The sequence below is a fragment of the Streptomyces sp. NPDC031426 genome (assembly GCF_055581585.1).
Genome location: NZ_JBVIJE010000011.1, coordinates 167,231 through 220,262, shown reverse-complemented (window position 1 = coordinate 220,262; position 53,032 = coordinate 167,231). Strand labels below are relative to the sequence as shown.

Sequence of the window (53,032 nt, the reverse complement as noted above, 5' to 3'; positions counted from 1 at the left end):
GCCTCGGCTACCCGGAGGGCGCCGCGATCCTGATCTCGGTCCTGCTGCTGATCTTCCTCGGCTGGAAGCTGAGCGGGATGACCTTCCAGATCACCGAGATCGTCACCTTCCGGGGCGAGGCGCTGTTCTGGTCGGCGATCCTGGTCTCCAACACCCTCGGCACCTCGATGGGCGACTTCCTGTCCGACAGCTCGGGCCTGGGCTATCTGGGCGGCGCGTCCCTGGTGACCGGCGTGCTGCTCGTCCTGGTCGCCCTGATGAAGGTCCCCGCCGTGCCGAACGTCCTGCTGTTCTGGATCGCGTTCGTGCTGACCCGCCCGCTCGGCGCCACGGCCGGCGACCTGCTGACCAAGCCGGTCGCCAAGGGCGGCCTCGACCTCGGTACGGCCGGTTCCTCGGCGGTGCTGCTCGCCGTGCTGTTCGGCCTGATGGGGTACGCGCACTTGAAGGAACGGCGAGCCACGGCCGCGGAGTTCGCGGGCCCCGAGGCGGAAGCGGTCGAGCCGCAGGAGGCCGGGCGCCGATAACGCGAAACCCCGCCCCGGGAGTCCCGGGACGGGGTTCGAATGGAGCGCCGGGCAGGCCTTGCACCTGCATCTCCCCACAGGAAGCGGGGCGTCTTTCCTTGGACCACCAACGCACTGCGTCCGAGCCGTTCTTCCGGCCGTTCGCTGTGTGATGATCATAGCGCAGGGCGGGGGGACCTTGGCAACTCAGCCCTCGGCGACTCAGACCTCGACCACCGACTCGAACCGCCACCGGTGCACCGGCCGCGTCACCCACTCGGGGTCGGGCTCCGGCAGTTCGGGGATCCCCGCGTCGTACGGCGCGTCCCACCAGGTGATGACCAGCACCCGGTCCTCGGGCGCGCGGAAGGTCTCCCGGCGCAACGGCTCGGGGGCCAGCGGCTGTTGCCGTACCCAGGCCAGCAGTTCCTCACCCCGGCCCGCGACGGCCCGGGCCTCCCACATCAGCGCGACGGTCACGAGTACAGGTTCTCCTTGCTGACCTCGTGCACATGGTCGTGGTTGCCCGGGACATGCGCCTCGGTGACCGGCAGCGAGGAGTCGGCCGACAGGTCCAGGCTGGAGGTGGCCCGGCCCCGCGCGACCATCTCGGCACCGAGCGCGGCCACCATCGCGCCGTTGTCCGTGCACAGCTTGGGGCGGGGCACGCGCAGCCGGATGCCGGCCTTCTCGCAGCGCTCCTGGGCGAGGGCGCGCAGCCGGGAGTTGGCCGCGACACCGCCGCCGATCATCAGGTGGTCGACGCCCTCGTCCTTGCAGGCGCGGACGGCCTTGCGGGTCAGGACGTCGACGACGGCCTCCTGGAAGGAGGCGGCCACATCGCGGACCGGTACCTCCTCACCGGCCGCGCGCCTGGCCTCGATCCAGCGGGCCACGGCCGTCTTCAGACCGGAGAAGGAGAAGTCGTACGCCGGGTCGCGCGGGCCGGTCAGGCCGCGCGGGAAGGCGATCGCCTCCGGGTCGCCCTCGCGCGCGTACCGGTCGATGACCGGGCCGCCCGGGAAGCCCAGGTTCAGCACCCGGGCGATCTTGTCGAAGGCCTCGCCGGCCGCGTCGTCGATGGTCGCGCCCATCGGGCGGACGTCGGAGGTGATGTCCTCCGACAGCAGCAGGGAGGAGTGGCCGCCGGAGACCAGCAGGGCCATGGTCGGCTCGGGCAGCGGGCCGTGCTCCAGCTGGTCGACGCAGATGTGCGAGGCGAGGTGGTTGACGCCGTACAGGGGCTTGCCGAGGGCGTAGGCGTACGCCTTGGCCGCCGAGACGCCGACGAGCAGGGCGCCCGCGAGGCCGGGCCCCGCGGTCACGGCGATGCCGTCGAGGTCCCTGGCGGAGACGCCGGCCTGCTTCAGGGCGCGGTCGATGGTCGGGACCATCGCCTCCAGGTGCGCCCGGGACGCCACCTCGGGCACGACTCCGCCGAAGCGGGCGTGCTCGTCGACGCTGGAGGCGACGGCGTCCGCCAGCAGGGTGGTGCCGCGGACGATGCCGACGCCGGTCTCGTCGCAGGAGGTCTCGATGCCGAGTACGAGAGGCTCGTCGCGTGAGTCAGTCATTGCTCTCGGTTTCCTGTACTGGTGGACGTACTGATGAAGAGGGATCGCTCAGGCGCATCACCAGGGCGTCCACGTTGCCCGGCTGGTAGTAGCCGCGGCGGAAGCCGATCGGCTCGAAGCCGAAGCGCTCGTAGAGCTTCTGCGCGCGGACGTTGTCGACCCGGCATTCGAGCATCACCTCGTGGCACTCGAAGGCAGTGGCCGCACGCAGCAGCTCGGTCAGCAGCCGGGCACCGAGGCCGGTGCCCTGCTGGTCGCGGGCGACGGCGATGGTCTGGATGTCGCCCTGGTCACCGGCGGCGACCAGTCCGGCGTAACCGACGACACGGCCGCCGGTCTCGGCCACGAGATAGCGCCGGGTCGCCTCGGCACCCCGGGCGTGGGCCAGCTCGGACCAGAACATGCCCCGGGACCAGGCGTCCTCGGGAAACAGGTCCTTCTCCAGCTCCAGGACCGGGTCGATGTCCCACCAGCGCATCTCGCGCAGTCGTACGGTCACTTCGGGGTGACCACCTTGTAGTTCTTGGGAACCTGGGCGTCCGGGCGGCGCAGGTACAGCGGCCGGGGTGCCGGCAGCTCCTCGCCGGCGGCCAGCTTCTCCACGGCGAGCGAGGCGAGGGCGGCGGCCGAGACGTGCTCGGGCTCGTGGGCGCTCGGGAACGTGTCCGGGTAGAGCAGCGCGCCCGCGCCGACCGCCGGGAGCCCGGCGACCTGCTCGGCGATGTCGCCGGGACGGTCCACGGCCGGTTCGGTCAGCCGGGTCCGCGAGTCGGCGTACGTCGCCCAGTAGACCTCCTTGCGCCGGGCGTCGGTCGCCACGACGAAGGGGCCCTTCTCCATGTCGGCGGCGTAGGCGAGGCCGTCCAGCGTGCACACGCCGTGGACGGGGACGCCGAGCGCCAGACCGAAGGTGTCGGCGGTCATGAGACCGACGCGCAGGCCGGTGTAGGGGCCGGGGCCGATGCCGACGACGACGCCGGTGACGGCGTCCAGCCTGAGCCCGGCCTCGGCGAGCACACGGTCCACGGCCGGCAGCAGCAGCTCTCCGTGCCGGCGCGCGTCCACCTGGCTCGACGAGGCGACGACGTCCGTGCCGTCGTGCAGCGCGACGGTGACGGCGGGTGTTGCGGTATCCAGAGCGAGCAAGAGCACGCGAACAGCCTACGGCGCCCGCGCCGCAAGCATCGCCGTCCTGGTCGTACGGTCACCGGCTGCTACGGTCTGTACGAAGTACGACATATCGCACGAGGCACATCGCAGGGCGGAGGTGGGCGCACGTGGCAGGCAGCAGCTCGGCGATCGTGGCCGGCCTCACCGCGGCGGCCGTCGGCGCCGTCGGCTTCCTCACCTACCAGGCCCAGGCGAACGCGCCGGCGAGCCTGAGCGGCAGGCCAGGGCCGAACGCGTCCCCCTCGGTGAGCGCGGGCAGGGTCACCCGGCACGGCACGACCGCGGTGCCGGGCGGGTCCGGCACGGGTGAACGGGTCGTGTACTCGCTGGACGACGACCGGGTCTGGCTGGTCGACGGCGGGAACCGGGTGGAGCGCACCTTCAAGGTCGACCCGGGCACGGTCGACCCGCTGCCCGGCTCCTACTGGGTCACGTCCCGGTCGAGCGCGACCAACGGCACGGACGGTGTCCCGGTCGAGCACGTGGTCCGGTTCACCAGCGTGGACGGGCTGACCATCGGGTTCAGCGCGGCGGTCGCTCCGCGGGCGGCCGGCGCCGAGCCGGGGGTGCGGACGGGCGGGATCCGGGAGACCCGGGCCGATGGGAACGCGATGTGGGCCTTCGCGACCATCGGGGTGCGGGTGGTGGTGATTCGCTAAGCCGCGTCGGGGTGCTCTGCAGGGACGCCGTTCGTCCGCGGCTCCGCCGTGGCCGGTCGCGTCCCTTCGGGGCGGTCCTCAGGGGCCCGGGGCGGACAGGAAACCGCCTTCGCCGCCTCGCACGATGCCAGCAGGTCGCGCATGGACACGATGGTGGGACCGGGCTCGGTCATGGGGCGCCTCCTGAAGTGCGGGGGCGGCGTAGTTAGGTACGCCTAACTACGGGCTGGATACCATGTGACCACGCCCGGGACGTCCTGCGCAACATGTTGCCGACGGCTTGTCGGAATCCTGGTACGGCGCTCAGGCCGCGAGTGTCTCCAGGCCCGCGTCCGCCCAGCGCTCCCCCAGGCCCGTCAGGGCGACGTGCCGTACCTCGTCTGTTGTGTCGCCGACGGCGCGGTGGATGACGACCTGGAGCCGGTCCTCGGTCAGCTCCTCGACCTTGCCCTCGCCCCACTCCACGACGATCACCGAGTCGGGCAGGTTGACGTCGAGGTCCAGGTCCTCCATCTCGTCCAGGCCGCCGCCGAGCCGGTAGGCGTCCACGTGCACGAGCGGCGGGCCGTCGCCCAGGGAGGGATGCACCCGGGCGATCACGAAGGTCGGCGAGGTGACCGCGCCGCGCACGCCGAGCCCCTCGCCCAGCCCGCGGGTCAGCGTGGTCTTGCCCGCGCCCAGCTCACCGCTCAGCATCACCAGATCGCCGGCCCGCAGCAGCTTGGCCAGCCTGCGGCCCAGTTCTCGCATCTGCTCGGGCGAAGTGATCGTCAGCCGGGTCTCAGCGGGGATCCGCGGTGCTGCTGGTGCTTCCATAGCCCATAACCGTAGCTCCTGCGGGCACCGCACCCGCGCGGGTGAGCAGATCGGCGAGGCGGTCGGTGACCACTTCGGGGTGTTCCAGCATCACCAGGTGCCCGGCGTCCGGGACGAGCACCAGCTCGGCGTCGGGCAGCAGGTCGGCTATGGCCTCGCTGTGCTCGCTGGGCGTGACCAGGTCCTGGACGCCGGCCAGGACCAGCACCGGCATGTCCCGGAAGCAGGCGAGCGCCTCGGTCTTGTCGTGGTCGGTGAAGGCCGGGTAGAACTCGGCGACCACGTCGATCGGCGTGGACTCGATCATCCGCTCCGCGAACCGCTCGACGGCCGGGTCGACGTCCCGTCCCCCGAACGAGTACCGCTTGATGATCCCGGCGAACAGCTCGGCGGTGGCCCGGCGCCCCTTCTCCACCAGCTCCGCCTGCTGCCCGAGCGCCTTCAGCACTCCGGGCAGGATCCGGCGCACCGCGTTGACGCCGGCGACCGGCAGCCCGAAGTTGACCTCACCGAGCCGCCCGGACGAGGTACCGACGAAGGCGGTGGCGACGACCCGCTCGCGGATCAGCTCCGGATGCTCGGAGGCGAGCGCCATCACGGTCATCCCGCCCATCGAATGGCCGACCAGCACGATCGGGCCCTCCGGTACGGCGGCGTCCAGGACGGCCTTCAGATCGCGGCCGAGCTGGTCGATGGTGAGCGGCACCCGGTCCCGGGTCTGGGCCACGCCCCGCCCGGAGCGGCCGTGGCTGCGCTGGTCCCAGTGCACGGTCCGGACGACCCCGCGCAGGGCCGCGCGCTGGAAGTGCCAGGAGTCCTGGCTGAGACAGTAGCCGTGGCAGAAGACCACGGTGACCGGGGCGGGGGCCTTACGGCCGAACAGCCGGCGCCGGCGCGGGGAGACGTGCGGACCCGGGTCGGGCTCGACCTCGTCGACCTCGTAGTACAGCTCGGTGCCGTCGTCCGCGATCGCCTTGCCCGGGGTGCCGCGCAGGGTGCCGTAGGGGCCCGCGGAGTCCAGCGCCAGCCGGGCCTTCCTGCGCATCCCGCGGCCCACCGTCATCCGCTCGATGGCGACGCCGGCCGCCGCGCCAGCGGCCAGCACGCCTATCGCGGCACCGGCGATGCCGGTCGCCCTGCGCAAGCTTCCGGCCGCCCCCGCGGCGGAGGCGGCGGCCGCCGCCGAGGCGACGACGTCCGCCACGGCCTCCGCGCTGCTCTCGCTCACGTACCGCTCCTCTTCGCTGTACTGCAGTTCGCTTATGGGTGCGACCGATGGTGCCCCCGCTGCCGCCGTAACAGGTATGACCGGTGTTACACGTGATCCGGGTCGCGTCTCTCGAACGGGTTACCGGACTCCTTCCCCGTTCACATGTACGCCGTCACATGACGCGTGGCATGGACGCGTTGACACGGAGAGATTTACCCGGAGGCAACTACTCGGAGGCATTCACATAGACGCGCGGAACCCGGGTTCCGATCCGCGTGACGATCTCGTACGCGATCGTGCCGCAGGCCTGCGCCCAGTCCTCGGCGGTCGGCTCCCCCCGGTCGCCGGGCCCGAACAGCACGGCCTCGCTGCCCACCGCGGGCTCGTCGCCGCCGAGGTCCACCACGAACTGGTCCATGGCCACCCGGCCGGCGGCCGTGCGCCACTTGCCGTCGACCAGCACCGGGCCGGTCCCCGAGGCGTGCCGGGGGACGCCGTCGCCGTAGCCGAGGGGGATGAGGCCGAGGGTGGTCTCGCCGGGGGTGACGTAGTGGTGGCCGTAGCTGACGCCGTGCCCGCCCGGCACGTGCTTGACCAGCGCCAGCGAGGCGCTGAGCGTCATCACCGGGCGCAGCCCGAAGTCGGCCGGGGTGCCCAGCTCCGGGCTGGGCGAGATGCCGTACATGGCGATGCCGGGGCGGACGAGGTCGAAGTGGGTCTCGGGGAGGGTGAGCGTGGCCGGGGAGTTGGCGATGTGCCGCACCTCGGGGCGCACGCCCTGCTCCTCGGCGTACGCCAGCATCTCCCGGAAGCGGGCGAGCTGGGCGGCGATGGAGGGATGGCCGGGCTCGTCGGCGCAGGCGAAGTGGGACCACAGCCCGGTGACGCGGACGAGGCCGTCGGCCTCCGCGCGCAGGGCCTCACGGACCAGCTCGGCCCAGTCGTCCCCGGGCTGGCAGCCGTTGCGGCCGAGCCCGGTGTCGGCCTTGAGCTGCACGCGCGCGGTGCGCCCGGCCTCGCGGGCGGCCGCGACGGCCTCCCGCAGCGCCCACATGCCGCTCACCGACACGTCGATGTCGGCCTCGACCGCCTGCCGCCAGGGGCCGCCCGGCACCCACAGCCAGCACAGGATGCGGCCCGGCAGCCCGGCCGCGCGCAGCGCGAGGGCCTCCTCGGGCGTGGCCGTGCCGAGCCAGGTCGCACCCGCCGCGAGGGCCTCACGGGCGCACGGCAGCGCCCCGTGGCCGTAGGCGTCGGACTTGACCACGGCCATCAGGGCCGCGTTCGGCGTCCGGGCACGCAGAGCACGCACATTGGCCCGCAGGGCGCCCAGATCGATCTCGGCGCGGGCGCGCAGGGGGGCGGTCGGCACAGTCGCAGTCTCACTCATCGCGCCCCCAGTCTCTCAGAGGGCCGTTCGGGCCCCGGCCGCAGTCTCGGCCACCTGGCTCTCAGGTACCCGGCCGCCGCCCCCACACGTAGACGCGGTCGCCCTTCTTCAGCACGTTCCACAGGGTGCGCGCGTCGCCGAGCGTCAGATTGACGCAGCCGTAGGAGCCGACGGTGGTGTAGATGCTGCCGTAGACGGCGTGGAACGCCTCGCCGCCGTCGAAGAACTGGGCGTACGGCATGGGCTGGTTGTAGAGGGTGGACCAGTGGTTCTTGTGCCGCCAGTAGATGGCGTGCCAGCCCTTGCGGGTGACGTGCCCGTTGCGCCCGCTGCGCATGGGCACCGGCCCGAACACCACCGTGGAGCCCTTCTGCACCCAGGTGAGCTGGCGGTCCAGATCGACGCAGGCGACCTGGTACGACCGGACGGGGCACTTCTTGGCGGCGTTCGGGTTCCTCCTCGCCGACACGAGCATCATGGTCGACCAGGTGACGGGTCCGGCGAACCCGCTGGCGGGCTTGATCTTGTACGCGATCTGGAACGCCCGGATGGCCTTGCAGTCGGCGGCGGACTGCTTCCCGTCGACCCTCAGCTTCAACCACCGCTCGGCCTGCCGCTGATAGGGCCCGGTCTGCCTGCTGCAGGTCACCTTGGCGACGGCGTCGGCGAGCGGCACGTACTCGATGAGGTCGTACGTCCCCGGCGCCGCGGCCTTGGGTTCCACGGCGTTCTCTCGCGCGGTGGGCGCGTACACCCTCGGCGGCAACGCCTCGTCGGGCGTGTCGATCTGCCATGCCTGTCCGGGCGGGGGCGCGACACCGGGGACGAGCTCGGGGGCGGGGGCCGGGGCGGGGGGCACGGGGGTGCCGGCCGCGGGGATGCCGGCCGGTGGGGAGGCCACGGCGGTGCCGGCCACCGGGAGGGCGGTCGCGGTGGCGAGCAGCACCGCGACACCTCTGGACGCGATTCGTCTGCTGATCATGCGATCAGCCAAGCGCGGGGTTCCGCCGCATCGGGAGTGCCGCGCGGGAGGGTCACCCGGGGGGTGGACCTGGATACGGCGGCCGTCGGTCCCCAGCGGGTGGGCGCAGCCTGCACTGTGCCGACGCCGGTGAGCGGCCCCGCCCCCGGCCGGCCGCGGCGCCGGGCGCCCCGTCAGCTACAGCACGTGCACGTCCCGCCAGGCCTCCGGGATCCGGTCGGAGACGTCATGTGCGCCCACCGGTGCCCCGTCCGCCGCGAACCGTCCGGCCAGGCCGTGGAGGTACGCCGCCGTGCTCCCCGCGTCCAGCGCCGAGAGCCCCGATGCCAGCAGCGACCCGGCGAGGCCCGACAACACGTCGCCGCTGCCCGCCGTGGCCAGCCAGGACGTCCCCGTGGCGTTCACCCGCACCGCCCCGCCCCCGGCGTCGGCGACCAGGGTCGTGGAGCCCTTCAGCAGCACCGTCGCCCGGTACGCCGCCGCCAGCTCCCGAACCGCGGCCAGGCGAGCCCCCTCGACCTCCTCCCGGCGCACGCCCAGCAGCGCGGCCGCCTCTCCGGCATGGGGTGTCATCAGGGTCGGCGCCGTACGCCCGCGCACCGCGTCCCGCTCGGCCAGCCGCAGCCCGTCCGCGTCGATCAGCACCGGCACATCCGCCGCGAGCACCTCGGTCACGGTCGCCGCGTCCTCCCCGGCCCCCGGCCCGACCACCCAGGCCTGTACGCGCCCCGCCTTCGCCGGCCCCTGGTCGGACACCAGCGTCTCCGGGAAGCGGGCGATGACCGCGTCCCCGGCCGGCCCGACGTACCGTACGGCCCCCGCCCCACCCCGCAGCGCGCCGGAGACGGCGAGCACGGCGGCGCCCGGATAGCGCGCGGACCCGGCGGCGATCCCGACGACCCCGCGCCGGTACTTGTCGCTCTCCGCGGCCGGCACCGGCAACAGCCGTGCCACGTCGGCGTGTTGCAGGGCCCGGAGCTCGGGCCCGCCGGGCAGTTCGAGGCCGATGTCGACCAGCCGCACCACCCCTGCGTACTCCCGCCCCGGATCGATCAGCAGCCCCGGTTTGTACGTCCCGAAGGTCACCGTCAGATCGGCCCGGATCGCGGCCCCGCGCACCTCCCCGGTGTCCGCCTCGATCCCGCTCGGCAGGTCCACGGCCACCACCGCGGCCCGGGACCGCGCGGCGACCCCGGCCAGGACCTCGGCCTCCGGCCGCAGGCCGCCCTTGCCGCCGATCCCGACGATCCCGTCCACGACGAGGTCGGCCCGCTCGATCAGCCCCTCGGCGGAACCGGCCGCGGCGACCGTGCCGCCCGCCCGCCGCAGCGCGGCCAACCCGCCGGTGTGCGCCCGTTCGGGCGTCAGGAGCACGGCCGTGACCCCGGCGCCGCGCCGGGCCAGCCGGGCCCCCGCGTACAACGCGTCCCCGCCGTTGTCACCGCTGCCGACGAGCAGCACCACCCGGCTGCCGTACACCCGTCCGAGCAACTCGGCGCAGGCGGCGGCCAGCCCGGCGGCGGCCCGCTGCATCAGCGCACCCTCCGGCAGCCGCGCCATCAGCGCCCGTTCGGCCGCCCTTACCGTCTCCACGCTGTACGCACTCCGCATGGCACCGAGTCTGCCCCGGAACGGCCGTCGCCCACACCCGGCCGTTCAGCCCTCGGCGACCACCACGGCCGAGGCGACGCCCGCGTCATGGCTGAGCGACACATGCCAGGACCGCACGCCCAGCTCCGCGGCCCGCGCGGCCACGCTGCCCGTCACCCGCAGCCGGGGCTGTCCGCTGTCCTCGACGTACACCTCGGCATCGGTCCAGTGCAGCCCGGGCGGCGCCCCCAGCGCCTTCGCCAGGGCCTCCTTGGCGGCGAACCGGACCGCGAGCGAGGCGATCCCGCGCCGCTCCCCGCTGGGCAGCAGCAGCTCCCGCTCCACGAACAGCCGATCGGCCAGCCCGGGCGTCCGCTCCAACGACGCGCGAAACCGGTCGATCTCGGCGACGTCGATCCCCACTCCGATGATGCTCATGCCGGGCAGCCTACGATCGCGGACCCGGCGGCACCCGCCCACCTGGCGAAATCCAACTGCCGCGCCGGGCGCGTGCCGTCTACGCTCCGTCCATGACGACCCAGGCCCATCTCTCCCGACTCTTCTCGCTGGACGGCCGTGTCGCCGTGGTGACCGGAGGCAGTTCAGGCATCGGCCGGGCCATCGCCGGGGCGCTGGCGCGGGCCGGCGCGAGCGTGGTGGTCGTGGCCCGCACCAAGGAGCAACTGGAGGAAACCGTCGCGGAGTTGACGGCCGACGGCTGCCGGGCCGCCTGGGTCTCGGCGGACCTGGGCACCCGTGACGGTGTGCGTGCGGCGGCCGAGGAGGCGGCCGGTGTCTTCGGTGAGCCGGACATCCTCGTCAACTCCGCCGGGATCAACCTGCGGCCGCCGATGGGTGAGCTGACCGAGGACGTGTGGGACACCACCATGGCCGTGAACCTGGAGGCGCCCTTCCTGCTGGGGCAGCGGTTCGGGCCCGGCATGGCGGAGCGCGGCTTCGGCCGGATCATCCACATCACCTCGCAGCAGGCCCACCGCGCCTTCGTGCAGAGCGGGGCGTACGGCGTCTCCAAGGGGGCGCTGGAGTCGCTGGCCCGCTCGCAGGCCGAGGCCTGGTCTCCGTACGGCGTCACCGTCAACACCCTGGTGCCGGGGTTCGTGATGACCGCCCTCAACCGGCGGCTGTCGTCCGACCCGGGGCAGGTGGCCGCCCTGGCCGCCCGCACGATGACCGGCCGCAACGGCCTCGCCGAGGACTTCGAGGGCGCGGCCGTCTTCCTCGCAAGCCAGGCCTCCGCCTACGTCACAGGCCAGTCGATCTTCATCGACGGCGGCCTGTCGGTCCATTGAGCAACGCCCCGAAGCCGACAGCCCCGCACCCCCTGGGGGGCGCGGGGAACTGCGCGAGCAACGAGTAGCTACTCCACCGTGACCGACTTCGCCAGATTCCGCGGCTGATCCACCTCGTTCCCCCTGGCGGTGGCCAACTCGCACGCGAAGACCTGCAGCGGCACCGTCGCCACCAGCGGCTGGAGCAGGGTCGGGGTGGCCGGGATGCGGATCAGGTGGTCGGCGTACGGGACCACCGCCTCATCGCCCTCCTCGGCGATGACGATCGTGCGCGCCCCCCGCGCCCGGATCTCCTGGATGTTGGAGACGATCTTGTCGTGCAGGACCGAGCGGCCGCGCGGGGAGGGGACGACGACCACGACCGGCACGTCCTCCTCGATCAGCGCGATCGGACCGTGCTTCAGCTCGCCCGCCGCGAAGCCCTCGGCGTGCATGTAGGCGAGTTCCTTGAGCTTCAGGGCCCCTTCGAGGGCGACCGGGTAGCCCACGTGCCGGCCCAGGAACAGCACCGTGTTCTTCGACGCCAGGCTCCGAGCCAGCTCGCGCACCGGCTGCATCGTCTCCAGGACCCGCTCGACCTCCACCGAGATCCGGGACAGGTCCTTGATCACGGCCTGGATCTCGTCGCCCCACTTGGTGCCGCGCACCTGGCCCAGATACAGCGCCACCAGGTAGCAGGCCACCAGCTGGGTCAGAAACGCCTTCGTGGAGGCGACGGCGACCTCCGGCCCGGCGTGCGTGTACAGCACCGCGTCCGACTCGCGCGGGATCGTCGAGCCGTTGGTGTTGCAGATCGCCAGCACCTTGGAGCCCTGCTCGCGGGCGTGCCGCAGCGCCATCAGGGTGTCCATGGTCTCGCCGGACTGGGAGATGGCGATGACCAGGGAGCGGCCGTCCAGGATCGGGTCCCGGTACCGGAACTCGCTGGCCAGCTCCACCTCGCAGGGGATGCGCGTCCAGTGCTCGATGGCGTACTTGGCGATCAGGCCGGCGTGAAAGGCCGTACCGCACGCGACGATGACGACCTTGTCGATCTCGCGCAGCTCTGAGGGCGAGATACGGACCTCGTCCAGCGTCAGCGAACCCGACGGGTCGATACGGCCCAGCAGCGTGTCGGCGACCGCCTTGGGCTGCTCGGCGATCTCCTTGAGCATGAAGTAGTCATACCCCCCCTTTTCCGCGGCGGAGGCGTCCCAGTCCACGTGGTAGCTGCGGACCTCGGCCGGGCGGCCGTCGAAGCCCGTCACCGTCACGCCGTCGCGGCGCAGCTCCACCACCTGGTCCTGGCCCAGCTCGATCGCGGAGCGCGTGTGGGCGATGAACGCGGCGACGTCCGAGGCCAGGAACGCCTCACCCTCTCCAACGCCCACCACCAGCGGCGAGTTCCGGCGCGCGCCGACGACCACGTCCGGCTCGTCGGCGTGCACCGCGACCAGGGTGAACGCGCCCTCCAGCCGCCGGCACACCAGCCGCATGGCCTCCGCGAGGTTCGCGCAGGCGGAGAACTCCTCGGCGAGCAGGTGGGCGACGACCTCGGTGTCCGTCTCGGACGTCAGTTCGTGGCCGCGCTCGGCGAGTTCGTCCCGCAGCACCGCGAAGTTCTCGATGATGCCGTTGTGGACGACGGCGACACGCCCCGCGTTGTCGAGATGCGGGTGGGCATTGGCGTCCGTCGGACCGCCGTGCGTGGCCCAGCGGGTGTGGCCGATGCCCGTCACACCCGTCGGCAGCGGCCGTTCGACCAGTTCCTTCTCCAGATTGACCAGCTTCCCGGCCTTCTTCGCCGCGGCCAGCCCACCGTCGGCCAGCACGGCGACACCGGCCGAGTCGTAACCCCGGTACTCCAGCCGCTTCAGCCCGGCCATCACGACATCGAGCGCCGACTGTGACCCTACGTATCCAACGATTCCGCACATGGGCCGCAGCCTACGACCCGGGAACGGCCCGAACTGGCCTCCGCCTGCCCGAAATCGGAAATTCCCACCGCCGTACGAAGGCCGTTTCCGACTCGCCGGTCCGCGCGGACGCCGGAAGCGGAGGTCAGCACCGACTACACCCCGACCCGGTCGGTCGCGCGGGCGTGACACACCCCACCCGCCGCCTCGTTCAAACTCCGTTAACAATGGACTGTGATCTCACCGGTCTCCTCGATGCCCCGGAGCGCCCACCGGCACAGGCCGGAGGCGACTCCCTACGTCGACCTCACCCGCGCCGAGTGGAGCGCGCTGCGCGACAAGACGCCGCTGCCGCTCACCGCCGAGGAGGTGGAGAAGCTGCGCGGTCTGGGCGATGTGATCGACCTGGACGAGGTGCGGGACATCTACCTCCCGCTCTCCCGGCTGCTCAACCTCTACGTCGGCGCCACGGACGGACTCAGAGGAGCGCTGAACACCTTCCTCGGCGAGCAGGGCTCCCAGTCGGGCACCCCGTTCGTCATAGGCGTCGCCGGCTCGGTGGCCTGCGGCAAGTCCACCGTCTCCCGCCTTCTGCAGGCCCTGCTCTCCCGCTGGCCCGAGCACCCGCGCGTGGAGCTGGTCACCACGGACGGCTTCCTGCTGCCCACCCGGGAGCTGGAGGCGCGCGGCCTGATGTCGCGGAAAGGATTCCCCGAGTCGTACGACCGCCGCGCCCTGACCCGTTTCGTCGCCGACATCAAGGCGGGCAAGGACGAGGTCACCGCCCCCGTCTACTCCCACCTCATCTACGACATCGTCCCGGACCAGAGACTCACGGTCCGCCGCCCCGACATCCTGATCGTCGAGGGCCTGAACGTCCTGCAGCCCGCCCTGCCCGGCAAGGACGGCCGTACCCGGGTCGGCCTCGCCGACTACTTCGACTTCAGCGTGTACGTCGACGCGAGCGCCGAGGACATCGAGCGCTGGTACCTCAACCGCTTCAAGAAGCTGCGCCAGACGGCCTTCCAGGACCCCGACTCGTACTTCCGCAAGTACACCCAGGTCTCCGAGGAGGAGGCCCTCGACTACGCCCGCACCCTGTGGCGGACGATCAACAAGCCCAACCTGGTGGAGAACATCGCCCCCACCCGCGGCCGGGCCACCCTTGTGGTCCGCAAGGGCCCGGACCACAAGGTGCAGCGGCTGAGGCTGCGCAAGCTGTAGGCGCGGGCCGCCCTGCAATCAGTGACCAGGTATGCACCCTTTGTCACTCCGGGCGGCCCCGGGTCAGCCCAGCGCCGACTTCACGGCGTCGGCCAGCCGCCCGGCGACGGACCGGGCCTGGTCGATGTCCGCGGCCTCGACCATCACCCGCACCAGCGGCTCGGTTCCGGAAGGCCGCAGCAACACCCGTCCCGTCTCACCGAGTTCGCGCTCGGCCTCGGTCACCGCGGCAGCGAGCTCCGCCGACGTCCGCACCCGCGACTTGTCCACGTCCGGCACATTGATCAGCACCTGCGGCAGCCGCTCCATCACGGACGCCAGCTCCCGCAGCGAGCGGCCGGTCTCGGCGACCCGCGCCGCCAGCAGCAGCCCGGTCAGCGTGCCGTCGCCGGTGGTCGAGTGGTCGAGGATGATGACGTGCCCGGACTGCTCGCCGCCGAGCGCGTACCCGTGCTCCTTCATCTCCTCCAGGACATACCGGTCGCCGACGGCGGTCTGCACCAGGTTTATCCCGGCCCTCTCCATCGCCAGCTTGAAGCCCAGGTTGGACATCACGGTGGCGACGACCGTGCCGGCCCGCAGCGCGGAGCGCTCCCGCATGGCCAGCGCCAGCACGGCGAGGATCTGGTCGCCGTCGACCTCCTCGCCGGTGTGGTCCACGGCCAGACACCGGTCGGCGTCGCCGTCGTGCGCGATGCCGAAGTCGGCGCCGTGCTCGACCACCGCGGCCTTGAGGTGGTCCAAGTGGGTCGAGCCGCAGCCGTCGTTGATGTTCAGACCGTTCGGCTCGGCGCCGATCGTGACGACCTCGGCGCCCGCCCGGGAGAACGCCTCCGGCGAGACCCCCGAGGCCGCGCCGTGCGCTTCGTCCAGGACGATCTTCAGTCCGTCGAGCCGGTTCGGAAGGACGGACAGCAGATGGCCGACGTACTGCTCGAAGCCCTCGTCGTAGAACCGCACCCGGCCCACGCCCGCGCCCGTCGGCCGCTCCCACGGCTCGCCGTGCCGGTGGGAGTCGTACACCGCCTCGATCCGGTCCTCCAGCTCGTCGGCGAGTTTGTGGCCGCCGCGGGCGAAGAACTTGATGCCGTTGTCCGGCATCGCGTTGTGGCTGGCGGAGAGCATCACGCCGAGGTCGGCGCCGAGGGCGCCGGTCAGATGCGCCACCGCGGGCGTCGGCAGCACGCCGACGCGCAGCACGTCCACGCCGGCGCTGGCCAGGCCCGCGACCACGGCCGCCTCCAGGAACTCCCCGGACGCCCGCGGGTCCCGACCGACCACCGCCGTCGGCTTGTGGCCCTCGAAGGTGCCCGCCTCGGCCAGCACGTGGGCCGCCGCAACGGACAGGCCGAGCGCCATCTCGGCCGTCAGGTCCGCGTTGGCAACACCGCGCACGCCGTCCGTGCCGAAGAGTCGTCCCACTTGTCCTCCTGAGGAAACTGCGATCACACGAGCCGTTGAGCGGCTGAGCGTCCCGTGTCGTTATACGCCCTTGCCTGGGATAAACGAACGCCCCGACGGCACAAGTGGCGTGCCGCCGGGGCGTTCGGAGTACGAGCAGGCGACGCTTAGCGCTTGCTGTACTGCGGAGCCTTGCGGGCCTTCTTCAGACCGGCCTTCTTCCGCTCGACCGCGCGGTCGTCGCGGCGCAGGAAGCCGGCCTTCTTCAGCGGGCCGCGGTTGTTGTCGACGTCGGCCTCGTTCAGGGCGCGGGCGACACCGAGGCGCAGGGCACCGGCCTGACCGGAGACACCGCCACCCGCGATGCGGGCGATGACGTCGTAACGGCCTTCCAGCTCGAGCACCTTGAAGGGCTCGTTGACTTCCTGCTGGTGCACCTTGTTCGGGAAGTAGTCCTCGAGGGTGCGACCGTTGATCTTCCACTTGCCGGTGCCCGGGACGATCCGGACGCGGGCGATGGCGTTCTTGCGGCGGCCCAGGCCGGCGGCGGGCTGGGGCTCACCGAAGCGCGAGGCGAGGGACTCGGAGGTGTACTCACCCTCCACCGGAACCTCGGACTCGGTGGTGTAGCTCTCGATGTCTTCGATCTCTTCGATCGGCTGCTCGGCAGTGGTCTCGGCCACGATTCTCCTCAGATTCTGTTCAGTCTTAGGGGGTGGCCGGACTTACTGCGCGACCTGGGTGATCTCGAACGGCACCGGCTGCTGGGCAGCGTGCGGGTGCTGGTCACCCTTGTAGACCTTCAGCTTCGACAGCATCTGACGGCCGAGGGTGTTCTTCGGGAGCATGCCCTTGACGGCCTTCTCGATGGCCTTCTCAGGGTTCTTGTCGAGCAGCTCGTCGTAACGGACGGAGCGCAGACCACCCGGGTAGCCGGAGTGGCGGTACGCCATCTTCTGGGTCCGCTTGTTACCGGACAGGTGCACCTTGTCGGCGTTGATGATGATGACGAAGTCACCAGCGTCGACGTGCGGCGCGTAGATCGGCTTGTGCTTGCCCCGGAGAAGGGTCGCTGCAGTGGTGGCGAGACGGCCCAGGACAACGTCCTGAGCGTCGATGACGTGCCACTGGCGCGTCACATCGCCGGGCTTGGGGCTGTACGTACGCACGGTTCGTAGCCTTCGCTTCGAGTGAATGGTCCTGAACAGGTCACCGAAACGATCACGACAGCCTTGACCGCACGGCGGCGACGCAAACCGCGTACATGGGGTCGCTGGTCATCGGCCCGGTGGACCGGTGTAAGGGCCCGTCCCGTGAGAATGAGCAAGCCAATACACAACGAACAAGCAGAATACCGGGGTCGTCGGCGAGGGTCAAAACGGCCGATCGGCGTGCTCACCCGCGCCCCCCGTCTAAGATGCGCCCCATGAGTTACGGGCAGGGGGGACCCCAGTCTCAATGGGATCCCTGGAAACCGCATTCGCAGCAGTCCTGGAACAGCGGCGGTGACGACGGGACCCCGGACTGGGCGGCGCTCGCCGAGGCCTCGGAGACCCGCAACAAGCGCCGCAGACTGCTGTTCATCGGCGCCGGCGCCGTCGCCACGGTAGCCGTCGGCACCGCCGTGGCCATGGCCGTCGTCTCCGCGAACAGCGGCACCGACGCCTCCGGCGGTCCCACCGGCCTGCCCGCCAGCGCCTCCGTGCCCAGCGGCTCCCCCACGCCGTCCTTCGCGTCCACCAGCGCCCCGCCGCCGCTGGACCCGAGGGACTTCATAGCCAGCGCCAAGAAGGACACCGCCCCGCTCAGCGCCGACACCCTCTTCCCGGGCACCCAGCTGACCATGGGCGAGACCGTGTACAAGAAGGGCGCGACGGCCGACACCACGAACTGCGCCTCCGCCGCCAGCGGCAACCTCCCGAAGATCCTCACCGCGGGCGGCTGCACCCGCCTGATCCGCGCGACCTACACCAACGGCGGCGTCGCGATCACCGTCGGCGTCGCCGTCTTCGACGAGCAGGCGCAGGCCACGCAGGTCAGGAAGCAGGCCGCCAAGAAGGCCGTGGTGCGCTCCCTGCCCGGCAAGGGCGTCAAGAACTTCTGCGACTCCGCGATCTGCCTGACGACCACGAACGCCGTCGGCCGCTACGCCTACTTCACCACCGGCGGCTTCCTCAACGGCAAGAACGTCACCAACAAGGACACGGCGGTCTTCCGGGCCGGCACCGACCTGCAGCAGTTCGTCTTCAACCAGATCTACCGCCGCGGCCAGGCCCAGGCGTCGGCAGCCGCCAACGGCTGACCCGGGCGGGTCAGCCTCTCCCCCGCACACCGGCCGCCCCACATCGGCCACCACCACGAACGCCCGGGGGAACCGGCCCATGCCCATACACCACACCTTGAGCCCCCACCCACGGACGACCGCGCCGACCACCGACGAGAGCGGGCGCACGGGCGCCGGCGCGGACGGCGGCACCGCCACCGGTCCGCACACCGCCCGGGGCGCCGGCGCGGTCCGCCCCGACACCCTGCCCCCTCCCCCCGCCGCCCGCGCCACCCTCCGCGACGACCAGGCCAACGCCACCCCCGGCGTCACCGACGGCGCCGTGTCCGTCTCCCCGGCGCGCCACGACAACGGCACCGCGGCCAACCACCCCCTCCGCACCCCCCTCCCCCGGTCCGCCACCGCTCCACCCGCAGTCGCCGACGCAGGCCTGAACCCCGGCGCCACCCTCCGCGACGACCGAGCCGACGGTCGCCGCAGTATCGGTCTCGAACGCGTCGCCCGAGGCAATCCGGCCGTCGCTGCTCCGCTCCTGCTGAAAGTCGCGTGACCCTGTGCGCATGCGAGGGCGGGTCGGGCTGTTGGGGGCCGCGGCGGGAGTCGCGTTGGGTGGGCCGGCGGCGGTGTGGGCCTGGTCCGAGTGGGCCGCCGGGGGCGACGGACGGGCGCCGGTGCTCGTGCCCGGTGATCTGCGGCATCGCGATCCGCATGCCACCCCCGCCGCGCGCCGGGTGTACGCGCTGCTGGCCGGGCTGGAGAACGACGCGCGCCGGGGTCGCCCCAGCCGGACGGTGATCGGGCAGCACGTGGAGCTGCACAACGAGCGGTACAACGTGGACTACGGCGACTACCGGGGGACGAAGCAGCCGGGCTACTACTACCGCAAGGTCCGGGACATCACCGGCCGGCTGCCCGGCTTCGTGGAGCTCGACCTGGGGCCGGGGTACGGGCAGCCGGGCTGGGCGGTGGGCGAGGCACGGTCCTACTCGCGGGCCTGGCCGAGCTGCCGCCGTATGTGGGGCTACGCGGAGGACGCCGTCGACCTCGCCGTGGGCGTGTGGACAGGGCTGCCCCGCCCGGCGGACGGCTCGTACCGCCCCTCCGGCACGCACACGGAATGCGCCTCCGGCACGGAGGTCGCCCTGCCCCACAACGGCGGAGCCCCGGCGGGCATCGTCGGCTTCTCCTTCCACCAGCCCTATCCCGGCAGTCCCATCAAGGGCTTCCCGCAGACCCTGCACCGCAACTCGCCCGCCGTGGACGATCCCGGCTGGTTCGGCCGGGTGATCACCGAGGGCACCGCCGAGCACGGGGCCCTGCTGCACGACCTGGACTATCTCGCGGACCACCTGGGCTACCTGGGCGCCCGGGGCGTACCGGTGCTGCTGCGGCCGTACCACGAGATGAACACGAAGCCCGGCCACGGCTTCTGGTGGGCGGGGCAGGACCCGGCCGGGTACCGGAGGCTGTGGCGGCTGACGCACGACTACCTGGTGCACCACCGGGGCCTGCACAACCTGATCTTCGTCTGGGCCCCGAACTCCTGGGACGGCTCCTACGGCACTGCGCCCCGGCCGTACTACCCGGGCGGCGCGTACGTGGACGTCGTGGGCGTCGACGACTACAGCGGGAGCCCCGCCCGGCCGTACGGGCGCGGCGCCTGGACCGAGGTCTGGTACCGAGGCCTGGAGGAGTACGCCAGGCCCCGGATCGTCGCCGAGTCCTTCTCCGTGCCCCTCAACGCGCACCAGCCCCGGACCCTGTCCCGCACACCGTGGGTGCTGTGGACGGTGTGGGGGCAGGCGCTGACGTACGAGAACGTGTCCGAGCCGCGGCACAAGAACACCGCGGCCGACGTGAAACGGACGTACGCCTCGCCCCGAGTGATCACCGCCGAAGAGTGGAGGTCACTCCGCAAGGCATCACTTGATTAAATTTTGAACACATACGCTTCACACGTGTTCCTTACCGCGCACATACATGCAAGGATCATGTATCTGTTCGGCCAGTGGTTTGGGCGCCTGGGGGGGCATCTGAGCGGCGAGTGGCCGAGACGCCGAAGAAGGCGTCGGGGGGGAGTGAACCCTGAGTAGACGTGCCGTGGTGCGCCTCGCACCACGGCCGAGATCTGCTGCCTCGACGCGCCCACCGATCTCAGGGGAGTTCCGCAGTCGTCATGGCATCGACAATGGTCGACGGGGGGATGTCGCCTTCGCGGCACAGCACCAAGCTGGCGAAACGTACCGCCGCATGGAAGCCGGGCATCCTGCCGTTCCTGATCCCGCTGGTCCTGCTGACCGTCTTCAGCCTGTGGTCGTACACACCCAGTCACTCGCCGCTGGCCTGGTTGATCACCATCTGCTGGGCCCTTCCGGTGCCCGGGGTGCTCGTCTCCATCCAGGGCTTCGTGCTCATCCGCCACCGGCTCCGCAAGGCCCACCTGATGACCCCGCCCGCCCTCGTCGAGCAGGACTTCCTGATCGTCCTCGTGCCCACCATCGGGCGCCACGACACCTACCCGGCCCTGGAGCGCTCGGTCCTCTCCTACGTGGAACACCTGCCGGAATGGTTCCCGTACATGCGCGTGGACGTCCTCACCGAGGAGGGCTGCGAGGCCGCCGAGCGGATCGACGAGCTGGCCACGAGCAGCCACCTGATCCGCGTGGTCACGGTCCCGAAGGCCTACCAGACCAAGAACGGCACCCGGTTCAAGGCCCGCGCGAACAACTACGCCCACGAGCTGCGCATCGAGGAGGGCGAGGCCCTCGACAACGTGTGGGTCCTGCACATGGACGACGACACCGGTGTCGGCCCCGACACCTCGGCGTCTCTCGCTCAGTTCATCAACCGCCAGCGCCGCGCGGCCCCCGAAGAGGTCAAGCACATGGCGCAGGGCATCCTCACCTACCCGCGCGAGAACGCGGTGAGCCTGCTCACCTGGTTCGCCGACGCCATCCGCCCCGCCGACGACATCGCACGGTTCCGCGCCTTCACCGGCCTCGGCACCCCGGCCGCCGGTGTGCACGGCGAGCTCCTCGTCATCCGCGCCTCCATCGAGGCCGAGATCGGCTGGGACTTCGGCCCCAAGGAGATCGTCGAGGACGCCCGGCTGGCCCTGACCTTCTGCCGCCTCTACCCGGGCCGCAGCGACTGGTTCAACGGCCGCTGCTACGGCGCTTCGCCGGCCAACACCAAGGACTTCGTCAAGCAGCGCGAGCGCTGGGCCTGGGGCCTGGTCGCCCTCTGCTTCAACCGCAAGGTCCCGCTGCGTTACCGCTGGTTCCTGACCATCTGCGTGACCAGCTGGATCCTCGGCCCGCTGCAGCACGTCGGCACGATCCTGTTCGTGGCGTGGTTCATCGGCGACATGAACACCTCGCCCGTGACCCAGTCGGTCGTCCTGTTGTGGTCGGTCAGCTTCGCCTACGTGATCTGGGCGTACTGGGAAGGCCTGCGCCTCAACGCGATCGCCTCGGTGAACGGCAGGCGCAAGTGGTGGGAGCCCATGGCCGTCCTGCTCCTGCTGCCCTACTTCTCCCTCATCGAAGGGCTCGGCGGCATCAAGGGCCTGTGGAAGTTCGTCCGCCGCGAGGAGAACAAGTTCGTCGTCATCGCCAAACCCGCCTGACCCGGAAGAGATCACACACCCATGAAGCGCGCACGCCTGCCCATGCTCGCCGTGCTCCCCGTCGCCGTCATCTCCTTCGTGATCGCGGTCCCCTTCGTGATCGGCGACCACCCGCTGCAGTGGTCGTCGGGCTCGCTCGTGCCGCACCTGGTGCTCGACGGCAAGGAGCCCACCGGGCCGGCCAAGGGCGGTGACGGCCAGACCTCCGCGGCCACCTCACCGACCACCGAGGTCGCCAAGGTGGACAAGGAGTGGAAGAAGGGCATGCCGCAGTGGGGCGCCCAGCTCTACTGGGAGGACAACCCCGGGCACTCCCTCACCTATGTCGAGAAGCAGGCCCGGCTGCACGCGAACTACCTGGTCGGACTGCACGCCAACTCCGTCAGCGTGTCCTTCCCGTTCCTCACCGGGAACCGCTCGTCGACGAAGATCAGCGCCGGTGACAAGACACCGACGCCCGAGCATCTTGCCCGCGTGCTGCGGATCTTCCATGAGGCCGGCCTGCGCACGACCGTCCGGCCCCTCATGGACGAGCACTCCCTGACCGCGGAGAACGGCTGGCGCGGCAACATCAAGCCCGCCGACCGCGATGCCTGGTTCACGTCCTACGAGAAATTCCTGACCCCCTATCTGAAGGCCGCCGACAGCGAGAAGGCGACCACCTTCGTCATCGGCACCGAACTGAACTCCCTGCAGGGCGATCCGCACTGGGACGGTGTCGTGAACGACGCCGAGAAGCTGTTCGGTGGCGAGGTCGCCTACGACGCCAACTGGGACGCATACGTCACCGGCCCCGTGACCATGCCGGTCACCCATCTCGGCATCGACGCCTACTTCCCGGTCAAGGTCGGCGACAACGCCTCGGTGTCCACCTTGGTCGCCGGCTGGAACAAGTGGCTGGACAGGAAGGCAACCGGCCCCCTGCCCAAGATCACCATCGCCGAGGCGGGCATCGGCGCGATGCACGGCGCCTACCACGCCCCCGGCGACTTCTACACCAAGCGCGCGGTCGACCCCCAGGTGCAGGCCAACTGGTACACCGCCGTCTGCCAGGTCGTCCAGGAACGGCATATGAGCGGCGTCTACTGGTGGTCGGTCTACTTCGACGACGACCCGAACACCAAGCCCGACGACAAGGTCGCCTCCCGGCTCGACTTCGCCGGACGCCCCCTCACCGAAAAGGCCATCAGGTCCTGCTTCAGCTCCGGCTACGCAGGACCCGGCAACGAGACCGCAAGCTGACCCGAGGGACGCAATCATGCAAGAAGCCATCATCCTGGTGGGCGGCAAGGGAACCCGACTGCGCCCCCTGACGAACCACACTCCGAAACCGCTGCTCAACGTCGCGGGCTCCTCCTTCATCCGGCACCAGATCGCCAAGCTGATGGACGCCGGCGTCGAGCACGTCGTGTTCGCCACCTCCTACCTCGCCGACCTGTTCGAGCAGGAGTTCAAGGACTTCTCCCAGGACCTGGAGATCTCCTACGCCGTCGAGGAGATCCCGCTCGGCACCGGAGGAGCGATCCGCAACGCCGCACGGCTGTTGCGCGGCACCTCGGCCGACGCGCCGGTGCTGACCCTCAACGGCGACATCCTGTCCGGCGTGGACCTGCGCGCCGTCATCGAGCAGCACCAGACCCGCGACGCCGACGTGACCCTGCACCTCACGAGGGTCCCCGACCCGCGCGCCTTCGGTCTCGTCCCCACCGACGAGGCCGGCCGGGTGCTGTCCTTCCTGGAGAAGCCCAAGACGCCCGAGGAATGCGTCACCGACCAGATCAACGCCGGCTGCTACGTCTTCCGCCGCTCCGTCCTGGACGCCATCCCGGCCGACCGGGAGGTCTCGGTCGAGCAGGAGACCTTCCCGCAGCTGGTCGCCGGGGGCGGGCGCGTCTTCGGCCATGTCACCGACGACTACTGGCGTGACCTCGGCACCCCGCTCGCCTTCGTGCACGGGTCCGCCGACCTGGTCACCGGCAGGGCGACCTCGCCGCTGGTGGGGCCGTCGGCCGAGGCCCTGATCCATCCCACGGCCACGGTCGACGCGACCGCCCGCGTCACGGGCGGCTCGACGATCGGCCCGCACGCCGTCATCGGCCCGCGCGTGGTCGTCGACCGGTCCATCGTCGGCGCGAACGTCAGCGTGGCCGAGGGCGCGCAGATCCACGAGTCGGTGGTCGACCACGACTCGTCGATCGGCAGCGAATCGTTCCTCCGCGAGGTGGTGGTGGGCTGCCACTCGCATGTCGGCGCGCAGAACGAACTGCCCGCCCAACTGCGGCTCGCGTGCGGCATCCGCATTCCCGCCCAAGGTGTGCGCGTCAGCGGTACGGCTGTCGCCTGCCCGACGGTCCACTGAAGTCGCCGGCCAGCCCGGACAGTTACTGGAGAACCGTGACCCGCCATCGCTCAACGGCCGCACAGACCGAGCGTCTTCGCAAGTACCGGCCGGACATTCAGGGCCTGCGTGCCGTCGCCATCATGATGGTCGTCACCATGCACTGCGGCATCATCGACATCCACGGCGGCGTGGACGTCAGCTTCGTGCTGAGCGGCTTCCTCATCGGCAGCCAGCTCCTGGCCGAGATCGACAAGACCGGCAAGGTGTCCCTGAGCAAGTTCTGGGCCCGCCGGATGCGGCGGCTCGCCCCGGGCATGGCCGTGGTCGTCATCACCACGGCGATCGTGGCCTGGCTCTACGCCAGCCCGCTCAGGTTCCGTGACACCATGCGGGACGGCCTCAGCGCGGCGCTCAGCTTCATGAACTGGCGCCTCGTCGAGACCGGCACCGACTACTTCGCCAACAACGGTACGCAGTCCCCGTACCAGCACTTCTGGTCGCTGGGCATCGAGGAGCAGTTCTACGTCGCCGCCCCGATCGTCCTCATCGTCACGGTCTGGCTCTCCCGCGGGCTCTTCCGCAACCGCGCCCTGGTGGCGCTGTTCCTGACCGCCGTGATCGCCGGGTCGCTGTACCTGTCCGTCAAGCAGACCGCCGAGAACCAGCCCCTCGCCTACTTCGGCACCCAGACCCGTATCTGGGAACTCGCCTCGGGCATCCTGCTCGCCCTCGGCGCACCACTGCTGTCCCGCATGAACCAGGGGCTGGCCGCCGTCATCTCCTGGCTGGGACTGGCCACCACGATCGGCACCGCCCTCCTCATCACCAAGGAGACACCCCTTCCGGGGTACGCGGTGGCCGGACCCGTGCTGGGCGCCTGCATGATCATCGCCGGCGGCTGCGCCAATCCCCGCCTCGGCGTGGAGACGATCCTGCACAACCCGGTGACCGACTACGTCGGAAACGTCAGCTACGGCTGGTACCTCTGGCACTGGCCGATCCTGATCCTCTGGCCGTTCGTGGTGGGCCGGGACATCACCTACTCGGACCGCTTCCGGGTGTTGTCCCTGTCGTTCATCCTTGCCGTCCTCATGTACTACGTCGTGGAGTTGCGCTTCAGGAACAACGCGCAGTTGGTGACGACCCCCTGGAAGGGCATCTTCGCCGGCGGCACGGCCACCGCGGGAGCGGCCGCGGCCACGGCCTGCGCCATGTTCATCCCGCTCAACCTGGTCACCTCGGCCTCCGCCGCCAACGGGGACGCGGGTGGGTACGCCGGCGAGGCCTCGGTGCGGAAGGCCGTGCTCCAGAAGGAGCTCTCCGCGACCGCGCAGAGCGCTCTGCCGGGCTCCCCCGAGGACATGACCCACTACGGCTGCATCGACAACACCGACGTCAAGAAGTTCGTCATGCGCGACAACTGCGTCATCGGCGACAAGCAGGGCAAGAACTCGATCGTGGTCATCGGGGACTCCCACGCCTGGCAGTGGGGCGACGCCTTCGACGCCCTCGGGAAGTCGCTGCATGTGAAGGTGGTGACCATGGCGAAGGGCGGCTGCTCCCCCGAGGTCTACGCCATCAAGAACCCCGAGCTGAACCGCGAGTACTCCGAGTGCGACAGCTGGCGGACCTCGGCGTTCAAGAGCATCGGGGATCTCAAGCCCGACGTCATCGTCGTCACCAGCCGCATCCGGCGCGAGGTGACCGAGGCCGGTGCCGAGCAGGCCTTCAGGGTCTTCGAGGCCTCCGGCGCCCAGCTCGTCTACATCACGGACACCCCGCAGCCCGGCAGGAACGTACCGGACTGCCTCGCCACCCACATCCACGACGTCTCCGCCTGCAATCCCACCGAGGACAAGGCCGTCGAATACCGTGACCTCCGCGCCGTGGAGCAGAAGGTCGCCGAACGCCATGGCGCCCGGGTCCTCGACTCTCTGCCGGCGTTCTGCGCGGACAGCGTCTGCCCTACGGTGATCGCCGACCGGATCGTCTACTTCGACGCCAGCCACATGACGGCGGGCTACGCCAAGTCGCTGGCGCCCTTCATCAAGCCGACCCTGAAGAAGGCCCTGGCCGGCTGATCCGTCAGTCGGCCCGGACCCTCAGCCGGCGCGCCTGCCGCTGCCTCTCCAGAAGCCGGTCGTCCGCCGGATAGGCGACCTCTTCCAGCGTCAGCCCGTGCGGGCGGACGACGTGCACGGCGCTGTCCCTGACGCCCGCGTCGAGGACCCGCCGCGGCCACTCCACGTCGCGGTGGCCGTCGCCCACGAACAGCAGCGCGCCGACCATGGAACGCACCTGGTTGTGGCAGAAGGCGTCGGCGCGGACCTCGATCTCCACGATGCCGTCCGCGCACCGGCGCACCCCGAAGTCGAGGATCTCGCGGATCGTCGTCGCCCCCTCGCGCTTCTTCGCGTACGCCGCGAAGTCGTGCTCCCCCACGAGGGACTTGGCGGCGGCGTCCATGACGGCGACGTCCAGGGGCCAGTCGTGCCAGAGGACGTGGCCCCGCAGCAGGGGGTCCACTCCGCCGGGGTTGTCGGTGACGCGATACACGTAGCGCCGCCATATCGCGGCGAAGCGGGCGTCGAAGCCGCTCGGCGCATCCCTGAGCGCCCAGACCCGCACGTCCTTCGGCAGCCGTCCGGCGAGTCGCTTGAGCAGCTTCTCGTGGTGCTCCCGCCAAACCCCCTCGGGCAGATCGACATGCGCGACCTGTCCCCGCGCGTGCACCCCGGCGTCGGTGCGTCCGGCGACGGTCAGCTCGTAGGTCTCCCGGGACCGGGTGACGGTCCGCAGCGCGTCCTCGATCTCCCCCTGCACGGTCCGCCTGCCACCGGCCTGCTTGGCCCAGCCGTGGAAGTCGGTGCCGTCGTAGGAGACGTCGAGGCGGACACGGACATGACCGGGCTGTACTTCACTCACCCTTGGATCCTCTCAGGTACGCGAAAGCGGGCCCGCCCGGGTGAAGGGCGGACCCGCTCAGCTCAGGCGGAGCCTCAGGCCTCCGTCGACTCCTCAGCGGGAGCCTCGGCGGCGTCCTCGGCCTTGGTCTCCTCGACCTTGGCCTCCTCGGCCTCCTTGACCGCACGCTTGGTGGCGGCCTCGGCCTCGCCCACGGCCTTCTGCTGCACCGTCAGCGCCTCGACCAGCTCGATGACGGCCATGGGCGCGTTGTCGCCACGGCGGTTACCGATCTTGGTGATGCGGGTGTAGCCACCGGGACGGTTCTCGTACCGCGGGCCGATCTCGGTGAAGAGCGTGTGGACGATGCCCTTGTCCGTGATGACCTGGAGCACCTGACGGCGGTTGTGAAGGTCGCCCTTCTTCGCCTTGGTGATCAGACGCTCGGCGTACGGGCGCAGGCGGCGGGCCTTCGCCTCGGTGGTGGTGATACGGCCGTGCTCGAAGAGGCTCTTCGCCAGGTTCGCGAGGAGCAGCTTCTCGTGCGCGGCGCTGCCGCCCAGACGGGCACCCTTGGTGGGCTTCGGCATTGTTCTTCTCCTGTGTGTCTGCCCCGGCCGTGTCAGGTACCAGGGTCAGTATCTGAGCAGACGGTTGTCTGTCAGAGATCCGGGGTCCGCTGACGCGAACCCCGGAGGCTGTGGCGATCAGTACTGCTCGGTCTCCACGAAACCCGCGTCCGCGTCGTCGTCGGCGCCAAAGGCGTCAGCCGCGGCCGTGGGGTCGAATCCGGGCGGGCTGTCCTTGAGGGCCAGGCCCATGCCGGCCAGCTTCGCCTTGACCTCGTCGATGGACTTCGCACCGAAGTTGCGAATGTCGAGGAGGTCGGCCTCGGAGCGCGCGACCAGCTCACCCACGGAGTGGATGCCCTCGCGCTTGAGGCAGTTGTAGGAGCGGACCGTGAGCTCCAGCTCCTCGATCGGCAGCGCGAGGTCGGCGGCCAGGGCGGCGTCCGTGGGGGACGGGCCCATGTCGATGCCCTCGGCGTCGATGTTCAGCTCGCGGGCGAGACCGAACAGCTCGACCAGGGTCTTACCGGCCGACGCCATGGCGTCACGCGGACGCATCGCCTGCTTGGTCTCGACGTCGACGATCAGCTTGTCGAAGTCGGTGCGCTGCTCGACACGCGTGGCCTCGACCTTGTACGTGACCTTGAGCACCGGCGAGTAGATCGAGTCGACCGGGATACGGCCGATCTCCTGGCCCACCTGCTTGTTCTGCACGGCGGAGACATAGCCGCGGCCGCGCTCGACCGTCAGCTCCATCTCCAGCTTGCCCTTGCCGTTGAGCGTGGCGAGGACGAGGTCGGGGTTGTGCACCTCGACACCGGCCGGGGGCGCGATGTCAGCGGCGGTGACCAGACCCGGGCCCTGCTTGCGCAGGTACATCACGACCGGCTCGTCGTGCTCCGAGGAGACGACCAGCTGCTTGATGTTGAGGATCAGGTCGGTGACGTCCTCCTTGACGCCCGGCACGGTGGTGAACTCGTGCAGGACGCCGTCGATGCGGATGCTGGTGACAGCAGCGCCGGGGATCGACGACAGGAGGGTACGGCGGAGGGAGTTGCCGAGGGTGTAGCCGAAGCCCGGCTCCAGCGGCTCGATCACGAACCGGGAGCGGAACTCGTCGACGACCTCTTCGGTCAACGAGGGACGCTGAGCGATCAGCATGTGTGGATCAGATCCTTCATTCGTGGACGCCCGCTATTTGACGTCCTACGGAAACCGCACCCGTGAAAAGTGCGGGTACTGCAAGGGTACGGGCGGTACGACCCTTACGGAGCCGTACCGCCCGGAACCCACAGCCAGACGAAGCTGCCAGGCGTCAGACGCGGCGGCGCTTCGGCGGACGGCAGCCGTTGTGCGGGGTCGGGGTGACGTCCTGGATGGAGCCGACCTCGAGGCCCGTGGCCTGCAGGGAGCGGATCGCGGTCTCACGACCGGAGCCCGGGCCCTTGACGAACACGTCGACCTTGCGCATGCCGTGCTCCTGGGCGCGGCGGGCGGCCGACTCGGCGGCCATCTGCGCGGCGAACGGCGTGGACTTCCGGGAGCCCTTGAAGCCGACGTGGCCGGCGGAGGCCCAGGAGATCACGTTGCCGGACGGGTCCGTGATGGAGACGATCGTGTTGTTGAACGTGCTCTTGATGTGCGCGTGGCCGTGAGCGACGTTCTTCTTTTCCTTGCGGCGCACCTTCTTGGCAGCGCCCTGACGACCCTTGGGGGGCATCTACAAACTCCTACGGGAGGTGGTCGGTCCTACAGCGAAGACCGTGGACAGGTGTCCGCTGCGGACTACTTCTTGCCCGGCTTCTTCTTGCCGGCGATGGCGCGACGCGGGCCCTTGCGGGTACGGGCGTTGGTGCTGGTGCGCTGACCGCGGACGGGCAGACCGCGACGGTGACGCAGACCCTGGTAGCAGCCGATCTCGACCTTGCGGCGGATGTCGGCCTGGATCTCGCGACGGAGGTCACCCTCGGTCTTGATGTTGTTGTCGACGTACTCACGAATCGCGACGAGCTGCTCCTCGGAGAGGTCGCGAACGCGGGTGTTCGGGTCGACGCCGGTCGCAGCCAGCGTCTCCTTCGAAAGGGTCCGGCCGATGCCGAACACGTAGGTGAGGGCGACCTCCACGCGCTTTTCGCGCGGGATGTCAACACCGGAAACGCGTGCCATTCAATGGCTCCTGGTGATCTTCGGAGGTCTTCCGCAGAACCGGCTCCCAGTCGCCGTATCAGGTACGAACTGGGTCCCCGGCCTCCGAACCGGGGGTGTCGAGCTGGTGGGCTCGGGTTCTGCGTATGAACAATTCAGCTCGCGTCGCGCGAATCTCTGCGATAGAGGTGCAGAGGGTTAGGTCGTGCGTCAGCCCTGGCGCTGCTTGTGGCGCGGGTTCTCGCAGATGACCATGACCCGACCGTGACGGCGGATCACCCTGCACTTGTCGCAGATCTTCTTGACGCTCGGCTTGACCTTCATTGGATTGAGGTTCTCCGGGTCAGTGCCACCACCCCGCGAGAGCGGGATGCGGGCAAGATCTACTTGTAGCGGTAGACGATCCGGCCACGCGTCAGGTCGTACGGAGACAGCTCCACCACGACCCGGTCGTCAGGGAGGATGCGGATGTAGTGCATACGCATCTTGCCGCTGATGTGTGCCAGGACCTGGTGGCCGTTCTGGAGCTCGACCTTGAACATCGCGTTCGGAAGAGACTCGACGACAGTGCCCTCGATCTCGATGGCACCTTGCTTCTTGGCCACGCTTCGCCCTTCGAATCGACTACCTTGTTCGACTCAGGTCGCAGTCCCATGCTTGCAGGCATGAGGGTGCACAAGAGCCGACGAGTCAGTCTACGTCGGCGCACCGTGAAAGGCGAATCGAGACAGTCTGCCCCAGCCGGGAGATCACTAACCGAGCGGATCGGGAGCGGCGGTGATCCCGTACTCCGCCAGCTTGGCCCTGCCGCGCCCCTTCCTTGACGCCGGCCACCGACCGGCGGTTGCAGGCGGGGCCGCCATCAGCCGAGCGGGTCCGGGGCGGTCGAGATGCCGTACTCCGCCAGCTTGGCCCTGCCGCCGTCCGGGGCGGTGAGGACCAGGGGACCCTCCGCGGTCAGGGCGACCGAGTGTTCCCAGTGCGAGGACCAGGTGCCGTCCGTCGTGATGACCGTCCAGTCGTCCGACAGGACCTCCGTGCGCGGGGTGCCGAGGGAGACCATCGGCTCGATCGCGAGGCAGAACCCGGGCACCAGCTTGGGGCCCTTGCCGCGGCGGCGGTCGACGTAGTTCAGCAGATGCGGGTCCATGTGCATCTCGGTGCCGATGCCGTGGCCGCCGTAGTCCTCGATGATCCCGTACTTGCCGCCGCCCGGCTTCGGCTGGCGGCGGATGTACGTCTCGATGGCCTTGGAGACGTCGACCAGGCGGTTGCCCTGCCTCATGGCCGCGATGCCGGCCCACATCGACTCCTCCGTCACCCGGGACAGCTCGATCAGCTCCGGAGCGTGACCGGAGCCCACGAACGCCGTGTAGGCCGCGTCGCCGTGCCAGCCGTCGACGATCGCGCCGCAGTCGATGGAGATGATGTCGCCGTCCTTGAGGACGACCTCGTCGGAGGGGATGCCGTGGACGACGACATCGTTCACGGACGTGCAGATGGTGGCGGGGAAGCCGCCGTACCCCAGGAAGTTCGACTTGGCGCCGTGCTCGGCGAGAACCTTGCGGGCGACCTCGTCCAGGTCCTTGGTGGAGGCGCCGGGCACCGCGGCCTCGCGGGTGGCCGCGTGGATGGCGGCGACGACCAGGCCCGCCGCACGCATCTTCGCGATCTGCTCGGGCGTCTTGATCTGCACCATGGGGGGCCTGCGCTCTCCGTCACTCACATCGGCTGGGGTATCTGTACAACAGTACGGCCGCGGCACCCGGGAGGGCGCCGCGGCCGTAAGAGCCGGGATCTTAGCTCTCGGCCTTCTCGCGCTTGAGGGCCTCCAGGGCCCGCTGCGTGATCTCGTCCACGGGACCCAGGGCGGAGATCGTCACGACCAGGCCCTGCGCCTTGTAGTAGTCGATGATCGGCTCGGTCTGCGTGTGGTAGACCTCCAGCCGCTTGCGAACGGTGTCCTCGGAGTCATCGTCGCGCTGGTACAGCTCACCGCCGCAGACGTCGCACACGCCCTCCTTCTTCGGCGGGCTGTACGTCACGTGGAAGACGTGCGCGGACTCGTTGCGGCAGACGCGCCGGCCGGCGATCCGCTTGACGACCTCGTCCTCCGGGACCTCCAGGTCCAGGACCGCGTCCAGCTTGATGCCCTCGGTCTCCAGGAGCTGGTCCAGCGCCTCGGCCTGCGACACATTGCGCGGGAAGCCGTCCAGCAGGAAGCCCTTCTCGGCGTCCGGCCGCTCCATGCGGTCCTTGGCCATGGCGATGGTGACCTCGTCGGGGACGAGGTTGCCGGCGTCCATGTAGGACTTCGCGAGCTTGCCCAGCTCGGTCTGCTGGCTGATGTTGGCCCGGAACAGGTCGCCCGTGGAGATGTGCGGGATGGCCAGCTTCTCGGCGAGGCGGACGGCTTGCGTTCCCTTACCGGCACCCGGCGGCCCGACGAGGACGATACGCATCAGCGGAGGAACCCTTCGTAATTGCGCTGCTGGAGCTGGCTCTCGATCTGCTTCACCGTCTCGAGACCGACACCCACGATGATCAGGATGCTGGTTCCGCCGAACGGGAAGTTGTTCGTCGCCCCGAACCCGACCAACGCCATTGTTGGCACGAGAGCAATCAGACCCAGATACAGCGAACCCGGCCAGGTGATCCGGTTGAGCACGTAGCTGAGGTACTCAGCGGTCGGTCGGCCAGCCCGGATGCCCGGGATGAAGCCACCATACTTCTTCATGTTGTCGGCGACTTCTTCGGGGTTGAAGGAGATCGCCACGTAGAAGAACGCGAAGAAAACGATGAGCAAGAAGTACAGAGTGATGTAAATCGGGTGGTCGCCCTTGGTCAGGTTGTTCTGGACCCAGTTCTTCCAGCCCGAGTTGCCCCCCGCGAACTGCGCCACGAGCGCCGGGATGTAGAGCAGCGAGGAGGCGAAGATGACCGGAATCACACCCGCCTGGTTCACCTTGAGCGGGATGTACGTGGACGTACCACCGTAGGAACGACGGCCGATCATGCGCTTCGCGTACTGCACCGGGATGCGGCGCTGGGCCTGCTCGACGAAGACGACGAGCCCGACCATGACCAGGCCGACCAGGATGACCGTGCCGAACTCGATCCAGCCGCCGGCCAGGGTGCCCTGCTTCTTGATGGCCCACAGCGCGGACGGGAAGGTCGCGGCGATCGAGATGAACATCAGGATCGACATGCCGTTGCCGATGCCGCGGTCGGTGATCAGCTCACCGAGCCACATCACGACGCAGGTGCCGGCGGTCATGCAGACGACCATCGTGATGGTCGTGAAGATCGCCTGGTCCGGGACGATGCTCGCGGCGACCGAGCAGCCGTTGAACAGCCGGCCGGTTCGGGCGGTGGCGACCAGGCCGGTGCCCTGCAGGATGGCGAGCGCCACCGTCAGGTACCGGGTGTACTGCGTGATCTTCGCCGTACCGGCCTGGCCCTCCTTCTTGAGGGCTTCCAGGCGCGGGATGACCACGGTCAGCAGCTGAAGGATGATGCTGGCCGTGATGTAGGGCATGATGCCGAGCGCGAAGACCGTGATCTGCAGCAGCGCACCGCCGCTGAACATGTTCACGAGGCCGAACAGGCCCTGGTTGGCCCCGGCCTCGGTCACACACTGCTGGACGGCCTTGTAGTTGACGCCGGGGATCGGGATGTGGGTACCGACCCGGTAGACCACGATGATGGCCAGCGTGAAGAGCAGCTTCTTGCGCAGGTCGGGCGTCCTGAACGCCCGGGCGAACGCGGTGAGCACGGTGCCTCCTGCGACCCCCGCGCAACTGCGTCAAGGGTGACGGTCTTGAGGTTCGACGGATACAGACGAATAGCTAACGGTCAACTGCCGCTCAGGGTGCCCCATGGGAGCAGCCGAAAAAAGTAGGCAGTGCTGGCCACCTTACCGGCGAGAGCACCACCCTTGGAACGACCGACCGGGGATACCCCTTTTGTGGAGTATCCCCGGTCGGGATCGTTCACGTCATCGAGGGACCTGAGGAACTCAGACCAGCTCGGTGACCGTACCGCCGGCGGCGGTGATCTTCTCCTTGGCGGAGCCGGAGACGGCGTCGACCGTCACCTGCAGCGCCACGGAGACCTCGCCCTGGCCGAGGACCTTGACGAGGCTGTTCTTGCGAACGGCGCCCTTGGCCACCAGACCCTCGACGGTGACCTCGCCACCCTCGGGGTAGAGCGCGGCCAGCTTGTCGAGGTTCACGACCTGGTACTCGGTCTTGAACGGGTTCTTGAAGCCCTTCAGCTTCGGGAGGCGCATGTGCAGCGGCATCTGGCCGCCCTCGAAGCGCTCCGGAACCTGGTAGCGGGCCTTGGTGCCCTTGGTACCACGACCGGCCGTCTTACCCTTCGACGCCTCACCACGACCGACACGGGTCTTGGCGGTCTTGGCGCCCGGGGCGGGACGGAGGTTGTGGATCTTCAGCGGGTTCTGCTCCGCCATGATCAGTCGACCTCCTCGACCGTCACGAGGTGGCGGACGGTGTGCACCATGCCGCGGAACTCGGGGCGGTCCTCCTTGACGACCACGGTGTTGATCCCCTTGAGACCAAGCGACCGCAGGGTGTCACGGTGGTTCTGCTTGCTGCCGATGTAGGACTTGACCTGCGTGATCTTGAGCTGCGCCATGATTACGCACCCGCCCCGGCACGCGCACGGAGCAGAGCCGCGGGAGCGACGTCCTCGAGCGGCAGACCACGGCGGGCCGCGATCTCCTCGGGACGCTGCAGACCCTTCAGGGCCTCCACGGTCGCGTGCACGATGTTGATGGCGTTGTCGGAGCCGAGCGACTTCGACAGCACGTCGTGGATACCGGCGCACTCGAGCACGGCACGCACCGGACCACCGGCGATAACACCGGTACCCGGGGACGCGGGCTTGAGCAGCACGACGCCGGCAGCCTTCTCACCCTGGATGGGGTGCGGGATGGTGCCCTGGATCCGGGGGACCTTGAAGAAGTGCTTCTTGGCCTCCTCAACACCCTTGGCGATGGCGGCCGGCACCTCCTTGGCCTTGCCGTATCCGACACCCACGGTGCCGTCACCGTCGCCCACCACGACCAGCGCGGTGAAGCTGAAGCGACGACCACCCTTCACAACCTTGGCGACGCGGTTGATCGCGACAACGCGCTCAACGTACGCGGTCTTCTCGGCGGCAGCAGCGCCGCCGTCACGGCCCTTCCGGTCCCGCCGCTCGCCGCCACCGGCACCGCCACCGCGGCGCTGGGGTCCAGCCATTGGAATTACCTCTCTCTTTTTCCGCTAGCTACGGAACCGGCTCAGAACTTGAGCCCGGCCTCGCGGGCGGCGTCCGCCAGGGCGGCGATGCGCCCGGCGTACTGGTTACCACCACGGTCGAACACGACGGCCTCGACACCGGCGGCCTTGGCACGCTCGGCGACCAGGGCGCCGACCTGCTTGGCCTGCGCGGACTTGTCGGCCTCGCCACCACGGATCGACGCGTCCAGGGTGGACGCCGACGCCAGGGTGTGACCCTTCAGGTCGTCGATCACCTGCGCCACGATGTGGCGGTTGGAGCGGGTCACGACCAGACGGGGGCGCTCCGCCGTACCGGCGATCCGCTTGCGGATCCGGATGTGACGGCGCTTGATCGCGGCGCGCTTGTAGGCGTCGCCCTTGAGGATCTTCTGCCCGTATGCCATGGCTTACTTACCCGCCTTTCCGACCTTGCGGCGGATGACTTCGCCCTCGTACTTGACGCCCTTGGCCTTGTACGGGTCGGGCTTGCGCAGCTTGCGGATGTTGGCCGCAACCTCGCCGACCTTCTGCTTGTCGATGCCCTCGACCGAGAAACGGGTCGGGGACTCCACCTTGAAGGTGATGCCCTCGGGGGCCTCGACGAGGATCGGGTGGCTGTAACCGAGAGCGAACTCCAGGTTCGAACCCTTGGCGGTCACTCGGTAACCGACACCGCTGATCTCGAGCTTCTTCACGTAACCCTGGGTCACGCCGGTGATCATGTTCGCCACCAGCGTGCGGGAGAGGCCGTGCAGGGCCTTGCTCTGACGCTCGTCGTTCGGGCGGGTCACCGACAGGGTGCCGTCCTCGCCCTTAGCGATGTCGATCGGAGCCGCGACGGTGTGGGACAGCGAGCCCTTGGGGCCCTTGACCGACACCGTACGGCCGTCGATGGTGACGTCCACGCCGGCGGGAACCGCGATGGGGAGCTTGCCGATGCGCGACATAGCTGTTTCCTCCGTTCCCTTCTGCTACCAGACGTAGGCGAGGACTTCCCCACCCACGCCCTTCTTGCCGGCCTGCTTGTCGGTGAGGAGCCCGTGGGACGTGGAGATGATCGCCACGCCCAGGCCGCCGAGCACCTTCGGCAGGTTGGTGGACTTCGCGTACACCCGGAGACCGGGCTTGGAGATCCGCTTGATGCCCGCGATGGAGCGCTCACGGTTGGGGCCGAACTTCAGCTCCAGGACGAGGTTCTTGCCGACCTCGGCGTCCTCGACCTTCCAGCCCGTGATGAAGCCCTCCTGCTGGAGGATCTCCGCGATGTGCGACTTGATCTTCGAGTGCGGCATCGCCACGGAGTCGTGGTACGCCGAGTTCGCGTTCCGCAGACGCGTCAGCATGTCTGCGATCGGATCAGTCATGGTCATGAATTGGCCTTCGGCCTCTCTCGCCGGGGTTTCCTGGTGCGCCATCCCTCTCCCCGATCCGAGACGGGACGGGTGCGGCGCGGTGGACCTACGGCGTAGTAAGTCGTACGGGCGGCGACAGACGCCCAACCCCACAAGCCTAAGGCATGCGAGCTGGGCGTCTGACCGCCCTATCTACTTACCGAGAGCCTTGGTGTTCCCGAATTGCCGGGACTACCAGGAGCTCTTGGTCACGCCCGGCAGCTCGCCACGGTGAGCCATCTCACGAAGGCACACGCGGCAGAGGCCGAACTTGCGGTACACGGAGTGCGGACGGCCGCAGCGCTGGCAGCGGGTGTAGCCACGCACACCGAACTTGGGCTTGCGAGCAGCCTTGGCAATCAGAGCCTTCTTCGCCATCTCGCTCACGCCTCCTTGAACGGGAAGCCGAGGTGACGAAGGAGCGCGCGGCCCTCAGCGTCGTTGGTCGCCGTGGTGACCACGGTGATGTCCATGCCCCGGGTACGGTCGATCTTGTCCTGGTCGATCTCGTGGAACATGACCTGCTCCGTGAGACCGAAGGTGTAGTTGCCACGGCCGTCGAACTGCTTGGGGGACAGGCCGCGGAAGTCGCGGATGCGCGGCAGCGCGAGCGACAGGGTGCGGTCCAGGAACTCCCACATGCGGTCGCCACGGAGCGTGACGTGGGCACCGATCGGCTGGCCCTCACGCAGCTTGAACTGCGCGATGGACTTGCGGGCCTTGGTGACGGCCGGCTTCTGACCGGTGATGGTGGTCAGGTCGCGGATCGCGCCCTCGATCAGCTTCGAGTCACGGGCGGCGTCGCCGACACCCATGTTGACCACGATCTTGACGAGGCCGGGAACCTGCATGACGTTCTCGTACTTGAACTCGTCACGCAGCTTGCCCGCGATCTCCTCGCGGTACTTCTGCTTCAGACGCGGAGTGGTGGTGGTAGCCATCAGATGTCCTCACCCGTCCGCTTGGCAACGCGGATCTTGTTGCCCTCTTCGTCGAAGCGGTAGCCGACACGCGTGACGACCTTCTTGCCGTCCTTCTCCACGACCAGCTGGACGTTGGAGACGTGGATCGGCGCCTCGGTGGTCACGATGCCGCCGGCCTGGGAACCGCCAGCGGTCGGACCGGCCTTGGTGTGCTTCTTGACCCGGTTGACACCCTCGACCAGGACACGGTCCTCGCGGGGGTAGGCCGCGATGACCTTGCCCTGCTTGCCCTTGTCCTTACCGGTGATGACCTGGACCAGGTCGCCCTTCTTGATCTTCATGCTTACAGCACCTCCGGCGCGAGCGAGATGATCTTCATGAACTTCTTCTCGCGCAGCTCACGGCCGACCGGGCCGAAGATGCGGGTGCCGCGAGGGTCGCCGTCGTTCTTCAGAATGACGGCGGCGTTCTCGTCGAAGCGGATGTACGAGCCGTCCGGACGGCGGCGCTCCTTGACGGTGCGAACGATGACCGCCTTGACGACGTCACCCTTCTTCACGTTGCCACCGGGGATCGCGTCCTTGACGGTGGCGACGATGACGTCACCGATGCCCGCGTAGCGGCGACCGGAGCCACCGAGCACACGGATGCAAAGGATTTCCTTCGCACCAGTGTTGTCGGCGACACGCAGTCGCGACTCCTGCTGGATCACGTCTATCTCCTGTTTGTCTGCCGGTTCCCGGCAGGGGCTTCAGTTACGAGAGCCCCTGCCGAGCCTGGCGGAACTGACCTGCGGGTTTGCCCCGCAGGAATTACTTGGCCTTCTCGAGGATCTCGACGACGCGCCAGCGCTTCGTCGCGGACAGCGGCCGGGTCTCCATGAGGAGGACGCGGTCGCCGACGCCCGCGGCGTTCTGCTCGTCGTGCGCCTTGAGCTTGTTGGTACGGCGGATGACCTTGCCGTACAGCGCGTGCTTGACGCGGTCCTCGACGGCGACGACGACGGTCTTGTCCATCTTGTCGCTGACGACGAGACCCTCACGGGTCTTGCGGAAACCGCGCGCCTCGGTGTTCTGCTCAGTCACGTTCTTCTCGCTCATCAGGCGTTCTCCACCGTCTCGATGCCGAGCTCACGCTCACGCATGAGGGTGTAGATCCGGGCGATGTCCTTGCGGACCGCCTTGAGACGGCCATGGTTCTCGAGCTGACCCGTCGCCGCCTGGAAGCGGAGGTTGAACAGCTCTTCCTTGGCCTCGCGGAGCTTCGCCAGAAGCTCCTCGTTGCCCAGCTCGCGCAGCTCGGACGCCTTGGTACCGGCCGACATCACGCTTCACCTGCCTCGCGCTTGACGATCCGGCACTTCATCGGCAGCTTGTGGGCCGCACGGGTCAGCGCCTCACGGGCGATCTTCTCGTTGGGGTACGACAGCTCGAACATCACGCGTCCGGGCTTGACGTTGGCGATCCACCACTCCGGGGAACCCTTACCGGAACCCATGCGGGTCTCGGCAGGCTTCTTGGTGAGGGGACGGTCCGGGTAGATGTTGATCCAGACCTTGCCACCACGCTTGATGTGACGCGTCATGGCGATACGAGCGGCCTCGATCTGACGGTTCGTCACATACGCCGGGGTGAGCGCCTGGATGCCGTACTCGCCGAACGCAACCGTCGTGCCACCCTTGGCAGCGCCGCTGCGCTTCGGGTGGTGCTGCTTGCGGTGCTTGACCCTACGGGGGATCAGCATGTCGGTCAGGCCTCCGTTCCGGTGCTCTCAGCCGGAGCGGCGGGGGCCTCGGCCTTGGGGGCCTCGGCGCCGGCAGCCTGCTGCGGCTTGCGACCGCGCCGCTCGCCACCGCGGCCACCACGGGCCGGGCGGTCGGCGCCACCGCGGGCCGGGCGGTTACCCGCACGGGCGGCAGCGTTCTCGGCACGGACCTCGGCGATGTTCTTGACGTCGCCCTTGTAGATCCAGACCTTCACACCGATGCGGCCGAAGGTCGTCTTGGCCTCGAAGAAGCCGTAGTCCACGTTCGCGCGGAGCGTGTGCAGGGGCACACGGCCCTCGCGGTAGAACTCCGAGCGGGACATCTCGGCGCCGCCGAGACGGCCACCGCACTGGATCTTGATGCCCTTGGCGCCGGCCTTCATCGCCGACTGCATGCTCTTGCGCATGGCACGGCGGAAGGAGACGCGGGAGGACAGCTGCTCGGCGACGGCCTGGGCCACCAGCTGAGCGTCCGTCTCCGGGTTCTTGACCTCGAGGATGTTCAGCTGGACCTGCTTGCCGGTCAGCTTCTCCAGGTCACCGCGGATGCGGTCGGCCTCGGCGCCGCGGCGGCCGATGACGATGCCCGGGCGAGCGGTGTGGATGTCCACACGGACGCGGTCACGGGTGCGCTCGATCTCCACCTTCGAGATACCGGCGCGCTCCATGCCGGACGTCATCATCCGACGGATGGCGACGTCTTCCTTGACGTAGTCCTTGTACAGCTTGTCGGCGTACCACCGGGACTTGAAGTCCGTGGTGACACCGAGCCGGAACCCATGCGGGTTAACCTTCTGGCCCATTACCGGGTTCCTTCCTTGCTGCTGACGACCACGGTGATGTGGCTGGTCCGCTTGCGGATCCGGTAGGCACGGCCCTGGGCACGCGGACGGAACCGCTTCAGGGTCGGGCCCTCGTCGACGAAGGCCTCGGAAACGAAGAGGCTGTCGACATCGGTGTGGTCGTAGTTGTGCGCGGCGTTGGCAATGGCGCTGTCGAGCACCTTGCCGACCGGTACCGAGGCTGCCTGCGGAGCGAATCGCAGAACAGCCTGGGCCTCCGTGGCGTCCATGCCACGGATGAGGTCCACCACACGGCGGGCCTTCATGGGCGTGACGCGGATGTACCGCGCCTGGGCCCTGGCTTCCATGGTTGTCCCTTCAGAGTTACTTACGTGTCTGAATGCGATCCGCTACTAGCGGCGCTTCGACTTCCGGTCTTCCTTGACGTGGCCCCGGAAGGTGCGGGTCGGCGAGAACTCGCCGAGCTTGTGGCCGACCATCGACTCGGTGACGAACACCGGGATGTGGGTCTTGCCGTTGTGCACCGCGATCGTGTGGCCGAGCATGGCCGGGACGATCATCGAGCGACGGGACCAGGTCTTGATGACGTTCTTGGTACCGGCTTCGTTCTGGACGTCCACCTTCTTGATCAGGTGGTCGTCGACGAAGGGTCCCTTCTTCAAGCTACGAGGCATCTCAACCCGTCCTTAGCGCTTCTTGTTCGTCTTGCGGCGGCGGACGATGTACTTGTTCGACGCCTTCTTGGGCGAACGAGTACGGCCTTCCTTCTTGCCCCACGGGGACACAGGGTGGCGACCACCGGAGGTCCGGCCCTCACCACCACCGTGCGGGTGGTCAACCGGGTTCATCACGACACCACGGACGGTCGGGCGGACGCCCAGCCACCGCTTACGGCCGGCCTTACCCCAGTTGATGTTGCTCTGCTCGGCGTTGCCGACCTCGCCGACGGTGGCGCGGCAGCGGACGTCGACCAGGCGGATCTCACCGGACGGCATGCGCAGGTGGGCCATGGAGCCCTCCTTCGCGAGCAGCTGCACGGAGGCACCGGCCGAGCGGGCGAACTTGGCGCCGCCGCCCGGACGCAGCTCGATGGCGTGCAGGGTCGTACCGACCGGGATGTTACGCAGGGCGAGGTTGTTGCCCGGCTTGATGTCGGCCCCGGGACCGTTCTCGACGCGGTCGCCCTGGCTGAGGCCACGCGGCGCGAGGATGTAGCGCTTCTCGCCGTCCGCGTAGTGCAGGAGCGCGATGCGCGCGGTGCGGTTGGGGTCGTACTCGATGTGCGCGACCTTCGCCGGCACGCCGTCCTTGTCGTGACGACGGAAGTCGATCACGCGGTAGGCGCGCTTGTGTCCGCCACCCTGGTGGCGAACGGTCACACGACCGGCGTTGTTACGGCCGCCCTTGCTGTGCAGGGGGCGGACCAGCGACTTCTCCGGCGTGGACCGCGTGACCTCGACGAAGTCGGCAACGCTGGCGCCACGACGGCCCGGCGTAGTCGGCTTGTACTTGCGGATTCCCATTTCTCAGTCCTCGTCCGATATCGGACGATCCGACCCGCTTACGCGGTCGGACCGCCGAAGATGTCGATACGGTCGCCCTCGGCGAGGGTCACGATCGCGCGCTTGGTGCCCGCGCGCTGGCCGAAGCCGGTGCGGGTCCGCTTGCGCTTGCCCTGGCGGTTGATCGTGTTGACCCCGGTGACCTTGACGTCGAAGACCGCCTGGACGGCCTGCTTGATCTGGGTCTTGTTGGCGTTCGGGTCGACGATGAACGTGTACTTGTTCTCGTCGAGGAGCGCGTAGCTCTTCTCCGAGACGACCGGCTTCAGCAGGACGTCACGGGGGTCCGTGTACGACTTGCTCAGCGGGGTCTCGACGGTGTTCTTGCCCTCGGCGGCGTGACGGCGCGCCTTGGCGACGCGCGCGGCCTTGGCGGCCTTGGCGGCCTTCGAGGCGATAGCGGGGTGACGGATGGCCATCAGACCTCGCTCCCTTCGGTGTCGTTGGCCTTCGGGCCGGCGACGAAGGACTCGAAAGCGGCCTGGGTGAAGACCACGTCGTCCGAGACGAGAACGTCGTACGTGTTCAGCTGGCCCGGCTCCAGGATGTGGACCTGGGGCAGGTTGCGGGCGGACAGCCACGCGGCCTCGTCGGCGCGGTCGACGACCAGGAGCAGGTTCTTGCGCTCCGAGATCTTGCCGAACAGCGACTTGGCGGCCTTGGTGCTGGGGGTCTCGCCCTCGACCACGCCGGAGACGACGTGGATGCGGTTGTGACGCGCCCGGTCGGTGAGGGCACCGCGCAGGGCGGCGGCCTTCATCTTCTTCGGGGTGCGCTGCGAGTAGTCGCGCGGCACGGGACCGTGCACGACGCCACCACCGGCGAACTGCGGCGCGCGGGTCGAACCCTGGCGGGCGCGACCGGTGCCCTTCTGGCGGTACGGCTTCTTGCCACCACCACGGACTTCGCCACGGGTCTTGGTCTTGTGCGTGCCCTGACGGGCAGCGGCCAGCTGCGCGACGACGACCTGGTGGATCAGCGGAACGCTGACCTTGGCGTCGAAGATCTCCGCGGGGAGCTCGACGGAACCGGCCTTCTCGCCCGCCGGCGAAAGGATGTCAACAGTGCTCATCGGTTACCTCAGGCCCCCTTGGCCGCGGTGCGGACCAGGACGAGGCCGCCGTTCGGACCGGGAACCGCGCCCTTGATGAGCAGCAGACCCTTCTCCGCGTCAACGGCGTGGACGGTCAGGTTCTGGGTGGTGACCCGCTCGTTGCCCATGCGACCCGCCATGCGGAGGCCCTTGAACACGCGGCCCGGGGTGGCGCAGCCACCGATGGAACCGGGAGAGCGGTGCTTGCGCTGGGTGCCGTGTCCGGCGCCGAGGCCACGGAAGTTGTGGCGCTTCATGACACCGGCGAAGCCCTTGCCCTTGCTCTTGCCGGTCACGTCGACCTTCACACCGGCCTCGAACACCTCAGCGGTGATCTCCTGGCCGAGCGTGTACTCGGAGGCGTCCGCGGTGCGGATCTCGACGAGGTGACGACGGGGGGTGACGTCGGCCTTGGCGAAGTGGCCCTTGAGGGGCTTGTTCACCTTGCGCGGGTCGATCTCGCCGAAGGCGATCTGGACCGACTCGTAGCCGTCGACGTCGTTCGTACGAACCTGGGTGACGACGTTGGGGCCGGCCTTGACGACGGTGACCGGAACAACACGGTTGTTCTCGTCCCACACCTGCGTCATGCCGAGCTTCTCGCCCAGGATGCCCTTGATCTGCTTAGCCATTCTCAGCCCACCAGCCTCAGAGCTTGATCTCGATGTCGACACCGGCCGGCAGGTCGAGTCGCATCAGAGAGTCAACGGTCTTGGGGGTCGGGTCGAGAATGTCGATCAGGCGCTTGTGCGTGCGCATCTCGAAGTGCTCGCGCGAGTCCTTGTACTTGTGCGGCGACTTGATGACGCAGTACACGTTCTTCTCAGTGGGCAGCGGCACCGGGCCCGCGACCGACGCACCAGTGCGGGTCACCGTCTCGACGATCTTCTTCGCCGAGGAGTCGATGACCTCGTGGTCGTAGGCCTTGAGCCGGATGCGGATCTTCTGTCCCGCCATGGCTACTCAGTAGTCCTGTCTCTCTTACGCTCTGGAACCCGGCGGATTCCTTACTGCTGCCGTCGTTTCTCCGACCCACGCGGTCGGGCGTGTCGCGCTCCCGCTGACATGGATGTCCCTTGTTCGAACATCCCTGCGGGAATGCGCACGGCCCTTCCGGAACCGCGGACCGGGGACCTCGGGCCCACCGGGCGCCTGGCCGGTGCCGCGCCCACACTTCCCGGAAGATTCCCGTACGTCCGCCCCAGTGCTGCCCGTGGGCAGTTAGGACGACGAGTACTGTGGGACTCGCTTCCGGTCCTCCCGGCGGGAGGCGCGCAGCATCAACACTCGACCGAGCAACTCGGACAGTCTGCCATATGGGGCGGGGTGGATGCCAATCGGGCCCGAGAGAATACCCCCGGGGTGACGTAGGTCAAACCGGCGGACCGGGCGGGGCGGGGAGTGAAGGTCTTGTGGACACCTTCGAGATGTGCGCCACTGCCGTGAGGTGCGGCTGGCAACGGAGATCATTCCTGTGTCAGCGTTTGTCGTATGACTGACTTGGGGGACGGCGAGCAGGCGCCGGTTCGACGCTCACGTCTTGCCGAATACGCGGACATGGCCGGTCCCGCACAGCACCAGGGTTCCCCAGCGGCCTCCGCCACGCGGACGACTGCCGGGGCATCGGCCCACCCGGCACACGCCAGGCAGGACGAGGCCGCACCGCTGCCCGTCCCGCCCGAGACTGCCCAGGCAGAGGCCGACGCCCGGCGGAGCCGGTTCACCGAGGAGCTCGCGACGTTCCGGGACACGGCCGTACTGGTCCCTGTCCAGGACCAGGGCTGGCTGACCGTTGATTTCGGCGGGGTCCGCTGGATCCTGGCGTTCTCCGACGAGCCGGCGCTCGCACGCTACGCGCTGGCCCGGGGCGAGGGCGACGAGGAGTGGACGTACGAGACGGTGCTCGGGGCCCGGCTTCTCGGCACGGCCGTCCCGGAGGCGGGGGTGCCCTGCGGTGTCGCGCTGGACGCGGCCGACGGCGGGGAACGTGCGGTGCTGTTCCCGCCGGTCTCAGGGATCGTTCCGGACGCATACGCGGTCAACAAGGGATACGTGGGTGACGGGTCCATGACCGGCCCGACGGAGGAGGAGCGATGAACGGGGGCGCGGGAGCGCAGGCAGGCGGAGCGGACCTCGCGACCGGCGGCCTTGACGAGATCGCGCAGGGGCTCACCCTGGCCCTGGGCGAGCTGAAGGATCTCGGCATGGTCGGCATGGCGGGTGCCGGGCGGGGCTTCAGCCAACTGGAACTGTCCGGCCTCGAACTGGGCGACGAGACCCTCACGGGCACCTTCCACTCGTTCTGTGAGCGCTGGGAGTGGGGCGTGCGCTCACTGATCAACGAAGGCAACGCCCTGGCCGTGAAGACGGGCATGTCGGCCGGGACGTACTACGAGACCGACCAGTACGTCGGAGGCACGATGAAGATCGGGCTGAACTCGCTGATCGGCAATCCGCACGCGTCGGAGGACGAGGTCACCAAGGAGGGCTGGGGAGAGATCGCCACCCAGGACCTGCACCCCGACTACAGCAAGCAGTCCTTCGAGCGGGCCTACGACAACAGTCTCCAGGGCTGGAAGGACGCCGGCCGGGACGTGATGACGTCCCACATCACCGGCATGCCGGGAATCAACCCCGCGGACATGCACGGCGCCTTCGGCGTGTCGGACTCGCAGTACAACAAGTTCCTCGACGACACCTTCGGCTCCTCGCCCGAGGAGCGGGCCCGCATGCAGCAGGGCGGGAGTGAAGGCTGATGGGCGTCCTGGGGGACATCGGTCACGGCCTGGAAGACGGCACCAACTGGGCCCTCGGCAAAGGCGAGAAGCTTGCCGACGACACCAAGAAGGTGGTCGGCGCCGGCATCGACTACGGCGCTCACAAGATCGGCGAAGGCCTCGACGCGGCCGGCTATCACGGCGCGGCCCGGAAAGTGGAGGACTGGGGCGACGAGATCGCCTCCGACCTCGGCGCCACCCCTGGTGAGCAGCAACTGGGCGAGAGTGACGACCCCAAGGACCTGGTCCACGGCGACCACGGCAGGATCGTGGCGACCGCCAAGCACCTGAAGGACTTCTTCACCGCCTTCGAGAAGGTCAGCGCCGGTCTGAAGAGGGTGGACTCCACGGGCTGGAAGGGCGAGGGTGGCGATGCCTTCCGCAAGAAGTTCGGCGTGCACCCCGCGAAGTGGCTGCAGGCGGCCGACGCCTGCGGGGACGCCTCGGACGCACTGACGGCCTACGCGGAGACCGTGAAGTGGGCGCAGATTCAGGCCAAGGAGGCCATCGCGCTGTACAAGCGCGGCAAGGAGTCCTCCGAGTCGGCCATCAGCGCATACAACAAGCGCATCGACGCCTACAACGCGAAGATCAAGGCGAACGAGGACCCGGGCCCCGAGTCCGAGCCGTTCCACGACCCCGGCAAGGCCGACATCGAGGCGGCCCGGCAGAAGCTCGGCGAAGCACGCAAACAGCGCAACACCGCCGCCGCCACCGCCAACGGCAGGATCAAGGCGGCCCTGGCCCATGCCCCCGCCGAGCCGCCGCCGCTGGACCGCCTCGGCGACGACTTCACGGACGGCGCGCAAGCCGCCAACACGGAGCTGCTGCACGTCGCCGGCGGCGTGATCAAGGGCGCTGCCGGCCTGGTCAACTTCGTACGCGGCCTCGACCCGATGGACCCGTACAACCTGACCCACCCGGCCGAGTACCTGCAGGGCGTCTCCATGACGCTCTCCGGCCTGGTGTCGACGGCGGCGCATCCCGAACGGGCGCTCAAGGCAGCCGTGGACGGCTTCGAGAAGGACCCTTCCGAGTTCGTGGGCCGGCTGCTCCCGCAGTTGGTCGGCACGGACGGCGCCGGCCTCGCGGCCGGTGGGCTGCGCACGGCCGTGGAGGACGGCGCGGAGGTCACGGCCGCGAACATGGCCAAGGGGGGCCTGGAACACGCGGGAGAGGATGCCGCCGCAGGCAGCAAGTGGAGTCATTTGGCGCAGTCCACGGACCACGTATCGGAAAAGGCGATTCACTATGACTCAGTGGACCCGAAGGTCGCCCAGGAATTCCTTGACGATCAGTACCCGTGGTTGAAGGACATCAATAACCGCTGGGAGGACGGGTACACCCAGAACTGTGCGCACACCACGGTCACAGTGAACCACCGATTGGACGGCATCGAGGCCAGCGCGGCGCGCAGGGAGGGCCCTGGCCACCTCCCGCTCGAGCCCCTCGGAGTCAAAGATCCGGCGACCGCTTGGCACAAGGTGGACAGTTACGATGACATCATCCGCGACCTCCACGCGCGAGGCGAGGGTGCCAGGAGTGCTGTCTTCATCGGTCGAGGAGATTCCGGGCATTTCTTCAATGCAGTGAACACGCCACACGGAGTGGTTTTCCTTGACGGTCAAAGCGGAACGCTGGGCCTACTGGAGAAAGACGCGAAGGAAATCATGCACGTACCGTACGGCAAGGGGGCTCCATAAATGATCAGCCGAAACGACGCGGTGGATTCCGCCGCTGCACTTCTCAAGACGGTGTATCCCGAGAAGGCGGACTCCATCGTCCTGTTTCCGGAGAACAGCGTCGACCACCCCTACGGCTGGCTGATTCACTTCGACTTCAAAGAGCACATCGAGACCCAGGACTGGCTGCAGTCCCCCATCACCAGTGTCGTTGTCGTTCCGCACGATGGGGGAAAGGCCCACTTTCCGCCGAGCATCATTCCCGTGGACGACTACATGAGCCGACGGGCTTCCGGCGACTGGCCGCCTAGGGAGTTCCCGCGATGAGCGCTGCACAGCGAGCGGCCACGTGGCTGAACGGCACCTACGGAGGGCTCGTCGAACTCTCCGCTCCCCAGCCCGTGCATGAGACTGCCACCGCCTGGATGTTCGCCTGCCGTGCCCTGGCACAGCCCGGTTACCCCAGCACCCCGATGCTCGCGTCCTCTGTCGTCGTCCCCAAGGACGGCGGTTCCCTGTTCCACCCTGCGCCGAGTTCCCCGCTCGCGGATCTGGAGCCCGCGCTACCAGAGGAAGCGGCACAACGCGTCGAGGGCCAGCCGCGCAGGATCAACGCACGCGGCTGTCTGATCGCCCTCCACTCCGCGATCAATGGCGCGCCGTCCGTTCCCCTGCCCTGGCGCCCGTCCGACGAGGCCCCAGGCTGGTGGGCCCGGCTCGGGCGCCGCTACTTCCCAGCATTCGAGCGCGTCGACGTGAGTGACTGGGATGACGTGATCAAGGCGGTAGGTGAGCCGGGACCCGACACCCGCGGGGTGATCTGGGTGCGTCGCGAGATCGGCGGCCAGGAGGCCACCGGGAACCTGCTGTACGCGCACAACAACAAGGGCCAGGTCGTGCTCCTGGATGGCCTGACTTCATCGCTGGCTCGGCTGGACACGGCCCCACTGCTGCGCGAACTGGTCTTCCTGCGGGCGTTGCCCGGGGCGTCCGCGAGTCGGCGTGCTCCCTGGCAGCTATCGGCACCCGACTTCGCCTCAGCGGTCGCCAAGGCCCGGCTCTGGCTCGACGACGCCTACCGGGGACAGGTGGACCTGGACAGGCCGACCGCGCAGGACGAGACGCAGCGCGGCTGGGTGTTCTCGTGCAACAGCAGGCGTTTTCTGGGTGCCGGACAGTGGCAGGACGCCATGCTCGACGCCACGGTCGTCGTACCGAAGGACGACACCGCGCCCTTCGGCCTTCCGAACTCGGCCCCCTGGGCCTGGCTGGCGCGCTGGGACGCCGGCGAGGATCCGGGCACGGCGAACCTGCCCACACCACCCGCTCCAGGGCATGCGGCATGGTACGAGCCGACGCTCGCCCAGCTCGGCCAGGTGTTGTCCGTGTCGGAGCATCCGGACTGGCAGACGACGCTGGACGCGCTCTCGGCGCTGCCGGTCGGGGCCCGCGCCCTGGTCTGGGTCCGCCGCACGGACGGCCGCGGCCGCGAGGCCGTGGGCTGGCTGGTGAATGCGGTGCGCCTGGAGGACGGCGTCATGGTCATCGACGGTTCGTCGGACGAGCCGGTGTCCTTCGATCCGACAGGGGTCCATCGTCTGCATGTGATCCGCTACCGATGATCCCACTGATCCCTCGGCCGAGTTCACGGCACAGCCGATTGGGGCAGTCGCGGAGAGCGGGATTGGATCTTGGGGTGAGCGGGGCAGCGGCCTAGCGTTCCTGTCATGACGGTTCCCGCCCCGACCGATAAGACGGACCGCGACCGGCAGTATTTGCCGGACGGGACCGTGGCACCTGCCCCACCACACCCCCACCTGATCGGCCTCCTCGCGACCGCCTGTGGCCTGATCGCCGCCTGCCTCTACTACTGCCAGCCCCTGCTCCCCCGGATCGCCGCCTCGTACGGCGCCTCCCCGTCCGCGACCGGACCGCTGGTCACCACCACCCAGGCCGGTTACACCCTGGGCCTGCTGCTGATCGTGCCGCTCGGCGACATCGTGGCGCGCCGCCGCCTGGTCGGGATCCTGCTCGGTACGGCCGGTGCCGGAATGCTCCTCTCGGGGGCGGCCCCCGCGCTGTGGGTGTTGCTGACCGGCGGCCTGGCAGTGGGCGCCGGGGCGGTCGTCGTGCAGATCCTCATCCCGTACGCCGCCTCCGTCGTGCCCGCCGACCAGCGCGGCCGGGCGATGGGCACCCTGCTCACCGGCGTCCTGCTCGGCATCCTGTTCTCCCGCACGGCGGCCGGGCTGGTCGGCGGCGCGTTCGGCTGGCGGACGGTGTTCCTGGTCGCGGCCGGGACACTGGCGGCAGTGGCCCTGCTTCTCGTACGGCTGCTGCCACCGTCCCCACCTGACGTGTCCATCGGCTACGGCGCCCAGCTCGCCGCCACCCTCCGGCTCGCCGCCGCCGAGCCGGTGCTGCGCCGCCGCTCGCTGATCGGAGCGTGCTGCTTCGCGGCGTTCAGCGTCTTCTGGGTGACCTCGGCGTTCCTGCTGGCGGGCCCGCACTACGGCTGGGGCTCGTCCTCGATCGGACTGTTCGCGCTGGTCGGCGCGGCGGGCGCGATCGCCGCCAAGGCGACCGGCCGGCTGATCGACACCGGCCGCCAGGCTGTGGCCACTGGTGTGCTGCTCGTCCTGGGCGTGATCGCGTTCGCGGCGACTTGGCCGGGCGGCCGCAGCCTGGCCTGGCTGGTGGCGGGGGCCCTGGTGATGGACGCCGTGGTCCATGCCGTCCACCTGCTCAACATGAGCGTCGTCTACGACCTCCCGGACCACCCCCGGGCCCGGATCGCGTCCGTCTACATGACGTCGTACTACCTCGGCGGCGCGGCGGGCTCCGCCCTCGGCGTCACCGCGTACCGGTTCGGCGGGTGGGGAGCGGTCCCGGTGACAGGGGCGGCGCTGCTGGGGCTGGGCCTGGTGGTGTGGGCCGTCAGCGTTCGGCGGCGTACGTGACGAAGGCGGTCCAGGTGGTGGGGGTGACGGCGAGCCGGGGGCCTTCGGCGTTCTTGGAGTCGCGGATGTGGATGGTGGTGGGGGTGGAGGCGACCTCGATGCAGTCGTTGCCGTTGCTGCTGTCGCTGTAGCTGCTTTTGAACCAGTGGAGTTCCGGGGTGCTCATAGTTCTCCCAGCGTTTGCTCGATGAAGACCAGAGACTCCTCTGGCGTGAGCGCCTGAGCCCGGATGATGCCATAGCGCAGGTCGAGGACGCGGAGCTGCCTCGGGTTCGAGACCGGGCGGCCCGAGAAGTCACCGTCGGTACGGCCCATCCCCGTGCCGTCCGCGAACTTCAGCACTTGGATGCGGCCCCCGGTTCCTGGGTGGTTCGCGCGGGTGGTCGGCATGACCTGAAGCTCCACGAACGGCAACTTGGCCACCTCCAGCATGTGTTCGAGCTGTCGGCGCAACACCATTGTGTCCCCGACCGGGCGGCGCAGTGTCACCTCTTCCTGGACAAAGCTGAACTCGGGTGCGGGCGACCGCTCGAAGACGGACTTCCGGGCGATGCGCGCGGCCACCATGCGCTCCAGCTGGTCCGGTGTGTAGGCCGGACGCCAGGTACGAAGCAGCGCTCGTGCGTACTCCTCCGTCTGCAGCAGGCCATGGATGTTGTGGTGGCTGTACATCAGCATCTCCACCGCCCGCCCCTCCAACTCCGCCAGCTCCCGCACCTTCTTCGGATAGCGAGCCTTCCGCATGTCCTCCATGAAGGCCCTCAGATGCCCCTGCGCCTTCAGGATCTGGTCCGCCCTGTCCAGCAACTCCGGCCGCGGAATCCGCGCCCCGCGCTCGATCTTGCGGACCATGTCCTCGCCGTAGCCCAGGGTCTCGGCCAGCTCGGCCACGCTCAGCCCGGCCGCCTCCCGGCACACCTTGAGCAGGCGCCCCACCGCCTGCACCACCGGCTCGATCTCGTCCCCCGGCTCGACGTCCCAGCCCGCCTCATCCACACCCTCGCCCATGACACCTCCTCCGACGCGCACCACTACTCGTACAACGCCCGAGACAGCCGAGACAGCCGAGACAAAGCCGGGACAGTCACCGTACGTGCAGGCGTTGTCACTCATTGACGGAAGCACACTCGGCCACGCTGAGTGACATGAATCAAGAAACCGCAGAGACCGCCGAGCCCAGAGCCGAACTCACCAGCCCCATCCCGAACTTCACGGTCCTCCTGTCCGCCACGCGTCGCGGTGCCCGCCTCGCGCGCCTCCTGGCCACCGAGCAACTCCGCAGCTGGGGACTCCCGTTGGACGCGGCGCAGCACATCGTGGCCGAGCTTGCGGCCAACGCCGCGACCCACGGCAGGGTGCCGGGACGGAACTTCCGGCTCACGCTCTACGTCGTTGGAGACACGCTCCGCATCGAGGTGACCGACACACGCGGTGACCGCCTGCCCAGGCTCCAATCCCCGTCCGCGGAGGGCGACTCGGGCCGGGGGCTGGTTCTCGTGGACGCGCTGGCCGACCGCTGGGGCGTCTCGATGGGCCGGGCTCCGCGCAAGACCGTATGGGCCGAGGTCACTCTCCCCACACCGGAACCCGGGGCCTCGTGCTCCGGTGCCACGGGCGGCCTTTCCCAGAGAAGAAAAAAGAGGTGAAGAGGACCCCACCAAGCCCCACCCCACCCACCCACGGCGCAAACTCACCCGCGTGGGTGAACATCGCCAACTCGGGTGGATTTGCAGCCCGTTGTCTGCCTTACGCTCGGCGCAACACAACCCAGACATGCGACGGCCCTCGCCGGGACTGGCATCCCAGTGCGAGGGCCTGACCACCGAGGAAGGTCACTCTTCCTGATGGATACCCGGCACCCTAGCGCGCCGTCACCGGCCCGGTCCGGCATTGCGGCCAACAAGCACCCGAACCGGCGTCCCCCGTCCACGCCGCACGCCGGCGGGCTCATCCACGAGCACACCCGCCACACCACCCGCTTCACAGTGATCGGCAACCATCTGGCTCAGCACCCGGAGCTGTCCGGGCCCGCCATCGGGCTCGGTGTGTGCACATCCAGTCGCTGCCACCCGGCGCCCGCGTCGACATCAAGACCCTCGCCGCCCGCTTCCCCGAGGGAGCCACCCGTATCGCCGTCGCCCTGCGCGAGCTGGAGCCCCACGGCTACCTACGCCGCGAACGCGCCCGCATCCCCGCCCCGAGCCCGGAGATCTCTGCCGGGACTGCCGTGCCACGGCCGAAAGCCCCACAGACTCCCGGCCCGGCTCCGGCCCCAGCCATTCCCCCACCCACTGACCAGGAAGACAGCACAGCATGTCCGCGCTCCCGTACCACAGTCGTCCCGGACGACTACCCTGGCCAGTGCACTCCCGGGAGGACTCCATGAGCACGCAGGCCGACCACGGGCACGAGCTGGTTCCCCGCCCCGAACAGACTCCGGACGCTTTGCGGGCCGCCCTCGCCGTCGTCGACCCCGGGCGCCTGCCAGAGATGCAGCGGACGAAGGACGAGGCATTCGCCAAGGCCGTGGAGTGGCAGTCACTCAGCCCGGTGCGGAGCTGGGTCCTGGCCTGGGCCAGGGACATCGAGATCGCCCGCCGCCCGGACCTCGCAGCCCGCCATGCCCGAGCCAGAAACGACCTGGAACATGAAGACCCGGCCGTCGCCGGTGCGGCCCTGCGGGAGCTGAGCGCTGTCCTGGACGAGGCGATGAAGGCAGTACGCGATTGAGCTGGACCTGAGAGTACGCCTTCGCAGCGGAGGCAGCCGCCCGTCACCTCCCACCCGCCTTCCCGGTGGAACGCAAGGCCGCAGAGCTGGTCAGAGCCGCTGAGGCGCTGTACGTGCACGACCGAGCCCACTCCGGTCACGACCCGAAGGGCGGAGACGTCGTCGTTCCCGGCGGGATGTTCACGTACCAGATCGTCGTACGCGGCGAGCGCGTCTACGTCCTGCAAATCACCTACCTGGGCCGGTGAGCCGACATCGGGCCGCTCTCGTTGAAGAGGCCGTTCGCGCAGCCAAGCCGAAAACAAGAGAACCCCTGCTCATGAAGCAGGGGTTCCGCTCGCCGCGACACGCTAGGGCAGCGGCCCGGCCGGGGGCCACGGGGCGGGCCCGGAAGGCGGTGGACCCCACTGCGGCGCCGGGGCCCACACGGCGGCGAGTCGTCGGCGGTGGCGGCCGCGCCG

Annotated in this window: 68 protein-coding genes, 1 tRNA gene and 1 pseudogene (2 of these 70 cut by a window edge); 21 read left to right on the top strand and 49 right to left on the bottom strand. The window is 69.3% G+C overall.

Annotated elements, in window-relative coordinates; genetic code table 11:
* Positions 1-527 carry the 3' portion of a COG4705 family protein gene (locus tag ACZ5NH_RS24465; protein WP_468778061.1) on the top strand. It extends 343 nt beyond the left edge of the window, so only the last 527 of its 870 coding nucleotides appear in the window; its start codon lies beyond the left edge, outside the window; its stop codon occupies positions 525-527.
* 40 nt (positions 528-567) lie between these two features.
* Here ACZ5NH_RS24465 and ACZ5NH_RS24460 read toward each other — a convergent pair.
* The 5 genes from ACZ5NH_RS24460 to tsaB all read right to left on the bottom strand — a co-directional run bounded on the left by ACZ5NH_RS24460 (position 568) and on the right by tsaB (position 3,232).
* Positions 568-640: transfer RNA gene (locus ACZ5NH_RS24460), tRNA-Arg, on the bottom strand.
* Positions 641-728: 88 nt separating this feature from the next.
* Entirely contained in the window at positions 729-986 is a 258-nt protein-coding gene (locus ACZ5NH_RS24455) for a hypothetical protein (protein WP_468778059.1), read from the bottom strand.
* Positions 983-2,080, bottom strand: a complete 1,098-nt coding sequence (tsaD, locus tag ACZ5NH_RS24450) for a tRNA (adenosine(37)-N6)-threonylcarbamoyltransferase complex transferase subunit TsaD (RefSeq protein WP_451551793.1) — start codon at positions 2,078-2,080, stop codon at positions 983-985. The genes ACZ5NH_RS24455 and tsaD overlap by 4 nt, the downstream gene beginning before the upstream one ends.
* Positions 2,073-2,558, bottom strand: coding sequence for a ribosomal protein S18-alanine N-acetyltransferase (rimI, locus tag ACZ5NH_RS24445; RefSeq protein WP_468778182.1), 486 nt, complete (start codon positions 2,556-2,558; stop codon positions 2,073-2,075). The genes tsaD and rimI overlap by 8 nt, the downstream gene beginning before the upstream one ends.
* Before the next feature lie 17 nt (positions 2,559-2,575).
* Entirely contained in the window at positions 2,576-3,232 is a 657-nt protein-coding gene (gene tsaB, locus ACZ5NH_RS24440; protein WP_388619681.1) for a tRNA (adenosine(37)-N6)-threonylcarbamoyltransferase complex dimerization subunit type 1 TsaB, read from the bottom strand.
* A gap of 125 nt (positions 3,233-3,357) precedes the next feature.
* Here tsaB and ACZ5NH_RS24435 point away from each other — a divergent pair, with 125 nt between their 5' ends.
* On the top strand, positions 3,358-3,909 hold the full coding sequence (locus ACZ5NH_RS24435) for a hypothetical protein (RefSeq protein WP_468778057.1): 552 nt from the start codon (positions 3,358-3,360) through the stop codon (positions 3,907-3,909).
* Between the two features lie 303 nt (positions 3,910-4,212).
* On the opposite strand, the gene tsaE is transcribed toward ACZ5NH_RS24435, so the two are convergent.
* From tsaE to ACZ5NH_RS24405, 6 genes are all read right to left on the bottom strand, one after another.
* Positions 4,213-4,725, bottom strand: a complete 513-nt coding sequence (gene tsaE / locus ACZ5NH_RS24430) for a tRNA (adenosine(37)-N6)-threonylcarbamoyltransferase complex ATPase subunit type 1 TsaE (RefSeq protein WP_468778055.1) — start codon at positions 4,723-4,725, stop codon at positions 4,213-4,215.
* A complete protein-coding gene (locus ACZ5NH_RS24425; RefSeq protein WP_468778054.1) occupies positions 4,691-5,953 on the bottom strand; it encodes an alpha/beta fold hydrolase in 1,263 nt (420 codons plus the stop codon). Before ACZ5NH_RS24425 ends, tsaE begins: the two co-directional genes overlap by 35 nt.
* 208 nt (positions 5,954-6,161) lie before the next feature.
* Entirely contained in the window at positions 6,162-7,325 is a 1,164-nt protein-coding gene (gene alr / locus ACZ5NH_RS24420) for an alanine racemase (protein ID WP_388619673.1), read from the bottom strand.
* A gap of 61 nt (positions 7,326-7,386) precedes the next feature.
* The gene (locus tag ACZ5NH_RS24415; protein ID WP_468778052.1) at positions 7,387-8,307 is read right to left on the bottom strand and encodes a L,D-transpeptidase family protein; all 921 of its coding nucleotides are present in this window, start codon (positions 8,305-8,307) and stop codon (positions 7,387-7,389) included.
* Between the two features lie 177 nt (positions 8,308-8,484).
* Positions 8,485-9,918: an NAD(P)H-hydrate dehydratase gene (locus ACZ5NH_RS24410; RefSeq protein ID WP_468778050.1), complete on the bottom strand. Its 1,434-nt coding sequence runs from the start codon at positions 9,916-9,918 to the stop codon at positions 8,485-8,487.
* Between the two features lie 45 nt (positions 9,919-9,963).
* Positions 9,964-10,335 (bottom strand): holo-ACP synthase, encoded by a 372-nt coding sequence (locus tag ACZ5NH_RS24405; RefSeq protein ID WP_365580314.1) that lies wholly within the window; start codon positions 10,333-10,335, stop codon positions 9,964-9,966.
* A 92-nt stretch (positions 10,336-10,427) separates the two neighbouring features.
* Here ACZ5NH_RS24405 and ACZ5NH_RS24400 point away from each other — a divergent pair, with 92 nt between their 5' ends.
* Positions 10,428-11,207, top strand: coding sequence for an SDR family NAD(P)-dependent oxidoreductase (locus ACZ5NH_RS24400; RefSeq protein WP_468778048.1), 780 nt, complete (start codon positions 10,428-10,430; stop codon positions 11,205-11,207).
* A gap of 68 nt (positions 11,208-11,275) precedes the next feature.
* Here ACZ5NH_RS24400 and glmS read toward each other — a convergent pair whose 3' ends face one another.
* On the bottom strand, positions 11,276-13,123 hold the full coding sequence (gene glmS, locus ACZ5NH_RS24395; RefSeq protein WP_468778046.1) for a glutamine--fructose-6-phosphate transaminase (isomerizing): 1,848 nt from the start codon (positions 13,121-13,123) through the stop codon (positions 11,276-11,278).
* A gap of 234 nt (positions 13,124-13,357) precedes the next feature.
* Here glmS and coaA point away from each other — a divergent pair, with 234 nt between their 5' ends.
* On the top strand, positions 13,358-14,326 hold the full coding sequence (gene coaA, locus ACZ5NH_RS24390; RefSeq protein ID WP_388621021.1) for a type I pantothenate kinase: 969 nt from the start codon (positions 13,358-13,360) through the stop codon (positions 14,324-14,326).
* A 63-nt stretch (positions 14,327-14,389) separates the two neighbouring features.
* Here coaA and glmM read toward each other — a convergent pair whose 3' ends face one another.
* The 3 genes from glmM to rplM form a co-directional block, all read right to left on the bottom strand.
* On the bottom strand, positions 14,390-15,748 hold the full coding sequence (glmM, locus tag ACZ5NH_RS24385; RefSeq protein WP_468778044.1) for a phosphoglucosamine mutase: 1,359 nt from the start codon (positions 15,746-15,748) through the stop codon (positions 14,390-14,392).
* Between the two features lie 146 nt (positions 15,749-15,894).
* Positions 15,895-16,410 (bottom strand): 30S ribosomal protein S9, encoded by a 516-nt coding sequence (gene rpsI / locus ACZ5NH_RS24380; protein ID WP_023547363.1) that lies wholly within the window; start codon positions 16,408-16,410, stop codon positions 15,895-15,897.
* A gap of 42 nt (positions 16,411-16,452) precedes the next feature.
* Positions 16,453-16,896: a 50S ribosomal protein L13 gene (gene rplM / locus ACZ5NH_RS24375; protein WP_030345455.1), complete on the bottom strand. Its 444-nt coding sequence runs from the start codon at positions 16,894-16,896 to the stop codon at positions 16,453-16,455.
* Between the two features lie 257 nt (positions 16,897-17,153).
* On the opposite strand from rplM, the gene ACZ5NH_RS24370 reads away from it, so the two are divergent.
* From ACZ5NH_RS24370 to ACZ5NH_RS24340, 7 genes are all read left to right on the top strand, one after another.
* Positions 17,154-18,029, top strand: a complete 876-nt coding sequence (locus tag ACZ5NH_RS24370; RefSeq protein ID WP_388619659.1) for a hypothetical protein — start codon at positions 17,154-17,156, stop codon at positions 18,027-18,029.
* Positions 18,030-18,108: 79 nt separating this feature from the next.
* Complete coding sequence (locus ACZ5NH_RS24365) at positions 18,109-18,561, top strand: hypothetical protein (protein WP_468778041.1); 453 nt, start codon at positions 18,109-18,111, stop codon at positions 18,559-18,561.
* 10 nt (positions 18,562-18,571) lie between these two features.
* The gene (locus tag ACZ5NH_RS24360) at positions 18,572-19,945 is read left to right on the top strand and encodes a glycoside hydrolase family 26 protein (RefSeq protein ID WP_468778039.1); all 1,374 of its coding nucleotides are present in this window, start codon (positions 18,572-18,574) and stop codon (positions 19,943-19,945) included.
* A gap of 242 nt (positions 19,946-20,187) precedes the next feature.
* Positions 20,188-21,639, top strand: a complete 1,452-nt coding sequence (locus ACZ5NH_RS24355) for a glycosyltransferase family 2 protein (protein WP_468778038.1) — start codon at positions 20,188-20,190, stop codon at positions 21,637-21,639.
* A 21-nt stretch (positions 21,640-21,660) separates the two neighbouring features.
* On the top strand, positions 21,661-22,881 hold the full coding sequence (locus tag ACZ5NH_RS24350) for a glycoside hydrolase family 113 (RefSeq protein ID WP_468778036.1): 1,221 nt from the start codon (positions 21,661-21,663) through the stop codon (positions 22,879-22,881).
* Positions 22,882-22,897: 16 nt separating this feature from the next.
* Positions 22,898-23,998, top strand: a complete 1,101-nt coding sequence (manB, locus tag ACZ5NH_RS24345) for a mannose-1-phosphate guanylyltransferase (protein ID WP_468778034.1) — start codon at positions 22,898-22,900, stop codon at positions 23,996-23,998.
* A gap of 35 nt (positions 23,999-24,033) precedes the next feature.
* Entirely contained in the window at positions 24,034-26,061 is a 2,028-nt protein-coding gene (locus tag ACZ5NH_RS24340) for an acyltransferase family protein (protein WP_468778032.1), read from the top strand.
* Positions 26,062-26,065: 4 nt separating this feature from the next.
* On the opposite strand, the gene truA is transcribed toward ACZ5NH_RS24340, so the two are convergent.
* The 31 genes from truA to rpsJ all read right to left on the bottom strand — a co-directional run bounded on the left by truA (position 26,066) and on the right by rpsJ (position 43,379).
* Positions 26,066-26,905, bottom strand: a complete 840-nt coding sequence (gene truA, locus ACZ5NH_RS24335) for a tRNA pseudouridine(38-40) synthase TruA (protein ID WP_388619642.1) — start codon at positions 26,903-26,905, stop codon at positions 26,066-26,068.
* A 74-nt stretch (positions 26,906-26,979) separates the two neighbouring features.
* Positions 26,980-27,474 carry a 50S ribosomal protein L17 gene (gene rplQ / locus ACZ5NH_RS24330; protein ID WP_450984236.1) on the bottom strand — a complete coding sequence of 165 codons (495 nt, stop codon included), beginning with the start codon at positions 27,472-27,474 and terminating at the stop codon, positions 26,980-26,982.
* Between the two features lie 117 nt (positions 27,475-27,591).
* Complete coding sequence (locus tag ACZ5NH_RS24325; protein ID WP_003966937.1) at positions 27,592-28,614, bottom strand: DNA-directed RNA polymerase subunit alpha; 1,023 nt, start codon at positions 28,612-28,614, stop codon at positions 27,592-27,594.
* A gap of 154 nt (positions 28,615-28,768) precedes the next feature.
* Positions 28,769-29,173: a 30S ribosomal protein S11 gene (rpsK, locus tag ACZ5NH_RS24320; RefSeq protein WP_003956432.1), complete on the bottom strand. Its 405-nt coding sequence runs from the start codon at positions 29,171-29,173 to the stop codon at positions 28,769-28,771.
* A 65-nt stretch (positions 29,174-29,238) separates the two neighbouring features.
* Positions 29,239-29,619 (bottom strand): 30S ribosomal protein S13, encoded by a 381-nt coding sequence (gene rpsM / locus ACZ5NH_RS24315; protein ID WP_009300593.1) that lies wholly within the window; start codon positions 29,617-29,619, stop codon positions 29,239-29,241.
* 189 nt (positions 29,620-29,808) lie between these two features.
* Positions 29,809-29,922: a 50S ribosomal protein L36 gene (gene rpmJ, locus ACZ5NH_RS24310; RefSeq protein WP_003998809.1), complete on the bottom strand. Its 114-nt coding sequence runs from the start codon at positions 29,920-29,922 to the stop codon at positions 29,809-29,811.
* Between the two features lie 59 nt (positions 29,923-29,981).
* On the bottom strand, positions 29,982-30,203 hold the full coding sequence (gene infA / locus ACZ5NH_RS24305; protein WP_003948620.1) for a translation initiation factor IF-1: 222 nt from the start codon (positions 30,201-30,203) through the stop codon (positions 29,982-29,984).
* 257 nt (positions 30,204-30,460) lie between these two features.
* A complete protein-coding gene (gene map, locus ACZ5NH_RS24300) occupies positions 30,461-31,297 on the bottom strand; it encodes a type I methionyl aminopeptidase (RefSeq protein ID WP_388621019.1) in 837 nt (278 codons plus the stop codon).
* A 100-nt stretch (positions 31,298-31,397) separates the two neighbouring features.
* Complete coding sequence (locus tag ACZ5NH_RS24295; protein ID WP_468778029.1) at positions 31,398-32,060, bottom strand: adenylate kinase; 663 nt, start codon at positions 32,058-32,060, stop codon at positions 31,398-31,400.
* Entirely contained in the window at positions 32,060-33,373 is a 1,314-nt protein-coding gene (secY, locus tag ACZ5NH_RS24290) for a preprotein translocase subunit SecY (RefSeq protein ID WP_388619634.1), read from the bottom strand. Before secY ends, ACZ5NH_RS24295 begins: the two co-directional genes overlap by 1 nt.
* A gap of 243 nt (positions 33,374-33,616) precedes the next feature.
* The gene (gene rplO, locus ACZ5NH_RS24285) at positions 33,617-34,072 is read right to left on the bottom strand and encodes a 50S ribosomal protein L15 (protein WP_030745257.1); all 456 of its coding nucleotides are present in this window, start codon (positions 34,070-34,072) and stop codon (positions 33,617-33,619) included.
* A gap of 2 nt (positions 34,073-34,074) precedes the next feature.
* Positions 34,075-34,257 (bottom strand): 50S ribosomal protein L30, encoded by a 183-nt coding sequence (gene rpmD, locus ACZ5NH_RS24280; protein ID WP_003998814.1) that lies wholly within the window; start codon positions 34,255-34,257, stop codon positions 34,075-34,077.
* Positions 34,258-34,259: 2 nt separating this feature from the next.
* On the bottom strand, positions 34,260-34,865 hold the full coding sequence (gene rpsE, locus ACZ5NH_RS24275; RefSeq protein WP_009190144.1) for a 30S ribosomal protein S5: 606 nt from the start codon (positions 34,863-34,865) through the stop codon (positions 34,260-34,262).
* A 41-nt stretch (positions 34,866-34,906) separates the two neighbouring features.
* On the bottom strand, positions 34,907-35,290 hold the full coding sequence (gene rplR / locus ACZ5NH_RS24270) for a 50S ribosomal protein L18 (RefSeq protein ID WP_030641198.1): 384 nt from the start codon (positions 35,288-35,290) through the stop codon (positions 34,907-34,909).
* A 3-nt stretch (positions 35,291-35,293) separates the two neighbouring features.
* Positions 35,294-35,833: a 50S ribosomal protein L6 gene (gene rplF / locus ACZ5NH_RS24265; RefSeq protein WP_388619630.1), complete on the bottom strand. Its 540-nt coding sequence runs from the start codon at positions 35,831-35,833 to the stop codon at positions 35,294-35,296.
* A gap of 24 nt (positions 35,834-35,857) precedes the next feature.
* Positions 35,858-36,256 carry a 30S ribosomal protein S8 gene (gene rpsH / locus ACZ5NH_RS24260; RefSeq protein WP_004984520.1) on the bottom strand — a complete coding sequence of 133 codons (399 nt, stop codon included), beginning with the start codon at positions 36,254-36,256 and terminating at the stop codon, positions 35,858-35,860.
* A gap of 213 nt (positions 36,257-36,469) precedes the next feature.
* Entirely contained in the window at positions 36,470-36,655 is a 186-nt protein-coding gene (locus tag ACZ5NH_RS24255; RefSeq protein WP_003948630.1) for a type Z 30S ribosomal protein S14, read from the bottom strand.
* 5 nt (positions 36,656-36,660) lie between these two features.
* Positions 36,661-37,218 (bottom strand): 50S ribosomal protein L5, encoded by a 558-nt coding sequence (gene rplE, locus ACZ5NH_RS24250; protein WP_061920719.1) that lies wholly within the window; start codon positions 37,216-37,218, stop codon positions 36,661-36,663.
* A complete protein-coding gene (gene rplX / locus ACZ5NH_RS24245) occupies positions 37,218-37,541 on the bottom strand; it encodes a 50S ribosomal protein L24 (protein ID WP_388619626.1) in 324 nt (107 codons plus the stop codon). The genes rplE and rplX overlap by 1 nt, the downstream gene beginning before the upstream one ends.
* Positions 37,542-37,543: 2 nt before the next feature.
* Positions 37,544-37,912 (bottom strand): 50S ribosomal protein L14, encoded by a 369-nt coding sequence (gene rplN / locus ACZ5NH_RS24240; RefSeq protein WP_003998823.1) that lies wholly within the window; start codon positions 37,910-37,912, stop codon positions 37,544-37,546.
* Between the two features lie 100 nt (positions 37,913-38,012).
* Positions 38,013-38,300: a 30S ribosomal protein S17 gene (gene rpsQ, locus ACZ5NH_RS24235; protein ID WP_055706472.1), complete on the bottom strand. Its 288-nt coding sequence runs from the start codon at positions 38,298-38,300 to the stop codon at positions 38,013-38,015.
* A complete protein-coding gene (gene rpmC / locus ACZ5NH_RS24230) occupies positions 38,300-38,524 on the bottom strand; it encodes a 50S ribosomal protein L29 (RefSeq protein WP_007494763.1) in 225 nt (74 codons plus the stop codon). The genes rpsQ and rpmC overlap by 1 nt, the downstream gene beginning before the upstream one ends.
* Positions 38,524-38,943 carry a 50S ribosomal protein L16 gene (gene rplP / locus ACZ5NH_RS24225; RefSeq protein ID WP_030967307.1) on the bottom strand — a complete coding sequence of 140 codons (420 nt, stop codon included), beginning with the start codon at positions 38,941-38,943 and terminating at the stop codon, positions 38,524-38,526. Before rplP ends, rpmC begins: the two co-directional genes overlap by 1 nt.
* A 5-nt stretch (positions 38,944-38,948) precedes the next feature.
* Positions 38,949-39,767: a 30S ribosomal protein S3 gene (gene rpsC / locus ACZ5NH_RS24220; protein ID WP_055706471.1), complete on the bottom strand. Its 819-nt coding sequence runs from the start codon at positions 39,765-39,767 to the stop codon at positions 38,949-38,951.
* Positions 39,767-40,114, bottom strand: coding sequence for a 50S ribosomal protein L22 (gene rplV, locus ACZ5NH_RS24215; RefSeq protein WP_351143382.1), 348 nt, complete (start codon positions 40,112-40,114; stop codon positions 39,767-39,769). Before rplV ends, rpsC begins: the two co-directional genes overlap by 1 nt.
* Positions 40,115-40,159: 45 nt before the next feature.
* Positions 40,160-40,441, bottom strand: coding sequence for a 30S ribosomal protein S19 (rpsS, locus tag ACZ5NH_RS24210; RefSeq protein ID WP_009190133.1), 282 nt, complete (start codon positions 40,439-40,441; stop codon positions 40,160-40,162).
* 12 nt (positions 40,442-40,453) lie between these two features.
* Entirely contained in the window at positions 40,454-41,290 is an 837-nt protein-coding gene (gene rplB / locus ACZ5NH_RS24205; protein WP_070026315.1) for a 50S ribosomal protein L2, read from the bottom strand.
* 38 nt (positions 41,291-41,328) lie between these two features.
* Positions 41,329-41,748 (bottom strand): 50S ribosomal protein L23, encoded by a 420-nt coding sequence (rplW, locus tag ACZ5NH_RS24200; protein WP_103812796.1) that lies wholly within the window; start codon positions 41,746-41,748, stop codon positions 41,329-41,331.
* Positions 41,748-42,401, bottom strand: coding sequence for a 50S ribosomal protein L4 (rplD, locus tag ACZ5NH_RS24195; protein WP_103812795.1), 654 nt, complete (start codon positions 42,399-42,401; stop codon positions 41,748-41,750). The genes rplW and rplD overlap by 1 nt, the downstream gene beginning before the upstream one ends.
* An 8-nt stretch (positions 42,402-42,409) precedes the next feature.
* Positions 42,410-43,054 (bottom strand): 50S ribosomal protein L3, encoded by a 645-nt coding sequence (rplC, locus tag ACZ5NH_RS24190; protein WP_014674369.1) that lies wholly within the window; start codon positions 43,052-43,054, stop codon positions 42,410-42,412.
* A 16-nt stretch (positions 43,055-43,070) separates the two neighbouring features.
* The gene (rpsJ, locus tag ACZ5NH_RS24185) at positions 43,071-43,379 is read right to left on the bottom strand and encodes a 30S ribosomal protein S10 (protein ID WP_003948644.1); all 309 of its coding nucleotides are present in this window, start codon (positions 43,377-43,379) and stop codon (positions 43,071-43,073) included.
* Between the two features lie 534 nt (positions 43,380-43,913).
* Here rpsJ and ACZ5NH_RS24180 point away from each other — a divergent pair.
* The 6 genes from ACZ5NH_RS24180 to ACZ5NH_RS24155 all read left to right on the top strand — a co-directional run bounded on the left by ACZ5NH_RS24180 (position 43,914) and on the right by ACZ5NH_RS24155 (position 49,841).
* Complete coding sequence (locus ACZ5NH_RS24180) at positions 43,914-44,519, top strand: hypothetical protein (protein WP_468777991.1); 606 nt, start codon at positions 43,914-43,916, stop codon at positions 44,517-44,519.
* On the top strand, positions 44,516-45,178 hold the full coding sequence (locus tag ACZ5NH_RS24175; protein ID WP_468777989.1) for a hypothetical protein: 663 nt from the start codon (positions 44,516-44,518) through the stop codon (positions 45,176-45,178). Before ACZ5NH_RS24180 ends, ACZ5NH_RS24175 begins: the two co-directional genes overlap by 4 nt.
* On the top strand, positions 45,178-46,902 hold the full coding sequence (locus tag ACZ5NH_RS24170; RefSeq protein ID WP_468777987.1) for a putative T7SS-secreted protein: 1,725 nt from the start codon (positions 45,178-45,180) through the stop codon (positions 46,900-46,902). Before ACZ5NH_RS24175 ends, ACZ5NH_RS24170 begins: the two co-directional genes overlap by 1 nt.
* Positions 46,903-47,208, top strand: coding sequence for a YrhB domain-containing protein (locus ACZ5NH_RS24165; RefSeq protein ID WP_468777985.1), 306 nt, complete (start codon positions 46,903-46,905; stop codon positions 47,206-47,208).
* Positions 47,205-48,503 (top strand): YrhB domain-containing protein, encoded by a 1,299-nt coding sequence (locus tag ACZ5NH_RS24160; protein WP_468777983.1) that lies wholly within the window; start codon positions 47,205-47,207, stop codon positions 48,501-48,503. The genes ACZ5NH_RS24165 and ACZ5NH_RS24160 overlap by 4 nt, the downstream gene beginning before the upstream one ends.
* A 105-nt stretch (positions 48,504-48,608) precedes the next feature.
* Positions 48,609-49,841: an MFS transporter gene (locus ACZ5NH_RS24155; protein ID WP_468777981.1), complete on the top strand. Its 1,233-nt coding sequence runs from the start codon at positions 48,609-48,611 to the stop codon at positions 49,839-49,841.
* Here ACZ5NH_RS24155 and ACZ5NH_RS24150 read toward each other — a convergent pair.
* Positions 49,819-50,007 (bottom strand): DUF397 domain-containing protein, encoded by a 189-nt coding sequence (locus tag ACZ5NH_RS24150; RefSeq protein ID WP_468777979.1) that lies wholly within the window; start codon positions 50,005-50,007, stop codon positions 49,819-49,821. The genes ACZ5NH_RS24155 and ACZ5NH_RS24150 overlap by 23 nt on opposite strands.
* Positions 50,004-50,849, bottom strand: a complete 846-nt coding sequence (locus ACZ5NH_RS24145; protein WP_468777977.1) for a helix-turn-helix domain-containing protein — start codon at positions 50,847-50,849, stop codon at positions 50,004-50,006. The genes ACZ5NH_RS24150 and ACZ5NH_RS24145 overlap by 4 nt, the downstream gene beginning before the upstream one ends.
* Before the next feature lie 137 nt (positions 50,850-50,986).
* Here ACZ5NH_RS24145 and ACZ5NH_RS24140 point away from each other — a divergent pair, with 137 nt between their 5' ends.
* The 4 genes and pseudogenes from ACZ5NH_RS24140 to ACZ5NH_RS24125 all read left to right on the top strand — a co-directional run bounded on the left by ACZ5NH_RS24140 (position 50,987) and on the right by ACZ5NH_RS24125 (position 52,819).
* Positions 50,987-51,487 carry an ATP-binding protein gene (locus ACZ5NH_RS24140; protein WP_468777975.1) on the top strand — a complete coding sequence of 167 codons (501 nt, stop codon included), beginning with the start codon at positions 50,987-50,989 and terminating at the stop codon, positions 51,485-51,487.
* Positions 51,488-51,685: 198 nt separating this feature from the next.
* Positions 51,686-52,131: pseudogene (locus tag ACZ5NH_RS24135) on the top strand (helix-turn-helix domain-containing protein); the annotation flags it as partial.
* 92 nt (positions 52,132-52,223) lie between these two features.
* Positions 52,224-52,571, top strand: coding sequence for a hypothetical protein (locus tag ACZ5NH_RS24130; RefSeq protein ID WP_451553253.1), 348 nt, complete (start codon positions 52,224-52,226; stop codon positions 52,569-52,571).
* 65 nt (positions 52,572-52,636) lie between these two features.
* Positions 52,637-52,819 carry a hypothetical protein gene (locus tag ACZ5NH_RS24125; RefSeq protein ID WP_468777972.1) on the top strand — a complete coding sequence of 61 codons (183 nt, stop codon included), beginning with the start codon at positions 52,637-52,639 and terminating at the stop codon, positions 52,817-52,819.
* A 102-nt stretch (positions 52,820-52,921) separates the two neighbouring features.
* On the opposite strand, the gene ACZ5NH_RS24120 is transcribed toward ACZ5NH_RS24125, so the two are convergent.
* On the bottom strand, positions 52,922-53,032 hold the final stretch of the coding sequence (locus ACZ5NH_RS24120) for a serine/arginine repetitive matrix protein 2 (RefSeq protein ID WP_468777971.1). 570 nt of this gene lie beyond the right edge of the window; the window shows 111 of its 681 coding nt (coding positions 571-681); its start codon lies off the right edge, out of view — the gene reads right to left on this strand; it ends in the stop codon at positions 52,922-52,924.

Bases quoted from the DNA above. Each gene is read 5' to 3' on its own strand.
- rimI (WP_468778182.1), bottom strand. From the start codon at position 2,558: ATGCGCTGGTGGGACATCGACCCGGTCCTGGAGCTGGAGAAGGACCTG.
- rpsC (WP_055706471.1), bottom strand. From the start codon at position 39,767: ATGGGCCAGAAGGTTAACCCGCATGGGTTCCGGCTCGGTGTCACCACG.
- ACZ5NH_RS24160 (WP_468777983.1), top strand. From the start codon at position 47,205: ATGAGCGCTGCACAGCGAGCGGCCACGTGGCTGAACGGCACCTACGGA.
- rplV (WP_351143382.1), bottom strand. From the start codon at position 40,114: ATGGAAGCCAGGGCCCAGGCGCGGTACATCCGCGTCACGCCCATGAAG.
- rplB (WP_070026315.1), bottom strand. From the start codon at position 41,290: ATGGGAATCCGCAAGTACAAGCCGACTACGCCGGGCCGTCGTGGCGCC.
- rpsK (WP_003956432.1), bottom strand. From the start codon at position 29,173: ATGCCCCCCAAGGGTCGTCAGGGCGCTGCCAAGAAGGTGCGCCGCAAG.
- ACZ5NH_RS24130 (WP_451553253.1), top strand. From the start codon at position 52,224: ATGAGCACGCAGGCCGACCACGGGCACGAGCTGGTTCCCCGCCCCGAA.
- ACZ5NH_RS24415 (WP_468778052.1), bottom strand. From the start codon at position 8,307: ATGATCAGCAGACGAATCGCGTCCAGAGGTGTCGCGGTGCTGCTCGCC.
- ACZ5NH_RS24145 (WP_468777977.1), bottom strand. From the start codon at position 50,849: ATGGGCGAGGGTGTGGATGAGGCGGGCTGGGACGTCGAGCCGGGGGAC.
- ACZ5NH_RS24150 (WP_468777979.1), bottom strand. From the start codon at position 50,007: ATGAGCACCCCGGAACTCCACTGGTTCAAAAGCAGCTACAGCGACAGC.
- rplX (WP_388619626.1), bottom strand. From the start codon at position 37,541: ATGAAGATCAAGAAGGGCGACCTGGTCCAGGTCATCACCGGTAAGGAC.
- tsaE (WP_468778055.1), bottom strand. From the start codon at position 4,725: ATGGAAGCACCAGCAGCACCGCGGATCCCCGCTGAGACCCGGCTGACG.
- rpsM (WP_009300593.1), bottom strand. From the start codon at position 29,619: ATGGCACGCGTTTCCGGTGTTGACATCCCGCGCGAAAAGCGCGTGGAG.
- ACZ5NH_RS24355 (WP_468778038.1), top strand. From the start codon at position 20,188: ATGGCATCGACAATGGTCGACGGGGGGATGTCGCCTTCGCGGCACAGC.
- ACZ5NH_RS24370 (WP_388619659.1), top strand. From the start codon at position 17,154: ATGAGTTACGGGCAGGGGGGACCCCAGTCTCAATGGGATCCCTGGAAA.
- rplF (WP_388619630.1), bottom strand. From the start codon at position 35,833: ATGTCGCGCATCGGCAAGCTCCCCATCGCGGTTCCCGCCGGCGTGGAC.
- rpsJ (WP_003948644.1), bottom strand. From the start codon at position 43,379: ATGGCGGGACAGAAGATCCGCATCCGGCTCAAGGCCTACGACCACGAG.
- rplD (WP_103812795.1), bottom strand. From the start codon at position 42,401: ATGAGCACTGTTGACATCCTTTCGCCGGCGGGCGAGAAGGCCGGTTCC.
- ACZ5NH_RS24140 (WP_468777975.1), top strand. From the start codon at position 50,987: ATGAATCAAGAAACCGCAGAGACCGCCGAGCCCAGAGCCGAACTCACC.
- ACZ5NH_RS24295 (WP_468778029.1), bottom strand. From the start codon at position 32,060: ATGCGTATCGTCCTCGTCGGGCCGCCGGGTGCCGGTAAGGGAACGCAA.
- rpsH (WP_004984520.1), bottom strand. From the start codon at position 36,256: ATGACCATGACTGATCCGATCGCAGACATGCTGACGCGTCTGCGGAAC.
- rplE (WP_061920719.1), bottom strand. From the start codon at position 37,218: ATGGCTACCACCACCACTCCGCGTCTGAAGCAGAAGTACCGCGAGGAG.
- rplQ (WP_450984236.1), bottom strand. From the start codon at position 27,474: ATGCCGAAGCCCACCAAGGGTGCCCGTCTGGGCGGCAGCGCCGCGCAC.
- rplO (WP_030745257.1), bottom strand. From the start codon at position 34,072: ATGGCGGAGCAGAACCCGCTGAAGATCCACAACCTCCGTCCCGCCCCG.
- rplW (WP_103812796.1), bottom strand. From the start codon at position 41,748: ATGGCCATCCGTCACCCCGCTATCGCCTCGAAGGCCGCCAAGGCCGCC.
- ACZ5NH_RS24350 (WP_468778036.1), top strand. From the start codon at position 21,661: ATGAAGCGCGCACGCCTGCCCATGCTCGCCGTGCTCCCCGTCGCCGTC.
- ACZ5NH_RS24165 (WP_468777985.1), top strand. From the start codon at position 46,903: ATGATCAGCCGAAACGACGCGGTGGATTCCGCCGCTGCACTTCTCAAG.
- rpsE (WP_009190144.1), bottom strand. From the start codon at position 34,865: ATGGCTGGACCCCAGCGCCGCGGTGGCGGTGCCGGTGGCGGCGAGCGG.
- ACZ5NH_RS24410 (WP_468778050.1), bottom strand. From the start codon at position 9,918: ATGCGGAGTGCGTACAGCGTGGAGACGGTAAGGGCGGCCGAACGGGCG.
- rpsS (WP_009190133.1), bottom strand. From the start codon at position 40,441: ATGCCTCGTAGCTTGAAGAAGGGACCCTTCGTCGACGACCACCTGATC.
- ACZ5NH_RS24170 (WP_468777987.1), top strand. From the start codon at position 45,178: ATGGGCGTCCTGGGGGACATCGGTCACGGCCTGGAAGACGGCACCAAC.
- ACZ5NH_RS24365 (WP_468778041.1), top strand. From the start codon at position 18,109: ATGCCCATACACCACACCTTGAGCCCCCACCCACGGACGACCGCGCCG.
- glmS (WP_468778046.1), bottom strand. From the start codon at position 13,123: ATGTGCGGAATCGTTGGATACGTAGGGTCACAGTCGGCGCTCGATGTC.
- ACZ5NH_RS24255 (WP_003948630.1), bottom strand. From the start codon at position 36,655: ATGGCGAAGAAGGCTCTGATTGCCAAGGCTGCTCGCAAGCCCAAGTTC.
- map (WP_388621019.1), bottom strand. From the start codon at position 31,297: ATGGTGCAGATCAAGACGCCCGAGCAGATCGCGAAGATGCGTGCGGCG.
- tsaD (WP_451551793.1), bottom strand. From the start codon at position 2,080: ATGACTGACTCACGCGACGAGCCTCTCGTACTCGGCATCGAGACCTCC.
- rplC (WP_014674369.1), bottom strand. From the start codon at position 43,054: ATGGCTAAGCAGATCAAGGGCATCCTGGGCGAGAAGCTCGGCATGACG.
- rplR (WP_030641198.1), bottom strand. From the start codon at position 35,290: ATGGCATACGGGCAGAAGATCCTCAAGGGCGACGCCTACAAGCGCGCC.
- rplP (WP_030967307.1), bottom strand. From the start codon at position 38,943: ATGCTGATCCCCCGTAGGGTCAAGCACCGCAAGCAGCACCACCCGAAG.
- rpmC (WP_007494763.1), bottom strand. From the start codon at position 38,524: ATGTCGGCCGGTACCAAGGCGTCCGAGCTGCGCGAGCTGGGCAACGAG.
- ACZ5NH_RS24180 (WP_468777991.1), top strand. From the start codon at position 43,914: ATGACTGACTTGGGGGACGGCGAGCAGGCGCCGGTTCGACGCTCACGT.
- manB (WP_468778034.1), top strand. From the start codon at position 22,898: ATGCAAGAAGCCATCATCCTGGTGGGCGGCAAGGGAACCCGACTGCGC.
- ACZ5NH_RS24400 (WP_468778048.1), top strand. From the start codon at position 10,428: ATGACGACCCAGGCCCATCTCTCCCGACTCTTCTCGCTGGACGGCCGT.
- ACZ5NH_RS24405 (WP_365580314.1), bottom strand. From the start codon at position 10,335: ATGAGCATCATCGGAGTGGGGATCGACGTCGCCGAGATCGACCGGTTT.
- rpmD (WP_003998814.1), bottom strand. From the start codon at position 34,257: ATGGCGCAGCTCAAGATCACGCAGGTCAAGTCCTACATCGGCAGCAAG.
- ACZ5NH_RS24325 (WP_003966937.1), bottom strand. From the start codon at position 28,614: ATGCTGATCGCTCAGCGTCCCTCGTTGACCGAAGAGGTCGTCGACGAG.
- rpsQ (WP_055706472.1), bottom strand. From the start codon at position 38,300: ATGAGCGAGAAGAACGTGACTGAGCAGAACACCGAGGCGCGCGGTTTC.
- alr (WP_388619673.1), bottom strand. From the start codon at position 7,325: ATGAGTGAGACTGCGACTGTGCCGACCGCCCCCCTGCGCGCCCGCGCC.
- coaA (WP_388621021.1), top strand. From the start codon at position 13,358: ATGCCCCGGAGCGCCCACCGGCACAGGCCGGAGGCGACTCCCTACGTC.
- ACZ5NH_RS24175 (WP_468777989.1), top strand. From the start codon at position 44,516: ATGAACGGGGGCGCGGGAGCGCAGGCAGGCGGAGCGGACCTCGCGACC.
- rpmJ (WP_003998809.1), bottom strand. From the start codon at position 29,922: ATGAAGGTCAAGCCGAGCGTCAAGAAGATCTGCGACAAGTGCAGGGTG.
- ACZ5NH_RS24155 (WP_468777981.1), top strand. From the start codon at position 48,609: ATGACGGTTCCCGCCCCGACCGATAAGACGGACCGCGACCGGCAGTAT.
- ACZ5NH_RS24360 (WP_468778039.1), top strand. From the start codon at position 18,572: ATGCGAGGGCGGGTCGGGCTGTTGGGGGCCGCGGCGGGAGTCGCGTTG.